Below are 57,671 nucleotides of genomic sequence, written 5' to 3'. Positions count from 1 at the left end.
GTGGCAATGGAATCACCACGTCTTCATTCACTTTAAACGCATTAGTATGGGCTGAAATGGCGGCGGTGCGTGAACGATCCGCCCAGAAACGTTTGCGTGCATCCGCACTGACTGCGACAAATCCTTCGGCGTTACGTTTATTCGCCAACTCAACAATTTCTTGGCAGGTTTTAGCGACTTCAAACCCATTGTCACCGGCAATATCACCAATCAAGATCATTTTAGGTAATTCACGACGCTTGGCTTTGGTATTGTATTTAACCGCTCTGACATAGCGCTCATCTAAATGCTCTAGACCTGCCAACAAAATGCCTTGGGCTTTTTTGCTTTCAATAAAGTCGGTGATTTCGACAATCGCGGGCACGGCTAAACTCAAATCAGTACCAAAAAACTCTAAACACACGGTACGAATATGTTCCGGCATACGGTGCAGAATGAAACGAGCCGAGGTAATCAGACCATCACAACCTTCTTTTTGCACACCTGGCAAGCCACTTAAGAACTTATCGGTTACATCCTTACCTAAACCGGCTTGGCGGAAAGCGGTTCCCGGTATATTTAAGGTTTCAACCTCACCCACTGGCGTAACACCATCGCTTTGGTAGCGGTGAATCTCAAACGTCACCATCGCCTGATCTTGAAGCTTGCCTAGGTTATGGTTAACTCGCACCACTTCCAACCAGGTCGCATCTGGCATCACCATTTTCCAGGAAGCCAAATTGTCTAAAGTCGTTCCCCACAAGACGGCTTTTTTGCCACCGGCATTCATCGAAATGTTGCCGCCGATCGTCGAGGCATCATGAGATGTCGGGTCAACCGCAAACACTAAATCATTGCGTTCAGCCAATTCTGTTACACGTTTGGTCACCACCCCTGCTCCAGTGCGAACGGTTGGCACTTTAACACCGACGCCCGGCAACTCAATCGGTTCAACCATACTGAGAAATTCAAGCTTCTCGGTATTAATCACCGCCGTATTGGCATGCAATGGAATCGCCCCACCTGTGTAGCCAGTACCACCGCCACGTGGAATAATCACCAAACCAAGTTCGATACAAGCTGCGACAATATCGGCGACTTCTTGTTCGGTATCTGGGCTAATCACCACCAACGGCAATTCAACACGCCAATCGGTTGCATCCGTTGCGTGTGATACTCGAGCCAAACCACCAAAATCGGCATTGTCGGCGCGTGTGATTTTCTTTAGGCGTTTGCTGACTTTTTGGCGCAATGCCACTTGCTGTGGGAACCAAGCTTCAAATTCTGCTACAGCCTTACGCACCGAGTCTAAAAGTGACTCCGCCAATGTATTGTCATTCAAACGTGCTTCTACTTGTGCGAGGCGATGATGCAAAGCATCAATTAATGCTTTACGACGCTTCGCATTTTCCAATAAATCGTCTTGAATATAAGGGTTGCGCGACACGACCCACATGTCACCCAGCACTTCAAACAACATTTGTGCAGATCGCCCTGTATTACGTGTTTCACGCAATTGTTCAATCGATTGCCAACCCGCTTCGCCTAAAAAACGTAAGACGATTTCTCGATCTGAAAAAGAGGTGTAATTGTAAGGAATCTCGCGAATGCGTTTTGTCGCTGTCATGTTTGCGCTGCCACCTTAGGATATAAGTTGATACAAGAATGTCACTTTTGACCGGATCACCAGGCCTGGTGATCCAACTAAGCAAAAAGCTTAATTGGATCGCTGCCTTGGCTTGTTTCGAGTTTTTTTCGACTCGGCGAAGGTTTTAATCCGGCGTTTTCGGTCTTTTTGTTTGGCTGTTAATTGATCTTTGTTCTCATCAAACGGGTTTTCGCCCACTCTGAATTCTACGATAACCGGTGTGCCTTCCCATTTAAAGGCTTTACGAAATACGTTTTCTAAATAGCGTTTATAAGGATTCGGCACCTTATCAAGTTTATTACCGTGAATAATCACGCGTGGTGGATTTAGGCCACCTAAATGAGCATAACGCATTTTTAAGCGACGTCCGCCAACTAATGGCGGCTGATGATCTAACACCGCCTGTTCAAGCACGCGGTTTAAATCCGAGGTCGGCACTTTATGCGTCGCCGCTCGATACACCTGTTTGATGGTTTTAAATAAATCGCCCACACCGGTTCCATGTAAAGCCGAAATTAAATGCGTTTTGGCATATTCAACAAACTGCAATCGATAGTCCAACTCGTGGCGGATTTTTTTGCGTTGATCCTGATCTAAGTTATCCCACTTATTCACCGCCAAAACCAAACCTCGGCCGGACTCAATCGCCAAGCCTAATAAGGTCAGGTCTTGATCGGTAATGCCTTCAGAGCCGTCCATCAGCATCACCACCACATGTGCGTCCTGCATGGCTTCGATCGCTTTTAAAATACTGAACTTTTCTATTTTTTCGGAGACATTTTTGCGCCGACGCACACCGGCGGTATCGATCAAGGTATAAGCTTGACCATCACGCTCAAACGGCACATAAATACTATCACGTGTGGTACCCGGCATATCAAACGCCACCACCCGGTCTTCCCCCAACATACGGTTGATAAGGGTCGATTTACCTACATTTGGACGTCCGATTACAGCAACTCGAATTCCAGGGTGTTCGTCTAAGCCGACATCATCTGTTTTAACTTCGATCGGTAAACGTTCAATTAAATCATCCACGGCTTGAGCAACGTTATCACCATGGGCAGATGAAATACCTATCGGCTCACCAAGCCCCATGCCATAAAACTCAGCGGTTAAGACATCTAGGTTACAACCCTCTGTCTTATTGACCAATAATTGAACCGGCTTTCCAAATCCGCGGATAAAATCCGCGATGGCTTCATCCGCAGGGGTTAAGCCAGCTCGGCCATCGGTAATAAAGAAAATCGCATGCGCTTCTTCTAGTGCCTGCTGAACTTGTGAAGCCATTAATGGGTCAACCCCGCCGCCTTCACCGCTCAAGCCCCCAGTATCAACCACAATATAATCATACTCACCCACTCGACCTGTACCGTATTGGCGGTCGCGGGTTAAACCCGGGTAATCAGCCACAATCGCGTCACGTGTTTTGGTTAGGCGATTAAACAAGGTCGACTTACCGACATTCGGACGACCTACCAGAGCCACAATCGGTTTACTCATTGTCTACACTCGAATTAACACCACCAGGCCTGGTGGTCGGTGCGTTTTGATTATGATAAGCAGTTACGCCCCCATCACTATCTAACACGTAATAATGTTGTTTATCTTGGTGAATCCGCAGAATTTTTTCACCATCTTTTAAATGATTCGCGTGTTTAAAACGCGCACTGATATGACCATCTTTCGGGTCAACCCAATGTAGATAACCTAGACCATCACTGAGCAATATTGATGTACCGGATGTCGCATCGGTTGAATCAATGATTACATCACCTAATAATCGATATTGTAAGGCTGTCTGATTCCAAAACTCGGTGCCTGTCACAGGGTCTAACGCGCGCAACACATCCTCATCATCGACAAGATAAATCACATTATCCAGCACTACAAAATCACGATAACCCGAAATATCTTTTGCCCAAGAAAGATTGCCATTTCTGGGATTGACCGCCGCCATACGTCCGTTATAGCTTAAAACAAACAAACGTTGATTGTCTAAAACCAGGCTCGATTGAATATCAACCATTCTTTCCAAGTCAGTCCGCCCCGACGGAGTAGCAATGCGTGCATCCCAAAGGGTCTCACCCGTGCTAAAAGACAGCGCTTCAACAAAACCCGATTCACGACCAACATAAACCTTGTCATCATTGACTAAAACGGGGGCGGCACCACGAATAAATAAATTGGGCATTTGATGATCCGCAACCCAGATGACCGCACCGGATTGAAGATTAAGCGCCACGACACGACCATCGTTCGTACGCACAAAAACTCGTCCACGCTCAACGACAGGCGTGCTAATCACTTCACTGTTAAGCTGGGTCTGCCAAATGACTTGACCAGTTTCAGGTGATAAAGCCAGCAAATCGCCTTTTGACGAACCAATCAACAACTTATCTTGAATAAAAACCGGCCCAGCCAATATTTCGGCTTCATATTTGGTTTGCCAAATAACTTGATCGGTATAACGTGATTGGCTTTGTTTCCAAAGTGCGCTGACAAGCCCTGAACTAGATGCAACGTATAAACGTTCGCTATCATCCGCAATAGTTAAACTGCGACCATCAGCTTGCGCCAACTTATCGACCGAGACTTGCCATTCAAAGCTTAAATCGCGCTCGACAACACCTGGAGCCAAAGGCGTTGGTGTTCGCACCGTTTTTGATGGCGTGCTACACGCTTGCAGCAAAATAGCGCTTAAACATAGTGTCGCGACTAAAAAAGAATTTTTCATTATTGCGCCAAATCATCCATTTGTAAGCGTGCAATATTTTTCAAATCCGCTTGAGCTTGTTGATTGTCAACCACACGTTTAAATGCAGATTGCGCCTTGCTAAAATCCTGCTGCGCTTGGGCTAACAAGGCGCTCACATAATCGACATTTGCCTGTTGCGCACCATTAAGTTTGTTAGCGCTTAAGTCATCAAGTCGTTTTTGAGCTTCATCTAATTGAGCTAACTCAATCTGAAGGCGCACGATTCTTAACTGAGCCGTCACTTGCATGTCGGCGGGTTGTTTTGCATCCACTACCCACTGCAAGGCCTCTAAGGCCGCTTCCGATTCAGCTTTTTCCCAATGAAACTGGGCCAACATCATAGCCGCCGCACCCGCATAAGGGCTATCGGGTTGCTCTTGCATTAAACGGCGCGCTTCTCGTGATACCTCACCAAATGTACCGCTTTGATGGCTGAGTTCTAATACTCCAAATGTGGCTGAGGCATTCGCTGATTGCGTGTAACTATAAGACTGCCAATAGCGCCAACCGGCAAAAGCAATCGCCACAATCAGTACGCCGCTTAAAATTAACGTGCCATATTTAGCCCACCAAGCCTTAATAGCTTCGATTTGTTCCTGCTCGGTATCATAACGACTCATAACTTACCTTTTCTGCATAGCTTGTGAAAAAAACGCCACCAACTCATTCCAAGCCAGTGATTGTTGTTCAGATTGTTCTCTTAGGGGTTTAATGGTGGCCACTTGTTGACTCACTTCATTATCACCCAAAATAACCGCATAGGTGGCGCCGGATTTATCGGCTTTTTTAAGCTGACTTTTGAAACTGCCGCCACCGCAATGCATTTGAATACTCATTGTTGGCAAGGCATCGCGTAACATTTCGGCCAATACCAGGCCTGGTCGTGCTGCTTGCTCGCCAGCTAATACCACATAAATATCCGCCGCAACCTCTGAAGCTGGATTTTGTTGGTCTATAATCAACGCCATTAAGCGCTCAATTCCTAATGCAAACCCCACCGCTGGTGTTGGCTTTCCACCAATTTGTTCAACTAAGCCATCATAACGTCCACCAGCACACACTGTGCCCTGCGCACCTAGATCCTTTGTCACCCATTCAAAAACACTGCGATTATAGTAGTCGAGGCCACGAACCAAATTTGGGTTAATGACATAGTCTAATCCTAGATCATCCAGTTGCGCACAAAGCTGTTCAAAATGTTGTTTTGACTCAACATCCAGCGCATCCATCAGCTTGGGAGCCTGTGCCACCACATCTCGCATTGCTGGGTTTTTACTATCCAACACACGCAATGGGTTCGTCTCCAAACGGCGTAAACTATCTTCATCTAGTTCCGTCTTACGACTTTGCAAATAAGCCACTAACTCATCACGATAAGCGGCGCGAGCTTGCTGGCTACCGAGCGAATTAATCTGCAACTCTAAACCATTTAAGCCCAATTGCTCCCACAAACGAGCGCTGAGAGCAATTAATTCAACATCAATATCCGGCCCTTCTAAGCCAAACACTTCCACACCCAATTGATGAAACTGGCGGTAACGACCTTTTTGCGGACGCTCATGTCTAAACATCGGACCTGAATAATAGAGCTTTTGAATCTGATTATGCGTTAAACCGTTTTCAATCATCGCTCTGACACAACCGGCCGTGCCTTCTGGGCGCAATGACAAACTGTCACCGTTTCGGTCCGCAAAGGTATACATTTCTTTTTCAACAATGTCAGTCACTTCGCCAATAGAGCGGGCAAATAACTCGGTTTTTTCAACCAAGGGCAAACGTATCGGTTGATATCCATATTGATGCAAGGTCTGCTCTGCGGCTTGCAAAACTTGCTGAAACGCCATGGCTTGCTGACCATAAATATCATTCATGCCGCGAATGGCCGCAATCTGTTTTGTCATAAAGTTTTATTCCTAAGGTTGGGACGATGTTGGCTCTGGGGATACAAGTCGATCGGTTTCCATGTTTTGGTTTTCGACTTCTTGATACTCAAGTAATAAAGGTTCCGAACTCATACTCGGCAAACCGACCGTATCCGCCATATCCGATTCCAGTAGACCAGTCACAATAAAATAGCCGACCACTAACACGATCACCCAGACGACGAACCAATAAACGCGCCGACTATTTTCTGGCGCCTGTACATTTAAACCCTTCTGCTCAACCGGCTTGAGTTTTGAACTCAGGTTTTGCGCATCATCTTGGCTCAACATAAACGGAGACAAATCCAAATCCAATAAGGCCGCATAATTTCTTAAATGACCACGCTCAAAAGGGTCTAAATCCTCTATAGAGGACTTCTGTTCCAGCTCCTCTAAACGATCCGTCGGCAACTTTAAACTGTCGGACACTTGTTTAAGACTGAGCTTCTTTTCCAAACGTTTATTGCGCAACACTTGCGCAAAAGATGATCCCGCTGGTGCTTCTTGATGCTGCATGGACTTACCCTCTTAAAAACAAACCACTCACACTTGATTTAACTGCGAACGCGTTGTCAAATCGGTTAGTTCTACACGATGAAGTGTGCGCTTAGTACGATCCTTTACCTTACCAGCCAACTGGCCACAAGCCGCATCAATATCATCACCGCGCGTTTTTCTGACAGTACAGTTTAACCCAGCTTGCTTTAAGCGATCCTGAAAACGGTGAACCGCATTGTTAGATGAACGTTTATAGTCCGTATTTGGAAACGGATTAAATGGAATCAGATTAATTTTAGAAGGCAGATCTCCTAACAAGTCAATCAACTCGTCTGCATGTTCGATTCGGTCATTTACGCCATCTAACATGACATATTCAATCGTAATATGTTTTTTAGAGTTGCCACCTTCCACATAACGAAACAGCGCCGGCATCAAAACTTCAAGCGGGTACTTTTTATTTACCGGAACCAGCTCATCACGCAACGCATTGTTAGGTGCATGTAATGAAATCGCCAAGCTTGCATCGACTTCTTCACGCAACTTGTCTATGGCCGGAACCACGCCTGCTGTACTGATCGTGACACGACGCTTGGATAAGCCGTAAGCATTATCATCCATCAAAATACGAGCCACCGGAAAAACATGCGTAACATTTAACAGCGGTTCGCCCATGCCCATAAAAACGACATTGCTGACTACGCGCTCTTCGCGTGGCGTCACGCCTAGTGCCTTATTGGCCACCCACATTTGCGCAATAATTTCCCAGTTTTCTAAATTACGATTAAAGCCTTGTTGCGCTGTTGAACAAAAAGAACACTCTAACGCGCAACCAACCTGCGAAGAAATACACAAAGTGCCGCGATCCGCTTCCGGGATAAACACGGTTTCTATACAGTTATGGTTGTCCATTTCTAGCAACCATTTAATGGTGCCATCACTCGAACGTTGCTCAGCCACAATTTTAGGCGTGCGGATCTGCGCAACCTGCTTTAACTTTTCTCGCAGGGCTTTACTGACATTGGTCATATCATCAAAGTCACTCACCCCAATTTGGTGGATCCATTTCATGACTTGAACCGCACGAAAAGGCTTTTCACCGAGCTGGGCAAAAAAAGCTTCAAGCGCAGCTCTATCCATACCCAACAAATCTGTTTTTTCTGTCGCCTGCGTCATGCTCATGTCCTAAAACTCACTCAAATAGGGGCCAATGTTATTGGCGTGAAAACACATCGTTTTCACTAAAAAAATAGGCGATCTCACGCGCTGCACTTTCTGGTGAATCGGAACCATGCACACAATTTACACGCATGGATTCAGCATAATCGGCTCGAATAGTCCCGGCTTCGGCTTTAGCCGGATCGGTCGCCCCCATAATTTTACGATTCAAGGCGATGGCATTTTCACCCTCAAGCACCTGAACAATACAAGGCCCAGATGTCATAAAAGTCACCAATGGCTCATAAAACTCACGCCCTTGGTGCTCAACATAAAAGCCCGCCGCTTGTTCCTGTGTCATATAAATCATTTTGGCGGCGACCACTCGTAAGCCTTGAGACTCAAACCGATGAATAATGTCACCAATCACGTTCTTTTGAACCGCATCAGGCTTAATAATCGACAGGGTTTGTTCAAGCATTTGTAATCCTTAGGCTTGCATAAAAGGAGGCTATTTTATCAAGTCTGCCTAAGCTTTGCACAATTGATCGAAGAATGATGCCCAAAAGCAAGAAACCCCAGCAAAGGGGTTTCTTGTATGTGCGCTGACCCTGTTCTTTTTAGACGGTAAAAGATTCCCCACAACCGCACTCGTCTTTAATATTAGGGTTTCTAAATTCAAAGCCTTCGTTCAATAAACTCTCTTTGACATAATCAATCTCTAGGCCTTCAATATTTTTTAAGCTCTTAGGATCAACATAAACATCAACACCAAAACTTTCAAACATAAGGTCGTCCTGCGCAGGCTCATCGACATAATCAACTACATAAGCAAACCCTGCACACCCACTCACTTTTGTTCCCACGCGCAAACCTATACCATGACCTCGTTTGTCAAGCATGGTTTTGACTCTTTGAGCTGCGGCTTGTGTAAGACTAACGCCCATTATTTTCTCCTAACATTCACCGGGTTTTTTATATTTACAATGACACTTCAATTTTACGAATCGAGGATGTCTTATTGAGCAAAGTATGCAGTGTTACGCCACTTAAAAACCCATCAATCATACAACTTAAATCATCCCATAACTCGTGAGATAAACACTTACTACCATTTTGGCAGTTAGCGCGCCCTTCGCATTTACGTGCATCCAATTTCTCATCAACTGCATGAATAATATCGCTGATACTGATTTCACTGGCTTCACGACTTAATCGATAACCGCCGCCGGGACCACGCGCACTTTTGACTAAACCGGATTTTTTTAACTTAGCAAACAATTGTTCAAGATACGACAGTGAAATTTCTTGTCGCTGTGAAATTAAGGCCAGTGTAATGGGTCCGGAATCTTGATTCAGGGCTATATCAATCATGGCCGTTACCGCATAGCGCCCTTTTGAAGTTAGTTTCATCTATACCAATCCGCGTTCTAAAATAATTTAACAACAATTGTATAATAACCGACTAGAACACTCAACTTTTAAGCTTCTGACTCATTTTTAGAAGCGCGATGTAAATGTGCCGCCTGTTCTGGGTCATCTGGATCGAGTACCGCATCATCCAAGTTTGGCAACGCCATATCAACACGCGCCCCACCTAGCCTCTCTACTTCATGACTAAGCTGAGCTAGGCGCTCATCCTGGGCTTGGACATGATCCAGTAAACTATAAATCGCTTTTTCAACTGGGTCATCCGCCCCCTGAGTTATACCATAAGCGTCGAAACCGATTTTTTGAGCCATTTGCTCTCGTTTTTTGCGTTGTTGATCATCGGTTTTATGCACAATTCGACCCGGAATTCCCACCACAGTCTTATCTTCGGGCACATCCTTAACCACTACGGCATTGGAGCCTATACGGGCATCATCACCCACATAAATTGGCCCTAAAATTTTAGCACCCGCTCCAACCACAACCCGCTCACCTAAAGTGGGATGGCGCTTACCTTCTTTCCAACTTGTTCCTCCCAAGGTTACACCATGGTAGAGCGTGCAATCATTACCTATTTCAGCCGTTTCGCCTATCACGACTCCCATGCCGTGATCGATAAAAACACGTTCACCAATTTTAGCGGCGGGATGAATTTCGATACCAGTAAACCAGCGTGCCGTCGTCGCCACAAAACGAGCCAACCACTTTAAGCCTTTGCCCCATAAAAAATGCGCCAAACGGTACCAAATAATAGCGTGCACACCAGGATAGGTTGTCAACACATCCCATAAGTTTCGTGCGGCGGGATCGCGCTCAAATACACACTTAATGTCTTGTTTCACACGGTTAAACATGTTTATCAGCCTCCTCACGCAATTGCGCTTGACGTTGTGCGGCGGTTAAAATTCCACGCAAGATATCCACTTCTTTTACATCCAACTGCGAACGGTTAAATAAACGGCGCATACGCCGCATGAAACGCGCATTTTTATCTGGATCCAAAAATTCAATATCTTGCAGAGCTTGGTGCAAGTGCCCATAAAACCCTTCCATTTGCTCACTCGATGCCAGATCATGTCGATAACCTTGCGACGTCTCCATTACAGGCTGACAAGCCATACGGCATTCATAAGCAAACACCTGCACGGCTGCCGCCAGGTTCAATGAAGTGTAATCTGGGTTAGAAGGGATATGTGCCAGATAATGACACCGGTCCATTTCTGCATTCGACAAACCCGAATCTTCACGACCAAAGACAATAGCCACTTGTTTAGCTGATCTTTCTAGTGACAATGACGCGGTTTGACGGACATCAAGCTGTGGCCACGCGACTTTTCGCAATCGAGCACTGGCCCCAATCACCAAAGCACAATCCGCTACCGCTTTATCCAAACTATCAAACACCTGCGCCTTGGCCAACAGATCGCCCGCACCAGACGCTCGAGACGAAGCAGTATGACTCGGAAAGTCGTTTGGGTTTACGAGAGCTAAGTTCGATAAACCCATATTTTTCATCGCCCGAGCTACCCCACCAATATTACCCGGATGCGAGGTTTCAACCAGAACGATCTTAATATTAGCTAAGGGCGCGTATTGATCAGGCATGTCGATTCCATCGTTTTAGTTTATAATAGCCAGTTAGTTTACACTAGGCCTGTTGCATTTTCATATCCGGGTCTTGTAAACACAGTTTTGCTCATTCTTTTACAATCTGGAACTCAACATGCACCCAATTTTGAACGTAGCCATGATCGCGGCACGCGAAGCTGGCGAAGTGATTCTTCGCAACCTGGACAATATCGACCGTCTAAATATTGAAGAAAAAACCAAAAACAACTTCGTCAGCGAGGTGGATAACTTGGCCGAACAAGCCATCATTAAAACCATTAAAAAATACTACCCAGAGCACGGAATTTTAGCCGAAGAAAGTGGTCGCCAAAACCCTAAATCGGATATGCAATGGATTATTGATCCATTAGACGGTACCACCAATTATTTACATCAGTTCCCACAATTTTCGGTATCGATTGCCGTCATGGAAAAAGGCAAACTGACTCACGGTGTCGTGTTCGATCCGGTACGAGATGAGATGTTCCACGCCACCCGTGGCAGCGGAGCGCGTTTAAACAACCGTCGTATTCGAGTTACCGAACAAAAGAACCTAAAACATGCCTTATTGGCGACAGGTTTTCCTTATTACGAATTTGATTATGTTGACAGCTATTTAGCCAGCTTTAAATCTTTCATGCTCAATACCGCAGGCATTCGTCGTGCAGGATCAGCGGCGTTAGATTTGGCGTATGTCGCGGCCGGACGCGTAGATGGTTATTGGGAGTTTAATTTAAAACCCTGGGATATCGCAGCAGGTATTTTGTTGGTCAAAGAAGCCGGTGGCATGTGTACTGACTTTGCTGGCCAAGACAATATGTTAGAGTCTGGCAACATTTTAGCTTGCACACCCAAGCTGATGAAAGACATGGCGAAAACCTTAACCGAAACCATTCCAGCCGAATTGCGTAAATAGCCAAATACCAGGCCTGGCATTAGATAAGCACCAGGCCTGGTACTAAGTCTCACTAAGCATCTAAACGCTTAGACATTAAAATGGCATCCTCTCGCTCGCCCGTAGAGCATTGATAGTAGTTTTTTCGCACACCGTCTTGTTCAAACCCCATCGTTTTATAGAGTTGACGCGCGGCCTTGTTTGAACGTCGGACCTCCAATAAAACCACCGAATATTCAGTGTTTTCAAACCGGTTAAAAATGGCTTGCAGTGCTTGCTTCGCCACCCCTTTATTTTGGTTGTTGACGGCCACACTTAAATTTAGCAAATGCAACTCATCCAAAACTGGCAGTAAGCAACAATAGCCCAGTGCCGAATTGTTTAGGTCCATTAATAAGTAATTTAAACCTTCATGTATAGCCCGTTCAAAACCTGCTCTTGTCCATGGGTGTGTGTAATTTTGACGCTCAATTTGCATCACCCAATCTAAGTCTGATTCATCCAAGAGTTTTAAATGGCTAAACATAAGCTAGATTAGACAAGATTTTTAGGCTGAATAATCGATCAAGCGTTCATAACACAAACGCTTCAAATGAGGTTGTTCAAGCATGGATTCAAAACTAGGCAAAGGCGTGACCAACAAACCTTCGGCTAAAATCTCATTCAATTCATGCTCAGGATCCATACTAAACACTTGTTCACAACCCAATTCAATCAACTGCTCAACCACCTCGAACATTGCCTGCTCGGTTTGCAAAGAATTCGTATCATAAAACAATACGGCCTGTTCGGAACCAAAATGAAACTTGAGAATAGCCTGCCACAAGCACCAGGCCTGGTGGTTATCTTGCTGCCAAATACTCGACAATCCCGAACCAATCAACACCCACTTAGGTTGGCTTGATTGGCGAGAGGTTTGCGTTTGCATGCTCGTGACTTTAGCCGGCTGATCTTTTTGTGCATCAAACTCTGAACGAACTTGCCAGTCTGTTACACCCAAGCCCATCCAAACATCCGCATGTATTTTGGATTCGGACACGACTTAAATCGTTTCTTCACGTTGAGGGTGAGCTTTGTTGTCATCAATCGAAAACTTATTCAATGCGTTGATATAAGCTTTTGCCGATGCCGTCACAATATCGGTATCCGAACCTTGACCGTTCAGAATACGCCCACCTTTCTCCAATCGCACGGTGGTTTCGCCGAGCGAATCGGTACCATTTGTAACGTTACTGACCGAATAAAGTTCAAGCGTCGTTCCAGAATGCACAATTTGCTCGATCGCTTTAAAAGTCGCGTCGACCACACCACCACCTTTTGCGTGCGCCGTATGTTCGACACCATTCACCCATAGGGTTAAAGTGGCTTGTGGTGCTTCACCCATTTCGGTCGAAACTTTTAATGCCATTAAACGGATGGATTCGTTTTCTAAACGTTCATTATTAGCATCGGTCACCAGCGCTTGCAAATCTTCATCATAGATTTCGTGTTTGCGATCTGCCAACTCCTTAAAACGCAAAAATGCATCATTTAATTGCGCCTCGGTTTCAAACTCGATACCGAGCTCAAGCAAACGAGTGCGGAAAGCATTACGTCCAGAATGTTTACCCAAGACCATTTTGTTGGTAACCCAACCCACATCTTCCGCGCGCATAATTTCGTAAGTTTCACGATGTTTTAATACACCATCTTGATGAATACCTGATTCATGAGCAAAAGCATTTGCCCCCACAATCGCTTTATTGGGTTGCACGGTAAAGCCCGTAATGTTCGATACCAAACGCGAAGCATTTAAAATTTCAGGTGTATGAATACGTGTATCCACCGAAAAGTGATCCTGGCGCGTTCGCACCGCCATTACCACCTCTTCCAGAGCCGTATTACCGGCACGCTCGCCCAAACCGTTGATCGTGCATTCTACTTGACGTGCGCCGTTTGATACCGCGGCCAAAGAGTTAGCAACGGCCAAACCCAAATCGTTATGACAATGCGCAGAGAAAACCGCTTTATCCGAGTTAGGCACTCGCTCAATTACATTTTTAAACAAGGCGCCAAATTGTTCCGGCACGTTATAACCCACCGTATCGGGCATATTAATCGTCGTCGCGCCAGCTTTAATAACCGCTTCAACCACCCGGCATAAAAAGTCTAAATCAGAACGCCCAGCATCCTCTGGTGAAAACTCAACATCATCCGTATAACGTCGGGCTTGTTTAACCGCCCAAACGGCGCGCTCAACGACTTCATCTGGACTCATGCGCAACTTCATTTGCATATGTATCGGGGAGGTGGCAATAAAGGTATGAATACGCCCTGAGTTGGCCGGCTTAATCGCTTCACCAGCACGTGCAATATCGTTTTCGACCGCACGTGCTAGACCACAAATCGTACTGTCTTTAATCGCACTCGCCACCGCTTTAACCGACTCAAAGTCTCCCTGGCTGGCGGCTGGAAACCCCGCCTCAATGACATCGACACGCAATTTTTCAAGCTGTTTCGCAATGCGTACTTTTTCTTCTTTGGTCATTGACGCACCGGGGCTTTGCTCACCGTCACGCAAGGTCGTATCAAAAATTATTAAATGATCTTTCATTACAATTCAGTCTCAATCTAAATTCATTAACAAAACGGATTATTCACTTTTAGCGCGATGGCGCTGAGCACGTGTCTTTTTCAGTCGTACCAGGGTCATCACCAGGCCTGATAGCGCATATAAAAAAGCCATACCAAATAAAATAACAGATGGTTTTAACGTAATAACAACAAAAACCAACACAATTAACAGCAGGGTGACAAACGGCACTTTATCTTTTAAGTTAAATTCCTTAAAGCTACTAAAACGCACATTACTTACCATCAATAGACCACCAACCAACGTTAAACCCAGCGCTACCCAAGCTTCCAAACCTGTTTGGATTTGGTTGCTTTCAACCATCCAAACAAACCCTGCCAATAAAGCGGCCGCGGCGGGACTGGGAAGCCCTTGAAAATACCGTCGATCCGCGACCCCTACTTGAGTATTAAAACGCGCTAATCGCAAGGCCGCACCGGCTGTAAAAATAAAGGCCACCAGCCAACCAAGCTTACCAAATTCATTCAACACCCAAACATACATTAACAAAGCGGGAGCTAAACCAAATGACACCATATCTGCCAAGCTATCGTACTCAGCACCAAATGCACTACTTGAATTGGTCATACGAGCAATGCGACCATCCAGACCATCAAAAACCATGGCAATAAATACCGCAATGGCGCCAGCCATAAAATCACCATTCATACCGGCAATAACGGCGTAAAAACCAGCGAACAAGGCCAAAGTGGTCATTAAATTTGGTAGCAAATAGATACCACGTTCAAATGGGGGTTTCATTTATATCCTTATAGCTCAATTAATTAATTTAATTCTACATGGGTTTAGGGCAACTGAAAATGGCTTTAGGCTAAATCTCTTCACCACGCCCCACACCAAAATAACGAAAGCCTTGCTGTTTCATTATTTCAGGTTCAAAAATATTACGACCGTCAAAAATAATCGGGCGGCGCATCTTCTGTTTCATTACCGCATAATCCGGATTCCAAAAAAGCTTCCATTCGGTCAATATAATGAGTGCATCCACCCCTTCAATCGCTTGATACATGCTATCAACCATTTCAACTGCCTGAGCACCTTGCCAACTGCTCGCAAAATCTTGCATGGCTTTTGGGTCAAAGGCTTTAATCTGCGCCCCTTGTGCCGCAAAGGCTTCTAAAGCTTTCAAGCTAGGCGCATTTTCAACAGTAGCGGTATTGGGTTTAAAGGATAAACCCCACACACCGATTTTAAGTCCTCGCAAATCCGTATCAAAAAAACGCCAGGCTTTACGGAACATGACCTCCTTTTGAATTTCGTTATTTGATAAAACGGTACGTAGTAAGTCGGCATCGTAACCCTTGGTTTGTAAATCGCTCACCAAGGCTCGGACGTCGGCCGCAAAACTTGGCCCACCAAAGCCGCAGCCCGGATATAAATAACTAAAACCGATACGGCTATCCGAGCCTAAGCCTTGACGCACTTCTTCGAAATCAATATCAAAGTGTTCGGCGTTATTGGCCAATTCATTCACCAAACTAATACGTGTCGCTAACAGCGCATTAACTGCATACTTGGTGTATTCAGCTGCGCGAGTTGACATGACTTTTATTTGGTCGGTCATACGATTAAAGGGACGCAATAAATCACGCATCACTTTAATACTGTCGGCTTGCCGACACCCCAATACAATCCGATCGGGCCGCATAAAGTTATCTAACGCCGAGCCCTCACTAATAAAATCAGGCATCGCCACCACCGCAACGTTTATATTTAACTGGCGCTTAGCAAAGGCTTCCAACAAAGATTGTTCAAACCGATCTGCCGTCCCGACCGGAAAGGTGCTTTGATTAACAACTAACAAACTTCGTTCAACCGTTTGACCCATTAATTCGATCAAGGCCTCAGCTCGATCCAAACGCCACGAAGGAGTTGAGAGAATCAATAGATCTGCATGCGCCAAACCAACCTGCCAATCGGCTTCAAATTGCAAACGTCCTTCTTTATACTGTTGCGCTAATAAAGCATCCAGGCCTGGTTCTTCACGCGGCAAACGCCCAGCCTTTAAGTCTTCCACTTTCACCTGACCCACAGGTAGTGCCATAACATCGTTTCCCGCATGAGCTAATGCACCTGCGGTGACTAAACCGGTTAGCTCACACCCGAATACTGAAATTTTCATGATCGCTTCACTCTGTTTAATAATTGCACGGTTGAGCCATCAAAATGTTTGGCTTGTTCAGAATCAAGCATGGCTTGATAGGTATCCTTTGCAATTAACTTACCTAACTCAACGCCCCACTGATCGAAAGGATTGATTTCCCATATCACCGATTCAACAAAGGTTTTGTGTTCATAAAGCGCAATCAGCATCCCCAAGGTTTTAGCTGAAATAGATTTTAATAACAGCGTATTAGACGGCTGGTTGCCAGCATAGTGTTTAAAGGCCGAATTAAAACTAGATTTTAAATTTTCAGGGATCGCTGCATCTCCCAACATTAACACCCGCGATTGCGCAAAACAGTTCGCTAAAGCTAAACGGTGCTGATGTCGTAAGGATTCATTTTTGTGTGACTCAGAGTTTCGGTCAAAATCATCGCGCTCAACAGGCGCAATAAAATCCGACATCACGGCTTGGGTTCCTTGGTGTAGTAGCTGATAAAATGCATGCTGTGCATTAGGACCCACTTCGCCCCATAGAATCGGACAGGTTTTATAGTTCACCGACTCACCTTGTCGATTAACAGACTTACCGTTACTTTCCATAACCAACTGCTCTAGGTAAGAAGGTAAGTATCTCAATCTGGCGTCATAGGGCAAAATAGCTTTGGCTTGAATCCCTAAAAAATTTATATGCCAGATATCAATCAACCCCATTACGATTGGTATATTTTTTGCCATAGGCGCTTGAGCAAAATGCTGGTCCATCAAGCTTGCGCCTTGCAACATCTCGTGAAAGCCATCCATGCCAACTTTTAACGCGATAGGAAACCCAATGCAGGACCACAGTGAATAACGCCCACCAACCCAATCCCAAAACAAAAGTTGATTCTCTGGCGGAATACCCCATGCCGTCATCATATCGGGTTTCGTCGAAACCCCAATAAAGTGTTGCGCCATAATGGTGTTAATACTTGGAATACGCTCTTCAAGCCAGTCTTTCGCGGTTTCGGCATTAGACAAGGTATCAATAGTAGTAAATGATTTTGACGCCAAAACAAACAGAGTGGTCTCTTGGTTTAAGCTTTTCAGCAAGTTTGAAGTCTGAGTTCCATCAATCGATGAAATAAAATGTAAATTAATCGGTGAGGCTTGAGTTTGCAGTGCTTGAGTAACCATCAAAGGACCCAAGTCAGAGCCCCCTACGCCAATATTTACGACATCTGTGATGGGTTTGCCGCTGTAACCTCGCCAATGGCCTGAACGAACTTTATTCACAATCGCCGCCATCTTTGAAAACTGGTTTTTGACATCCGCCTCTACACTTGATGCAAACCCATTTTGGCACCCAGAGCCCGCTCTAAGCGCGCTATGAAGCGCAGGGCGACCTTCTGTATCGTTCACCACCTCACCACTTAATAAGCGCTCAATCCAGCCAGTCAGGTTCTGTTGTTTTGCCAATTCAAAGAGGCCGGCAAGTATGTCGTCATCAACGCGATTTTTTGAAAAATCCAAAAATAACTCGTCCAACTCAATCGCATAACGTTCTGCTCGACTAGGATCTTGCTCAAACCAATCCTTTAAGTGTTTATCCGCCGCTCCACCTCTCGCCAACCTGTCTAGCTTTAGCCAAGCGTTAGATTGATTCACCGCCATAACTCGATCCCTTTCGTTAGCACTAATTTGACTTTTGCGGCTTTAGCCCGCTTAAATCTAACGACGATAAATAGGCATGGAACGAGGCTCCGAGCTGTGAATCACGCAAAGCATATTCGACATTGGCTTGCAAAAAGCCCTGCTTATCACCACAGTCATAACTTTTACCGCCTTTAAACTCAAAGCCAAACATCACTTCTTCTTTTAATAACTCGGCCATGGCATCGGTTAACTGTATTTCACCGGCCTTACCAGGCCTGGTGGTTTTTAACAATTGCATTAAACGCGGGGTAAAAATATAACGCCCAACCACTGATAAATTGGATGGGGCTTCTTCCGGCGCGGGCTTTTCCACAAGATCAACAATTCGCAAATCCGCATCCTTGACCCCTGCAATCCCATACTTATCAACTTGGTCGCTCGGCACTTGCTCCAGGGCGACCACACTGGTATGAACTTGTTTATAATATTCGGCCATTTGTGCCAAACAGCCTTGTTGCGGGTGATACATCAGCACATCTGGTAGCAAAACAGCAAAAGGCTCGTCCGGCCCCACAACATGTGATGCACACAAAATTGCATGCCCCAAACCCAGTGCTTCCGGCTGTCGAATACTGATTAAGTTAACCCCTGGTGGCGTAATGTCTGCAATGGCATCTAAACGGTCATGCTTGGCTGACTCCAAAAGTTTGCTTTCAAGTTCATAATGGGTGTCGAAATGGTTTTCGATCGCATTTTTACTTGAATGGGTAATCAAAATAATATCCGTAATCCCGGCTTGCGCGGCTTCATGGACTATATATTGAATTAATGGCTTATCAACCACCGTTAACATTTCTTTTGGAATGGCTTTGGTCGCGGGCAAAAAACGTGTACCCAATCCGGCCACAGGGATAATGGCCTTTGTTAATTTTCTATACATCACTTATGTTTTTTCCTATTCAATACTATGTTGATGTCTTTTGACCCATATTACCAAAGATTCCTCATCCTTGCCGACCTCAGCCTCCAGCCCGACTTGCTGGCAAAAAGCAGGAACATCTTTAATCGCGCCTCGGTCACTTAAAAGTAACTTAAAAAGCTTTTCATCTGGCTGCTCAGCCAGCACCTTTTTAAAACGAATCAGAGGCATCGGACACGCCAATCCTCGCAAATCCACTTCAAACATTTTTAACCCCTTGCGTTTTATGTTCTTATAATAACTCAAAATGCAAAAGACAGGACCGGCTTGAACATGTCAAAGCTTTATTTATACAGCGTTATCAGCTTGATTGGTTTCGCGCTCACCCCAATTACAATTCAAGCTCAAAACTTACCCGATCTAGGATCACCAGGCCTGGTGATTTACGATCGACAAACTGAAGTTTCATTGGGTCGCGCATTTACTAAGGCGTTACACACCCAATTTAACCTTGTTAATGATCCTGAAACCCTCAGCTATGTTAGACGCATAGGTCATCGTATTGCCAGCCATACACACGATGGCCGCAACTATCGTTTCTATGTGATAGACGACCCAGCCATTAACGCTTTTGCAGGGCCTGATGGCATTATTGGCATTCACAGTGGTTTAATCCTAGCCGCCGAATCAGAGGATGAGCTCGCCTCCGTCATCGCCCATGAAATTGCGCACGTAACCCAAGAACATCTTTCACGCCGGTTTGAGCAGCAAAATAGTCTCAACATTACCAGCTTTGCCTCCTTACTAGCCGCGATCTTAATAGGCTCTCAAAACCCCTCTGCAGGCATTGCCACTATAATGGGTACCACAGGTCTAAGCCTGCAAGAGCAGCTTAGACACTCAAGAATTCACGAACATGAAGCAGACCACCAAGGCATCAGCTTGCTTCATCGAAGCGGCTACAATCCATATGCCATGGCTGACTTTTTTGGCAAACTCGCTAAACAATATCAGCTCAGTGAGTTTCGCCCTCCAGAAATTCTCATGACACACCCGGTAACCGAAACTCGCCTAGCTCAAGCCAGCAATCGGGCTCACCAACTTGGCACCCCAAAAGATCTGCATGACCAAATTAACTTACTCCTAATCCAGCAACGCCTAAAAAAACTTGGGCAAACACCTACCAATTATGTGACCAAAGAAACCCCCTACACAAACACAATCAATTGCTACAAACAAGCCATTCAAGCACAAAGCCAGCAACCTAATTGCCTTACAGATGCTCTCTACCAGCATCCCAATAATCGACTATTAAAAACGGCCCAAATCCTTTACACCGAATCAAACACTCAAACACAACTGCAACAACTCGAAGCGCTTCACGCCATCTACCCACAAGATGAAGCCTTGTTGCTGATTTTAGCCCGCACCTATCAGCAAGCTAACCTTTCAAAAAAAGCGATTCGACTGTTAGAAATGAATCGGCAAAATCTACTTTATCAATTTGAAGTAAACCAAGAACTAAGTTTACTTTATGCCCAAGACGATCAGTTGGCAGAGGCCTATTTTTATGAAGCCAGCGCATTTTTCACCATAGGTGATATAGACCGCGCTCGTTACTTAGCACGACTTAGCACCAAACAAAACCCAACCATCACAAGTCGACTAAAAAAAGCCTCAAGCCAACTCATATCGGCCTTAGGACTAGATGAAAAAGCAGCCGAATAAGCGCGAGTCATAGAAAATACTTTATCGGGTGATTAAATAAAACTATGGCAATTCCCCCCAAAAAAACTTGCTTTTAAAAGCGAACTCCGTAAGCTTACACCTCAAGAGCCAAATTCGATAAAAGCTCAGTACTAGAATCCCAAACGTAAAAAAATGGGAACGACAAGAGACTCTTTAGGAGGAGATAATGGTAAATTTTAAAGTAAAGCAAGCTTTAGCTGCGTTAACTGTTACAGCTGCATTGTTTGCAGCCCCTGTTTACGCTTCTGACGATGCAGCAAAGGCTGCGGCCCTTGCAAAAAACATTGAAGAAGGCAAAAAACTTGCATTTTCACGCAGTGAAGGTAATTGTTTAGCTTGCCACATGATCCAAGGTGGAACCTCTCCTGGGAACATTGGGCCAGCTTTAGTTGCTATGAAAATGCGTTTCCCTGACAGACAGAAATTGTTTGATAAAATCTGGGGCGTAAAAGAAACACAAGTACCTTACAGCATGATGCCATTATTCGGACGTAATGCTATTCTTTCAGACGATGAAATCAACAAAATCGTTGATTACATGTATAGTCTGTAAATTTTATTCCAAAACTTAACTGGGAGTTTTAAATCTTATGAAACGTAGATCATTCCTAAAAGCTACTTTAGCAACTGGTGCAGCATCTGTTGCTGTAAGCGCGGGCTTATTAACCCCTTCAACTGTTTTAGCTAGCTGGAACAAAGAAGCTTTTGAAGCTAAAAAAATGGAAGATGGCCTAAAAGCTTTGTTAGGTACAACTGACGCCGCTGATTCTGCTGACGTTAAATTAACAGCTCCAGCAATCGCTGAGAACGGTGCGGTAACACCTGTTACTGTTGACGCTTCTGGCATGAAAGGTGTTGAGTCAATCGTTATTGTTGCTTCTGCTAACCCAACTCCATTGGTTTGTGAATACAAGTTCTCTGGTGCCGCTCAAGGTTTCGTTTCTACACGTATCCGTCTAGGTAGCACACAACAAGTTGTTGGTATCGTTAAAGCTGGTGGCAAACTATACAAAGCACAACAAGAAGTTCGTGTAACCATCGGTGGTTGTGGCGGTTAATTAACCCCCTTTCAACTAAAAAAACTATTAACTAGATAAAATTTGAGAAGGAATCACAAATGGCTATCAATTTAAGAACACGTGGATCAGTTAAAGGCGGCGTCGCTGAAATTAAATCACTAATCAGACACCCAATGGAGTCTGGTGCGCGCATGGACCAGTCAACTGGCAAGCCTTTCCCAATGAAGTTAATCACTAACGTTGAAGTAACTGTTGCTGGTAAAAAAGTTGTGGACGCACAGTGGTCTGCTAACGTTTCAGCTAACCCTTACATGCACGTTAACGTTGCTGCTAATTCTGGCGACGAAGTAACAATCAGCGTTGTAGACAACACTGGTGAGAAAGGTTCTGAAACTTTCAATCTAAGATAATTCTTAGACGAGTGTGTCTTCGGACACACTCAACCTATAATAAAAAAATCATAAGATTTACACAAAAGAGCTCTCCGACGGAGGATTGGAAATGAAGAAGACATTGTTATCAGCCCTAGCACTAGGGGTCGCGGTAGGTTTCAGCAGCCAAGTAGTGGCTGTCGATCCAGAACAAAGCCGTTTGGATTTAATCGAATACTTCAAAGCGAAAACACCTGATCGCCCATTTGAAGACTATATTAATGGCATTTATGGTTATGATGATGACCGTAAAGCTCAATGGGAAATGAACGAAGAATTCCCACCTTATCTAGACGCCGTAGATGAAGGTAAGAAACTTTATGAAAAAGACTTAGCGGTATACCAAAAATGTTTTGGTGATGACGTGACTAAGGTTCGTTCTAGTTTCCCACGTTTTAACGAAGAAACTAAAAAAGTAGAAGTTCTTGAGCAGATGATTAACAAATGCCGCGCAGATGCGGGTTTGAAAGAATACCATAAGACTAAAAAAGAAATGGCGAAGTTAAGTGGCTATTTAGCTTATGAAGCTCGTGGACAGAAAATTGACGTACAACTGAACTCAGAAGCAGCGAAACAAGCTTTTGCGGCGGGTGAGCGCTTCTTTGTTGAGCCACGCGGCCAATTAGGCTTAGCATGTGCAAGCTGTCACGTTTATAACGCATCGCGTAAAGCACGCTCTGACATCCTTTCACCATTATTGGGACACAATTCACACTTCCCAGCTTGGCGTTTGAAGTCAGCTAGCCTAGTGACTTTACAAGGTCGCTATACTGGTTGTCAGAAAAACATGCGTGCTACGCCATCACCTGCTCATGGTGAAGATTATAACAATCTAGAGTTGTTTACCGCTTACATGAGCAACGGCTTAGAAATTAACGGACCAAGCGTTCGTCAATAATCTCTAAACTAGCCAATAAAAAACCCGGTTTAAACCGGGTTTTTTATTTCTAAATCAAACTTAATTACTAGTTTATTACAATCTTAAACTCACAAGCTAATGTAATAATTGTTCGCCTTCATGTATCCAATCAAAACCTTGTCTAACCCAACGCTCAATACTCAAAATCAACTCAGGATTATTTAAGCCCATTTTTTGAGCGATCGAAAAGACCTTATCCTGCTCTTCTGGACCAAAGTGACCATCTTTGTATGAAATCTTAATAAGCTCTTGTAGAGTTATAACCTTCGCCAGTTTAGAATCCATTACGCCTAATAAATCAACGACAGCTAAACCTGACTTATCCAAATCGTATGGAACAGAGTAGGCTTCACTGTAATCTTTAAGATACTGCAGCTCCTCTTCAGAAATGTCATTATCTATGGCAGCAGTCATTACTGCCAAATCAAACAATGCCTGACGCTGTTCTTGTGTTAATCGATCAACAAACATGTAAAACCTCGCTTATTTATTTCGTTTCTCTATCTGTTCAACATCACGAACCGCACCAAATGCCGCGCTCGTTGTCATGGCCGCATAAGCTCTAAGTGCTGGAGTCACACGACGTGGACGTGCTTCTAGCGGTTTCCAAGCATCCACCCCCTTAGTTTCCATTGCCTGACGTCTTTGAGATAGTTCATAGTCGCTTAGTTTGACATTAATTGAGCGATTAGGAATGTCAATTTCAATAATGTCACCCGATTCCACTAAACCAATATTACCGCCTTCTGCAGCCTCAGGCGACACATGACCGATAGATAAACCGGATGTACCACCAGAGAAACGCCCATCCGTTAATAACGCGCACTGCTTACCTAAACCTTTCGATTTCAAATAGCTAGTCGGATAGAGCATTTCTTGCATTCCAGGTCCACCTTTTGGACCTTCATAGCGAATAATAACAACTTCACCAGCTTGAACTTCATTACCTAGAATGCCGGCCACCGCACTATCTTGGCTTTCATAAATACGTGCTGGCCCACTAAATTTAAATATTTCTTCATCAACACCCGCTGTTTTGACCACACAACCATGTTGCGCGATATTACCGAATAAAACAGCCAGACCACCATCTTTGGTATAGGCATGCTCAACAGAGCGAATACAGCCATTTTCATCGTCCGTATCGAGCGTTTTCCAGCGTTTTGACTGACTAAAGGCTTGAGTAGTTCGAACATTACCAGGTGCCGCTTTATAGAAAGTTTGAACTGACTCTGAGGGATTGCGGCTAATATCCCATAATTCAATCGCAGCTCCCAAAGTAGAGGCGTGAACCGTGTAAGTTGAGGTATCAATCAGACCACCACGATCTAGCTCACCTAATAAACGCATAATACCGCCAGCTCGATGCACATCTTCCATGTGATAGTTTTTAGAGTTTGGTGCGACTTTCGATAAGCAGGGCACTTTTCTTGAAACTTCATCCATATCAGACATCGTAAACTTTACATCGGCTTCATGCGCAATCGCCAACAGGTGCAATACCGTATTGGTTGAGCCACCCATTGCAACATCTAGTGCCATGGCATTTTGAAATGCTGAAAAAGTCGCAATTGATCTCGGTAACACACGATCATTGTCCTGCTCATAATATTCTTTGGCAATCTCAACAATGCGACGCCCTGCTTCTTCAAACAGATGTTTACGATCGGCATGAGTTGCCAGCATTGAACCATTACCAGGTAGCGCAACACCTAAAGCTTCGGCCAAACAGTTCATGGAATTGGCAGTAAACATGCCAGAGCAAGAACCACAGGTTGGACAAGCTGAAATTTCTACATCATGAATATCTTGATCTGAACAACTATCATCAGCCGCCATCACCATAGCGTCGACCAAGTCCAGTTTGATTTCCTGACCGCCTAAAACCGTTTTGCCGGATTCCATAGGTCCACCCGATACAAAAATAGTTGGGATATTTAATCGCATCGCGGCCATCAACATACCAGGGGTGATTTTGTCACAGTTAGAAATACACACTAACGCATCGGCACAATGTGCATTCACCATATACTCAACCGAGTCTGCAATCAAATCGCGCGAAGGCAAAGAATACAACATGCCATCATGCCCCATTGCAATCCCGTCATCGACCGCAATGGTATTAAACTCTTTGGCCACACCACCCGATTTTTCAATCACACCAGCAACTAATTGACCCATGTCTTTTAAATGCACATGGCCTGGTACAAATTGTGTAAATGAGTTAGCGATCGCGATAATAGGCTTACCAAAGTCTTCGGTTTGCATACCGGTTGCACGCCACAGGGCACGTGCGCCAGCCATATTTCGACCATGAGTACTGGTTTTGGAACGATAAACGGGCATAGTAACTCCTTTAAAATTCGACTTAGAAGACTAAATACTGAGAAACATAACTTTTCCCACCGACTTTAGCCTGTTTGCTATACTTCTTTAAATTAATTAACAATATTTTCTCATAACTGCCAAACCACGATGAAACAATCTGAAACCGATTTTTTAAACAGCCTACGCCAGTCTTCAGGCTATATCCAACTGCATCGCGGTAAGACCTGTGTTATTTATTTACCAGGTGAGCTGATTGTCCAGTCTGGCGACCTACAACAATTTTCAGAAGATATTGGTCACCTACATGCACTTGGTTTAAAAATTGTGCTGGTAATGGGCGCTTCGCCACAAATTAATCAGGCTTTAGCCAACGCCAATATCAACTGGCAGAATCATCAACAATTCCGCATTACGTCTGTCGAAATGCTCCCCACCTTACAACAAACTATCGGCCAGGTTCGCAGTCAACTAGAAGCCGCTTTCAGTCGTCAGCAAACCCTTGCCAACCAACCATTAAGTTTATGTTCTGGCAACTGGGTCATCGCCCAACCCAAAGGCGTGATTAATGGCGTAGATTTTCAACACACAGGCCAAACACGTAAAATTAATAAACAAGCTATTCGTGCAATCTTGGATTCTGAGCAAATTGCTCTGCTGACACCTTTAGCCTATTCACTAACTGGTGAAGTATTTAACTTAAACACTTTAGAACAAGCCTGCAGCGTTGCCAATAAGCTCGAGGCCGATAAACTGCTCATTTACACCAACCCTCAGCAAATGCAGTCACTACCTCGTCAATTGAGTTTAACCGAACTCCAAACCTGGTCTGCCGACAATGATGAGCAAGCTCAATTAATTGAGCAGCTCACTCAATATGCAACCAAAGTAAAACGTATCCACCTGATGAATGAGTCTGATCCAGGTAGCTTATTGATTGAACTATTTAGTCGTGATGGTATAGGTACTTTGGTCTTTACTGATCGTTACCACCAAATAAGACCTGCTAACATCGAAGACGTAAGTGGCATTATTGACCTCATTAGCCCCTTGGAGTCTCAAGGCAAGCTGGTCAAACGATCCCGTGAGTTACTAGAGCTCGAAATTCAAAACTTCAGCATTATTGAACGTGATGGTTTGGTAATAGGTTGTGGCGCGCTTTACCCTTTCGAAAACCAAACCGCCGAACTCGCTTGCTTAGCCATCGACCCCAGATATCAAGGTCAAGAGCTCGGTGAAGAGCTACTTAACTACCTAGAAAAAAGTGCTCATAACGCCGACATAAAACAACTCTTCCTACTTACCACTCACACCCAGCACTGGTTTATTGAACATGGCTTTAAACCCGGCTCGCTTGAAAACCTGCCTCAAAGTCGCCAATCGCTTTATAACTATCAAAGACAATCTAAAGTGCTAATTAAAGAACTCAAACATGCTTGAAAATCAACCTGAATACCCTGTTACTCAAATAAAAGATCGTTTTCGTGGCTTCTTGCCCATCGTCGTAGACGTTGAAACCGCAGGTTTTGAAGCCGCTCAGCACGCCCTGCTGGAAGTCGCGATTATGACACTCAAAATGGATAGTGAAGGTCAACTTATACCGGATGAACTACACCAGCAAAACATCTTACCTTTTGAAGGCTCAAAGCTTGATCAAAGTGCACTCAAGTTCATCGGAATTGATGATCCCTATCATCCATTTAGACAAGCAAAATCGGAGCGTGTCGCATTGGAACAATTGTTTGCGCCCATTAGAACTAAAATTAAACAGAGTGGATGCACCAGAGCGATTTTAGTGGGGCACAACGCCATGTTCGATTTAAACTTCATTAAACACGCATCCGATCGAGCAAAGGTTAAATCACCTTTCCATCAATTTAGCACCTTTGATACGGTATCTTTATCCGGTTTGGTTTATGGCGAAACCGTACTCAGTAAAGCCGTACAAGCGGCTGGGTTTGACTGGGACAATAAACTTGCTCATAGCGCGGCTTATGACACAGAAAAAACCGCTCAACTGTTTTGCAAAATAGTTAATCAATGGCCGCTTATGAAGCCGCCAGTTGATCAAAATTAGACACTTTTTTCAATTAGCCTAAAAAAACATGTTGGTTCACTTGGCTGTTAAAGTTCAACTTACCCCTGAACTTTCGCGTTCGCCTCGGCCATCATCTTTTTCAGTTCACCCGACTCAGCCAGTTCTAAAGTAATGTCACACCCGCCCTGCAGCTCACCATCGATGTAGAGCTGTGGAAAAGTTGGCCAATCTTGATATTTAGGCAAAAATTCATAAATGGCTTGATCGGCTAATACATTTACAAACGCGAATTTTTCACCTGTCTCAACTAATGCGGCCGCTGTTCGGCTTGAAAAGCCGCAAGAAGGCATTTGTGGTGTGCCCTTCATATATAAAACAACCGGATTGTTTTTAACTTGTTCATCAATCTTGGCTAAAACTTCTTGTTCGATGGCTTGTGTATCCATTAAAAACTCCTAATTCCTAGTAAATGGGTCGGTTATTATAACGCGTTTCAATTTTTTTTGGGAGCCGTATAAGGATCAACATTACGTTGCAACCAAAGTTCCAGCAATGCGCAATGCCATAATTTACTCCCCTTAATCGCAGTAAAACTTTCTGGCGCTTCGGGGTTATCTAATAACTTTTGAACATAGTTAGGATTAAACAACTGACGTGCCTGAGCCGCTTGACTGGTTAAAACACCTTTCATAAACTCATAAAACTCACCTCGGACATACTTAAGTGCCGGCATAGGAAAATAGCCTTTTGGGCGATCAATGACCTCATTCGGTACCAAGCCTCTTGAGATACGTTTTAACAGTGTCTTGCCACCATCCTCGAGTTTCAACTCTGGAGGAGCCTGCATGACTAACTCTACTAGTTGATGATCGAGAAAGGGGACGCGCGCTTCCAGACCCCAAGCCATCGTCATATTATCAACCCGTTTCACTGGATCATCGACAATTAACGTAGTCGAATCTAAACGTAAAACCTGATCCAAAAATGTATCGGCACCCGGCTCGGTTAAACGGTCTTGAATATAATGGGAAGTCACATCGGCAACATGAAAGCGTGGGTCTACCGTTTCTAGCCACTCTGAATGTGATCGGTCGAAATAAAGTGGGGCAAAACGCTCTAATTCATGCCCTTCTGCTTGCACCATAAGTGGATACCAAAAATATCCGCCAAAGACTTCATCCGCTCCTTGACCTGACATCACCACTTTCACGTCTTTTGAAACCTGCTCAGACAATAAATAAAACGCGACGGCATCTTGACCAACCATCGGCTCAGACATAGCATCAATTGCCTCTGGTAAGCGCGGCAAAACCTCTGTATTCGGCACCACATATTTATGGTGTTTTGTTTGATAACGCTCAACCACCAAATCCGAATATTCAAACTCCGAACCTTTCTCTTCAGGTGCATCTTCAAACCCGATTGAAAAAGTATGCAAATCTTTGGCACCCGCTTCGGCCAACAACGCAACAATTAAACTCGAATCTAAACCGCCAGACAATAACACACCAACCGGTACATCAGCCGCATCCAAACGCTTCATCACAGCCTGCTGTAATAACTCATGCGTTTGTGATAACCAGGCCTGGTGGTCGTTTGGTTTTTCTGCATCAGCTGGTCGCTGGGCATTCAAAGACCAATAACGTTTTTTGAACATTTGACCATCCGGGTTTACTACTAACCAATGACCCGGCTCCAATTTTTTTATGCCTTTCAGAATGGTATGAGGTGCTGGAATAACCGCGTGCAGTGTGAGTTGAAAATGCAATCCAATTGGATCGATATCGGTATCCACGTCGCCTGCAGCCAATAAAGCCTGTGTATTGGAAGCAAAACGGATCCCGCCTTCGATAACCGAATAGTACAAGGGTTTGATTCCAAAACGATCGCGTGCCATCAATAACTGTTCGTGATGGTCATCCCATATCGCAAAGGCAAACATGCCTTCAAACCGAGTTGTGCATTCCATACCCCATTGACGATAAGCCTTTAAAATCACTTCGGTATCAGAATGGGTTTGGAAGGTTTGCCCCAACGAAACCAACTCGTCACGTAGGGCTTTATAGTTATAAATACACCCATTAAATACCAAGCTCAATTCGTGATCTCGCATGGGCTGATGTCCAGCCGGGCTCAAATCAATAATCGATAATCGTCTATGGCCAAATCCCACTTGGTTTTGTGTCCAAAGCCCACCACTATCAGGTCCACGCTTTTCCAATTTAGCCATCATTGTCTGAAGGGTTTGCTCTTTAGCTGGCTCACCCTGCCACAAAAACTCTCCGCATATTCCGCACATGAACTTCTCTTAAAGATTTAAAATAAGGTTTTAATTGTACCGATTCATAAAAATAATGCCATTAATCCATGCTTCACATATTCTGGTTTCAAGCTTAAAGAAAGCCAAACGTTTAAAAGCACGCCTTGACGAACAGGACCTTAGTTTTGAACAAGCGGTTGAGCGTTATTCCGACTGCCCCTCTAAAGCTCATCACGGCGACTTAGGCTGGTTTGCACCAGGCGTATTGCCGATCAAGTTTGAACAAGCTGTCTGGCAAGCCCCCATCCAACAAGTAAGTGCCCCATGCGAAACAGAGTTTGGCTGGCATTTATTCTGGGTTCATGAAAAAAACCAGCCCTGAAATTGACCGGTTGTTTCGTATTTATGCTAACATCAGTTAACCCATTAAAAAGTTAATGACTATGCCTAAATATCTTGTGCTCACACTTTGTAATCTGTTACTTTTCGCGCTGCCTTTGCAAGCAAAACAGGTTATATTACAAGCCTCTACTTCGCATGTAGAGGGTCAGGCACGTTATTTAGACAACGGTCATAACCGGCCTGCTCTTTTAATTTTGCATGGTTTTTCGGCCACCCATAACTATCCAACCGTGCAAGCTTTACAAGATTATTTCAGCCTAAGTGGATTCACCACACTAGCTCCAACCCTATCTTTACAGATCCCCCTTCGCAGCCAGCCAGTTCAATGCAATAGCTTGCATACTCATACTTTGCAGCAAGATATCGCCGAAGTGAATGCTTGGATTGATTGGCTTGAACAACAGGGTCACCAAGATATCATCTTGATCGGCCACTCAAGCGGCAGCCAAACCCTATTAGAAGCCATGATCCCCCATACGCCAAAATCCATTAAGGCATTGATATTAACGAGCCTGTTTTATTTGAACGGTGAGGAGCTTGGTAATCTTGAGTCAGAAATCCAAATTGCCCAAGACTTATTATCTCAGGGCAACAATGCGCCTCGTAAGTTCAATTTTTTATTTTGTCAAAATGACTATCTTGCAACACCTGAAAGCTATTTGTCTTATTTAACCATTACCCGAGCTCGTGTACTGGAAACCATCAACCAATTAGACATTCCTAGCTACAGCGTCATGGGCTCAGCCGATTCTCGATATACTCAAGTAGGTGAAAAATGGTTGAGAGAGCTGAATGCTAGCCAAACAGAGCTGAGTGTTATTGAAGGCGCCAATCACTTTTTTACCGGTGAACATGAAGGTCTACTTCATGATCGAGTCGAAGTCATCATTAACAAGATAACATCCAAATGAATCCATCAATTTCTGCAAAACATGTGCTCATCGGCTTTATGACGCTTGCACTTACTTTGCTCCTCACTGCTAATTTTGGTTTGTATTTTCAAGGAAAAAACATTCAAAGCAGTGTGCATGAGACCGCACAAATAGAAGCTCAAAAGGAGCTGTTTTCAGCTATTGATCGTAATTTTCACATGATCGATCAACAACTCAAAAAACTCACTGAGTGGGACGAAGTTCACCAACAGTTAAATCAACCAAGTTACTATTATTATTGGCGTGATCAAAGGCTTGCGGAAAGCGAGTTTTTTCAACCTTATTATGTTGAGCTTGATCTTTACCAAGCTGATCAAATAAAACTTTCCCACCTCGTCAAAGACCACGCACAAGCTGCCGAAGTTTTACCCAAACAACTTAATACTCAAACACGTTATTTTCTAATTCAACCGCCTAATCGGGACTATTTAATTGTGTCGCGTGCAGTCCATTCTAGACAAGATCCCAGTCAAGTAATTGGTTATGTTGCCATAGCGATTGATTTCTTCAAACTCCTCCAACAAGACAATCAGTTTTATTATCTTGATTTTGCTTATCTCCATTTTAACCGCAGTGGTTTTATTGCCATGCATCAACTCAAAGATGCGTTGGAATATCGAGCCATCTCAAATCCGGTCAGTGACCACCTTTGGAGCCTGATTGAAGAGTTTGTTACTAAGTTTGCTTTAATCATACTGATCACAACCTTGTTAGTGTTTGGTTTTATCAAGCTGATATTTTTAGATCCCTTACAAAGGCTAACCAAATTTGTAAAAAACCTTCGGCATCAAGCTCAAACAGATCCCACTCAAGAGAAGTCAGCGTTTTTATTACAAGAATATCAAAACCTTCAAAATCAATTAACAGACTATCATCAGGCATTATTAGAAGCCCAAGCCCAGCTGAGCCAACAAAATCAACAGCTATGGCAAATTTCGCGCACCGATCCATTAACCGAGGTTTATAACCGGCGCGCTTTTGATGACGCTTGGCAAGCCTTGTTAAAACAATATGCATCCCAGTCAATCAGCATTGCTTATATGTTGTTTGATTGCGATCATTTTAAGGCGCTTAATGACACCTATGGCCACCAAGTTGGTGATCAACTTATTAAAATTTCCGCTCAAACCTTGCAACGCAGCTTTCCCGCCGGACAACATATTTATCGCATCGGTGGTGATGAATTTGCTTCGATTGTCATAGACAAAAACATCGACGAAATTGAGAAGATTGCACAAAAGGCTTTGTCGGATTTAATTTCCTACCCATTTGTTCAGCTTGATATTAAAGAGAAGGTGAGCTTCAGTGTCGGTGTTGGTTATGCCAATGCAAACCAACCCATTGAAAATATTGAGGTTCTACCTAGACAAGCAGATATTGCAATGTATAAGGCCAAACATTCACCCCATAATAAGGTTCACTTTTATCAACATGAACACGACACACTCAACCAATCGTTAGTCTCAAATAAACGTTTAAATCAAGTGCTCAACGCGGCCTACACTGGTCAAAATATTTGCTTACATTATCAACCGATTTTAAATATTGAAACCCAAGCGATATATTACGAAGCCTTAGTTCGTCTGCAATTTGATGATGAAACCGTGTTCCCGGCCGATATTTTTACAATCATTGCGCACCACCGTTTAGAAGTCGAACTGGATCAGCAGATTCTGAATTACCTGCTATCACAACTCCAAAACCAAAAACTGCCACCCAACATTGGGTTATCCGTTAATATTTCGGCAAAAACCTTATTACAACCTTTTATTATCGACTTATTCGAGCCTTTTTTAGCCTATTTAACCCAACACAAAATTGTGATCGAAATCACTGAGAGCGTATTAATTGAGCATATACAAGACGTCAGTTTTGTTTTGAATAAATTACGCCGTCAAGGTTTCTTGATTGCACTGGATGATTTTGGCAGTGGCTACTCTTCGATTCGCTATCTCGCCAATATGCCGGTTGATATTGTTAAGTTTGATATGACCTTAACGCATGCCCTAGACGCCGACTTGAAAACTCAGCGTTTGATCCAATCTACCGCACACATGATAAGAGAAGCTGGTTACGAACTGGTGATGGAAGGCGTCGAAACACAACAACAACTGGAGCAAGCCACACAAGCCGGCGCAACTAATATTCAGGGCTACTTTATTGGAAAGCCAAGTTTTAAACCTAACCCACCAGGCCTGGTCGCATGAAAACGCAAGTGATTGGTGTCATTGGAGGTATTGGTTCGGGCAAAACAGCATTATGTCATTACTTCAACGAACTTGGTTACCCGGTCATTGATACCGACCAAGTTGCAAAAGACATGGTTAAACCTGAACAACCAGGCCTGGTAGCTTTAATCAAACAACTAGGTTCTGGTTACTTGTTAGCCAATGGTGAACTCAATCGAGCTAAATTACGTGATACTTTCTTTCAAGATCCTGAAATTAAACAACAAGTGGAAGCAATTTTACACCCGTTAATTCGTCAAGAGGTTAGACGTCAAATCGATCAACTTAAAGGCAAACATGCCCTGATTTTTGTCGCGATTCCAGTCTTACACCAACTCAATCAACCGGAATACCAATTAAATCGTGTCTTATTAGTTGAGGCCGATCAAACCCAGCAATTGAAGCGCGTACAGCAACGAGATAAACGTTCGTTTGAGCAGATTAAAGCCATTATGCAACAACAAGCCAGTCCACTAGAGCGACGAGCATTGGCGGATGATGTCATCGAAAATAATGCCGGATTAGGCGATTTGCGCCAACAAGCTGATATTTGGTTAAAGCAAACCTTAGATAGGCTGGGGCCAATAAGCTGAAATAGCCGCCACGCCTTGCGCACCGTAACTGATCGCCGTCGCTCTATCTCGATCCGTCAAGCCACCTAATGCAAACACCGGTACCGGAATTGACTTAACCATCTCAGCAAAAGCTGGCCAGCCTAATGCGGCCTCACCCGGGTGTGACGCGGTTTCTTTAACAGGAGAAAGCAAAATAAAATCGGCGCGCAACTCCAACGCCTTGGCAATTTCGGCTGAGTTGTGCACCGACACACCCAGCCACTTACTATCGGCAATAGGTCGTTCGGTTAGGTCCATAATTGCGCTTGAAGACAACTGCAAACCATCCGCTTGCGGTATCTCATTCAACCAGTCAGGCTTGGCATTCAACAAGAGTTTTGCACCATGCCCATGACAAATTGGCAAAGCTTGTTTTGCCAATTGAATAAAAACCTCTTTCTCTAGTTTTTTAGCCCGTAACTGAACGAGTTTAATACCCTCTGCTAAAGCCGACTTTAATCGATTCAACGCATCATCTATGTCTGCAAAATTCCCCGTTATCATACAACGATCCGGCAACTGCAGCGCACGTACAATTCCCTTATTTGCAACCAGCATCGCGCGTTTTTGTAACTGATTAATTGGACACCACTCGAACTCATGACCTTCATGCGCTTGTAAATGCCCGCTAAAATCCTGTGTAACAAACACATGCAACTCAACTTGAACCTTACCATGATCCCAAGGATAGCGAATCAGCAGACGCCAGTTTTGAGTAGTCAATCCAGTTTCTTCGACAAACTCACGCTTTAATGCATCAACAGGCGTTTCGCCCAGTTCTATTTTGCCACCAGGAAACTCCCATTCACCCGCGTGAGATTGGCGAGCTAAACGTTGTCCAATCAAAACCTGGTCATCTTTTATCAAACAACCGACTGATACCTGAATCAGCTTAGACTGCATTAGGAACGATACTCCGCATTAATTTTCACATAATCGTAAGAAAAATCGCAGGTCCAGACCGTTTCGGATACCTCACCACGATTCAATTCAATCCGAACTGAAATATCCGCCTGTTTCATCACAGCCTGCCCCTGATCTTCAGTGTAGCTGGCAGCTCGTCCACCCTTATCCACAATACACACATCACCTAAATAGATTTGTAGTTGATTGATATCCAAATCCACCAGGCCTGCACGCCCTACTGCTGCAAGGATGCGACCCCAGTTAGGATCTGACGCAAACATTGCGGTTTTAACTAAGGGTGATAACGCCACAGCATGCGCCACTTTCAAACATTCTTCTTCAGATAGACCGCCGTTCACTTCGACCTCGATAAACTTGGTGGCACCCTCGCCATCTCTGACTATCATTTGAGCCAACTCGGTCATGATCTCGTTAACCGCCTGAGAAAACGCGTGATAAGCAGTCGAATTGATATCGCTAATGCTCGGCATATCAACCTGCTGTGTAGCACTCAAAGTACAAGCATCATTGGTCGAGGTATCGCCATCCACGGTAATGCGGTTAAACGATTTCTTAACGGCTTGCTGTAAACAGGTTTCTAATAAGGCTTGACTAATCTTTGCATCGGTGACGACGAAACCAAGCATAGTTGCCATATTTGGATGAATCATACCCGAGCCTTTTGCCATGCCGGTAAAGGTAATATCGTGACCATCAATATTGACCACTCGACTCACCATTTTCGGCACAATGTCGGTTGTCATAATTCCGGCCATGGCTTGTGGCCAACCATTAATACTGCGGTTTGCTAACGCATCCGGCAAACCCTGCTGAATTTTTTGAATGGGTAAGGGTTCACCAATTACACCGGTTGAAAACGGCAAGACCTCTTCTAGCGAACAACCCAGCTCGTCAGCTAACCATTGGCAAGTTTTACGCGCATTTTCTAGGCCTGCTTCGCCAGTCGCGGCGTTGGCGTTGCCACTATTAATCAACAAGGCACGCGGTTGTTTTGACTTTAAATGCGATTTGGCCAGTGTAACGGGGGCCGCACATGCTGCATTGGTTGTAAAGGTCGCCGCCGTTTTGGTGCCCTCCATTAACTCAATAATCACCAAGTCAGTTTTACCATTCTTTTTAATTTTTGCCGCCGTTGCGCCTAAATAAACGCCAGCAACTGGATGAATTTTGGGTAACGTGTTTGATAAACCAACTGGCATAGACACCTCGATCTTTGAAATAAAAAATAATGCTATTATAAAATCAAAAAGGCCAGCAAAATAAGCTGGCCAGATTTAAAACCTTAGTATTACAAGCCTGACCGATGTTAATCGAGCTTACCGCAACACTGTTTGTACTTTTTACCTGAACCACAAGGACAAGGATCGTTGCGACCAACCTTAGGTACATCACGACGGAAAGTATTGGGATCCTTTACTTCATTATCGGTAGTAGCTTGATCAGCATCTGGATGTGATGCCTGCAGTTTTTGACTCGCTTCTTCTTTTTGTTGTGCTTCAAATTTAGCCACATCTTCCGTACTTTGCAACTGCACCCAAGATAACATCTTAACGGTTTCTCGTTTCACTTCGCTCAGGAAAACTTGAAACAACAAAGCTGATTCGCGGCGGTATTCTTGAAATGGATCTTTTTGCGCAAAGCCGCGTAAATGAATGCCTCGACGCAAATAGTCCATTTCCGCTAGATGTTCACGCCATAGTTTATCAATATTACGCAATAACACTTCTTTTTCAAAATGACCGAGTGTTTTTTCATCCACGACCGCCATTTTTTGGTTATATGCCTCGGCAATCGCCTCGACAGTTTTGTCGCGTAATGGCTCTTCATATAACGACTTATCTGCATCAAGCCAGTTTTGAACCGGAACCGTTACTCCAAACTCTTCATGCAATGCCGTTTCCAGCTCAGGAACACGCCATTGCTCATCCAAACTGCCTGGCATGATGTATTGGTCAATGACATCATTCACTACATCTTCACGCATTAATTGAATGGTTTCGCGAACCTCTTCACTTTCCATTAATTCATTACGTTGCTGATAAACCACTTTACGTTGTTCGTTGGCAATATCATCAAACTTTAACAGATTGGCACGTTCATCCTGATGTAAACGTTCGACTTGCTTTTGCGCTCGCTCAATCGATTTACTCACCATTGGGTGCTCAATCGCTTCACCTTCTTGCATACCTAAACGGCGCATCATATTTTTAACACGTTCAGAAGCAAAACGACGCATCAAATCATCATCCAGTGACAAGTAAAAACGTGTCACACCTGGATCACCCTGACGCCCTGAACGACCGCGTAACTGGTTATCAATTCGACGTGACTCATGACGCTCAGAACCAATCACTTTTAAACCACCTAAATCTAACACCAATTGGTGTCGAGTTTGCCAGTCAGCTTTAACCTTGGCGATCTGTTCAGGCGTAGCATTTTCGCCTAGTTCTTCAATCTGAGCCTCCAGGTTACCGCCCAACACGATATCGGTACCACGCCCTGCCATATTAGTGGCAATGGTCACCGCATTTGGCATCCCTGCATTTGCAATGATATGCGCTTCACGTTCGTGTTGTTTTGCATTTAACACTTCATGCTTAATGCCCGCGCGTGTAAACAAGGACGATAACATTTCTGATGATTCAATTGAGGCCGTACCCACCAAAATCGGCTGACCCGTTGCGTGGGTTTGTTTGACATCATCAACTAATGCATTAAATTTCCCCACCATATCGAGGAAGACCAAATCGGTTAAATCCTGACGAGCGGGTACTTTATTAGGCGGAATTACAACCACTTCGAGCTTATAGGTTGACAAAAACTCGCCCGCTTCCGTATCGGCTGTACCGGTCATACCAGATAACTTAGTGTATTGGCGGAAATAGTTTTGGAAAGTGATCGAAGCAAATGTTTGGCTTTCGTGTTGGATATCTACTTTTTCTTTTGCTTCAACCGCCTGATGCAAGCCTTCACCCCAACGGCGACCAATCATTTTACGACCGGTATGTTCATCAATAATGATGACCTCACCATTTTCAACGATATAGTCACGATTGCGCTCAAATAAAACATTCGCTCTTAGTGCGGCATTAACATGGATCATTAAACCAATATTTGTGGAGTCGTATAAACTGTCACCTTCTTGTAAAAGGCCAGTTTCCACCAACATGTCTTCAATTTTTTCATGACCATCCTCAGTCAAAAACACCTGACGAGCTTTTTCATCAATCGTATAGTCACCCGTTGTGGTTTTTTCGACCGGGTCTTCTTCACCCAGCTCTAAATGCGCAATCAGTGGGTTGATTTTGTGATAAATTTCAGCCTTATTATCTGTGGGCCCAGAAATAATAAGTGGGGTACGTGCTTCATCAATTAAAATTGAATCGACCTCATCAATGATAGCGAACGATTGGCCGCGCATGACTTTTTCTTCTTTGTAGATCGCCATGTTATCGCGCAAATAATCAAAACCAAATTCGTTGTTGGTGCCGTAAGTAATATCCATCGAATAAGCTTGTTGCTTTTCTTGATGACTTTGACCGCTGACAATCACACCAGTACTTAAGCCTAGAAACTCAAATAACTGCCCCATCCATTCGGCATCACGTTTTGCTAAGTAATCGTTAACCGTGATGACATGCACACCCGAACCACTTAGTCCGTTCAAATAGGCGGCCAAGGTTGCGACTAAAGTTTTACCTTCACCCGTACGCATTTCAGCAATCCGACCGTCATGCAACGCCATGCCACCTATCATTTGAACATCATAATGACGCATACCAAAAACACGCTTACCCGCTTCTCTAACGACAGCAAAAGCTTCGGGCAAAATATCATCCAGTGTTTTTCCTTCAGCCAACGCTTGTTTAAAAGCGGACGTTTTTGCCTGCAATGCCTCATCTGACAAGGCTTCCAATTCTGCTTCATAAGCATTAATTTGAGCCACTCGTTTCTGGTATTGCTTTAACAAACGCTCATTGCGACTACCGAAAATCTTTTTGAAAATATCTACGAACATAATGGTTAATTACCTGAACTTTATTACCAGAGCTACACCAACATCAAATCAACTACATCTTAAATTTGTTAGCTGAAGTTTCGCCGTTAAGCACCATGATCATTTAAAATGGGATTTATTCTACCATAGCTCAAAACCATCGCAGGCTTATTAAACAGCATGAAACACCTACTTCAAGAATCCAGTTTAACTAAACTCTTTCAGCAAGCTGAGCTTTATCAAGCTTTGTTGGAATTAGGCCGGTCGGCCTTACCTGAAAACCTAGCCATACACTTGACAGGGGTCAGTATTGAACAGCAGACGTTAATTTGTTTAACGGACGGGGCAAATTGGGCGAGTAAATTGCGATTTTTTGAGCAAACCCTACTGCATCATTACGATCAGAATTTGCCTCACTTAAAACTCAATCAGGTTTACTTTAAAGTCATGGTTGATTTAGACACACCCGCCGGTATAAAAAGAAGCCCAAATAGACCGGATGAAAAAGCTGCAGAACAAATGAAAACGCTCAGTAAAACCCTCCCCCCTAAACTAGCTGACGCACTAACCAAGCTCAGTCAGCGCGCCCAATCAAACAAGGATAGGGATTAACCTCACAATTCCAAATAAGCTGCGTTTAAAGAAGAACTTTACTACTGCTAAAATCAATTGGAAGTGGATCAGAATCGCCCAGAGAGACAACCTCAAACGCATCTGACTGGCTAAATAGCTCGCGCAACAATTGATTGTTTAATGCATGCCCGGACTTGTGAGCCGTAAATTCACCAATAATGGCGTAACCGGCCATAAATAAGTCGCCTACCGCGTCTAAAATTTTATGTCGCACAAATTCATCTTTATTGCGCAGACCTTCCTTATTCATGACACCGGTATCATCTAGGCCAATCGCATTCTCTAGGCTCGCACCTAAAGCCAATTGGCGCGAACGTAACATTTCCATATCGCTCATGAAGCCGAAAGTTCGTGCACGGCTGACCTCTTTAAAATAAGAAGTCGAAGAAAAGTCTAAAGTCATGTTTTCGGCTGTTTGCTTAAAGGCTGGGTGATCAAAACGAATTGAGAAATTTAGACGATAGCCTTCATAAGGTTTAAACTCAGCCCAACCCCCTAGTTCGTTTTCTACACGAACTGGCTTTTTAATACGAATATAGCGTTTATCAGCATCTTGAAAATCAATCCCTGCCGACTGTAATAAAAAAATAAAATGCGAGGCACTGCCGTCCATAATTGGCACTTCATCCGCATTTAAATCGATATATAGATTATCCATCCCGACACCCGCCAAGGCCGACATCAGATGTTCAATCGTCGCAATTTTTGCACCTTGACTTAAAATCGTTGTGCACAACATCGTTTCACCCACAATATCAGGAGACACTTTAAATTCGACAACCGGGTCTAAATCTATACGGCGAAACACAATACCAGTATTAACAGGTGCGGGTCTTAGGGTCATAATGGCTTCATGACCGGTATGTAAACCCACGCCCTTGGCCTTAATTGGATTAGCAATCGTTCTTTGCTTCACGCTTTTTCTCTATCTTATTAAATTCTTTTTAGCCACAAACCACGTTTAGAAACTGTTTGAAAACCAGTTTTTCATACGCGTTAGCAAGGCTTTTTCATCGTTAAAATTGTATCCACTGGCATTCGAATCTGCATTCACCGGCAAATGATCTCGTGCATACATTAATAAGCCAACCGTCGTAGCATAACTTGGACTGTTAACTTCTTCTGTTAAGCCGCTAATACCATGTGGCAGGCCTAAACGCACCGGCATATTAAATACTTCTTCAGCGAGCTCAACGGCACCCTCAACCAAGGAACTTCCACCAGTTAAAACCACACCCGCTGCAATCATTTCTTCAAAACCAGAACGACGCAACTCAGCTTGAACCAACTGAAACAGCTCTTCATAACGCGGTTCAACCACCTCAACCAAGGTACGACGAGACAAACAACGAGCGGGTCTATCACCTACACTTGGCACTTCAATTTCTTCATCTTTGGCAATTAATTGTGGCAAGGCACAAGCATATTTACGCTTAATTTCTTCGGCTGCCGGCGTAGGTGTGCGTAAAGCGACGGCAATATCGTTGGTCACTTGGTCACCAGCCACCGCAATGACCGATGAATGTCGGATCGCTCCCTGATAGAATACGGCGATATCGGTTGTACCCCCACCGATATCGACCAAACATACACCCAGTTCTTTTTCATCTTCTGACAGAACCGCTTCGCTAGAAGCCAACTGTTCTAGAATAATATCTTCAACTTTTAAACCACAACGCTGTACACATTTTGTGATATTTTGCGCGGAACTGACCGAACCCGTTACCATGTGTACCTTTGCTTCTAAGCGCACACCTGACATACCAACCGGCTCACGAATACCGTCCTGGTTATCAATAATGTATTCTTGCGGCAAAATATGCAGCACTTTCTGGTCGCCAGGTATTGCCTGAGTGCGTGCCGCATCAATAACACGTTGAATATCTTCTTCCGTTACTTCTTGGTTACGAACCGCCACCATGCCGTTTGAGTTAAAACTTTTTATGTGACTGCCTGCAATCCCGACATAAACGGTTTGAGCTTGGTAACCAGACATACGTTCGGCTTCATCAATCGCGCGTTGAATAGACTCAACCGTTGAGTCAATATTAACGACGACCCCTTTCTTAAGTCCTTTAGAAGGGTGAGTTCCCATCCCCAAAATCTCAATACCACCATCGGCTTTTACTTTGCCAACAATCGCTGCGATTTTCGAGGTACCAATATCCAACCCAACAATAATATTTGAAGCCAGTTTTTTACGCGCCATAGTCTTCCAGTCTTCTCTACTTTAAAGCACTTGTGACGAAGATGAGGCTACCCTGATCGCCACGCCGTTGCTGTATCTCAAATCAAAGCTTTGTGCAGATTCTACCAGTTTTTTCGAAAGCATAGGGTAAGCCTTTACAAAACGCGGTAACTTGGTGGTCCAATTGGCCGCATCGACAATTAATTCCTGCCCGCTATCTAACCTAAGCCGAAACACGCCATCCACTTGTTGGGATAAGCTAACAATTTGCCAATTTAAAGCGCCCAAACTTTTCTGAAATGTCTCCAACACTTCCAACAAAGCTGGAGCTTGTAAACGATCGCCCCGCAGATGAATTAGGTGTTCAAACCCTTGCTGTGAAGTTGGCCTAAAAATTTCGCCACCTTGACTGATTAAATCTTGTTCGCCCCAACGTGCAATCGGATCATGCTCTTCAATACTAATCTCTAGATAACCAGGCCAACTTCGTTTTATGGTAGCACTTTCGATCCAGTTAACTTGTTCGAGCGAACGCTTGAGTTCACTTAAATCAACTTCCCAAAAAGATTGCGACAGGTAAGGAACAAGGGCTTCGTCCACATCATCGAAACTAACATGCTGTAGTGAATCGACAATGCTATAGGATAAATAATCTACCCCGCGGGACGAAGAGAACAGCGAAAACAGCAATGCGCTTAACGCTAGAAAAATCGATGCAACACCTAAACCCCACTTGAGTTTTCGCAACGCCTAACCCTCAGTTTAATGATGTTTTCAAAATCTCAACCACCAGCTCTTCAAAACTCAACCCCATCACTTTGGCCGCTTTAGGTACCAAACTATGATCGGTCATACCCGGCACAGTATTTAACTCAATTAACCAGGCCTGGTGGTTATCATCCACCAATAAATCCATGCGTCCCCAGCCTTTTGCACCAACCACATCAAAACCTCTTAGCACAAGCTGGTCAATTTGTTCTTGCAGTGACTGGCTCAATTCACAAGGGCAAAGATATTGTGTATCGTTTGACTGGTACTTCGCCGAATAATCATAAAAGTCGTGCGTGGTTTTGAGTTCGATGGTTGGCAAAACCCGGCCATTTAGAACACCCACCGTAAATTCCCGACCGGTGATCCATTGTTCGATTAATACTTCGTTATCATACTGCTGTGCAAATTCAACTGCTTGCTGCAATTCTTCAGGATTATAAACCTTGCGCATGCCAATGCTTGAACCTTCATGGCTCGGCTTCACGATTAAAGGAAAGGACAAATTAAAGTTTTCTAAATCCAATGGCTGGAACTGACTAACTTGCACAAAGTCAGGCGTAGACAAACCTGCTCCACGCCAAAGCCATTTTGTTCGCAACTTATCCATCGCCAAAGCCGAAGCCGCCATTTGACTTCCGGTGAATGGCATGGCTAAAGACTGTAAAATCGCTTGAACTTGACCGTCTTCTCCCCAACGACCATGCAAAGCAATAAAAGCGCGATCATAACTCTGACTTATTTCGACAAGCTGTTCAAGTCGTGTCACATCCAAGCCATGCGCATCGACCCCTGCACGCTGTAGTGCTTGAGTAATGGCTTGGCCACTCCGTAAAGAGACTTCTCGTTCAGCGGCCACGCCTCCCATTAATACCGCTACCCGGCCAAAAACGCTCATGACTCACCTACCTGTTCGTGCCATTGTTTCGCCCAGGCACCAATATCACCAGCACCCATCATTAAAACCACATCGTTTGGCTGTAATAGTTCTGGCGCGAGACTTTCTAATTCATCAAAGCCATCCACTAACACCAAGTTTTGGGCACCACGCAGACGCATCGCTTGAATTAAAGCCTTAGAATCAAAAGCCGTTAGAGGTGTTTCGCCGGCGGCGTATACCTGACTTAAAACAACCAGATCGGCCTGCATTAAAGCATGCACAAAATCTTCAAATAAATCACGTGTACGACTGTATCGATGTGGCTGAAATACTAAGACTAAGCGCTGTTCTGGAAACGCGGCACGCGCAGTTGTCAGTGTTGCATTTAATTCAGTGGGGTGATGACCATAATCATCGACCAAGGTGACACGATGCCCGCCAATTTGACGATTCGGATATACTTCAAATCGACGACCAACGCCAGCAAAGGCCATTAAGGCTTCATTGATGGCACATGGCTTGACGCCGAGCTCCAACGCAACAGCAATCGCCGCTAAAGCATTTTGAACATTGTGTCGACCAGGAATATTCAAGGTCACGTTAAATTCCGAACCATCTTTTAAACGCACACCAAACTGACTTTTCAGACCCTGTGCTTCTACATTAACAGCACGCACATCGGCTTCTTCATCAAACCCGTAAGTACGGGTTTTGCGCAGCACATCTGGCAACAATTTTTTAATATTCGCATCATCTAAGCACAACACAGCCAAGCCATAAAACGGCAAACGATTTATAAACTCATTATAGGTACTGATTAAACGAGAAAAGTCGCCCTGGTAGGTTTCCATATGATCCATGTCGATATTGGTGATGACCGACATCATAGGGGTAAGATGTAAAAACGAAGCATCCGATTCGTCGGCTTCGGCGACTAAATAACGCCCAGAACCTAAGCGAGCGTTGGTGCCAACTTGATTTAATTTGCCACCGATCACAAACGTTGGGTCTAAACCACCATGCGTTAAAATCGCTGCAGTTAAGCTGGTTGTGGTCGTTTTGCCGTGCGTACCAGCGATCGCAATACCAAAGCGCATACGCATCAACTCTGCCAACATTTCTGCACGAGGAATCACGGGGATACGCTGTGACTTTGCCCACAACACCTCTGGATTATCGGAGCGAATCGCGCTCGACACCACTAATACATCCGCGGTTTTCATTAAAACGGGGTCGTGGCCAATCTGCACATTTGCACCCAAAGCTTCTAAACGTGAAACCGTCTGATTGCGTTTAACATCGGAGCCTGATACTTGAAAATCGAGATTTAGACAAACTTCGGCAATCCCGGCCATACCGACACCACCAATGCCAACAAAATGGATTTGTTTTACTTGTTCTTTCATTAAAGCCCTACAAATTCAAAGAGTTCCAATCTAATTTGAGCCGAGTCATACTCAATTAACACCCAATTCTGGAACACCAAAACTTTGCGTATGATAGCAAAAATGGCCTCAACTAATCGAATAATTCTTTTTGAGAGTGCGTTTTTTTAAGATTTCTAAACAAAATTGTCAATTTAGTAACAATGACACCTGCTCTAACATCAATTAAGCAGACTTGGTGTACTCTCTGAATCGCCAAGTGCCTGATCACCCGGCGCGGCTACCGGTTGCGGTATAACCCAATAATACTGAGCCAAGACCGCAGCCAACTCGGAAGGTTGATGCAAAGGGTCGGTAATTTCAACTAAACCACCAGATCCAGTTTGCAAGCTCCCAGCTTGGGCAGCCGCCTCAGCCAAGGCTAACACCTCTTCACAACCTTCACCTTCAACAATCCGAGCCTGCGGATTCCACCAAAGCACTTTGGCCTCACGACCCGTGGCACCAGGTAACGGCATCAATTCTAATTTAATCCAATCCAGTGGTGCTTTTGACATGTTCCTCAACCCTTTAATTCGTTTGGGGCTAGCGTAACATATCCAAGGCTTCATGCACAGAATCGACCAAACGATCAATATCCTCATGCGTATTATAAACACCAAATGAAGCTCGCACGGTGGCCGGCACATCAAACTTTTGCATCACGGGCATGGCACAATGATGACTCGCCCGAACCGCGACCCCATCTTGATCTAATAAGGTAGCTAAATCATGCGGATGCGCTCCATCAATCACAAACGACACCACCGCACCTTTGTTTTTTGCGGTGCCGATAATGCGCAAACCTTCAATTTCAGTTAAGCGCTTAGTCGCATAGTGCAACAAGTCCTCTTCAATACGTGCGATCTGTTCAAACCCTAAAGACTGTATAAACTTAATCGCCGCACCCAACCCTATAACGCCAGCAATATTCGGGGTGCCAGCTTCAAATTTATAAGGCAGTTCGTTGTATTCGGTTTTGTCAAACGTGACCGAGTAAATCATGTCGCCACCCCCTTGGTAAGGCGGCATGGCTTCCAATAAATCTTGTTTTGCGACCAACCCACCAATACCGGTTGGGGCATACATTTTATGACCAGAAAACACAAAAAAATCGCAATCTAAAGCTTGCACATCTATCGCCATGTGCGAAATAGACTGCGCACCATCCACCAGTACTTTGGCGCCTGATTGATGAGCCAATTTCACGATTTCTTTAATTGGATTAATGCTGCCTAGCGCGTTTGACATATGTGTGACGGCAACCAACTTGGTGCGCGAATTGATTAAATCGGGCAAGGCTTCCAACGACAATTCACCTTGATCGTTAATCGGCCACTTCACAATCTTAATATTCAGTTGGTCACGCAACATTTGCCAAGGTACAAGGTTGGAGTGGTGTTCCAGTTCCGACACAATCACTTCATCCCCAGCACTTAAGTTTGCGCGCCCCCAACTTTGAGCGACTAAATTAATCGCCTCAGTCGCGCCTCTAACAAAAATGACTTCTTTATAGGAGCGCGCATTCACTAAAGCACGCACCTGCTCCCTGACAGCCTCAAATGCCTCTGTTCCACGTTCACTTAAACCATAAACTCCGCGATGCACATTCGCATTTTGCTCACGATAATAACGGTTAATCGCTTCGATGACACTGACCGGTTTTTGGCTGGTTGACGCATTGTCTAAATAAACCAAAGGGTGCCCATTTTCTGAGCGCGACAAGATTGGAAATTGCGCTTTGAGCGCGGCCTGATCAAACATACTCACCTTTGAAAGTTCTTAAAATCATTCATCATTCCCCTTGCAAGCTTTCCATTGAAAACCAAGGGGAATAAATGCGGATCGGAGGGATTACGCGTTGAGTTTATGCATCAATTTTTCTGCTAACCAATGGCGCATAGGCATCGAGCTAATCGATTCTAATGGTTCCAACAAGAAGGCTTGCGTAACCAAACGACGTGCATCATCTGCATTAATGCCACGGGCTCGCAGATAGAAAATCTGCTCATCGCTTATTTGACCGGATGCCGAACCATGAGAACACTTAACGTCGTCTGCATAAATTTCCAGTTGTGGCTTACTATCGACCTTAGCTTTATTTGATAACAGCAAGTTTTTGTTATCCATCTGGCCATCGGTTTTCTGCGCGGCGCGAGCCACTTTAATCATACCGTTAAATACGCCTACGGCCTCATCGTCCAACACAAGCTTGTGCAATTGTCGACTCGTACCCCACCAGGCCTGGTGCTCTGTATGAGTTCGCGTATCCATAATTTGCTGACCATTAGCAAAACAGGCACTGCTTTGTTCAGATTCAATGTGCTCATCCGCCATACGCAATACATTTTGATGACGCGAAATACTGGCGCCCAAGCCAATATAATGGGTGCGAAACACCGAGTTCTTAGCTTGATCGACAAATTGCAAACCAAAATACATCGCCAACGGATTAAGTGACTGTAATACCACTTGGTTTAACTGAGCGTTTTCGGCCACATTAATTTCGGTAACCACATTGTCAAACGCATTCAATTTTTCGTTCAAGCTGACATGTTGTTGCACTAGCGTCAATTGAGCACCATGCGCTAGCGTGACTCGGTTACGTACGGTATTCGCATGTTCATTTTGGGTTTGCACATAGGTGCAAAGAATCGGGCGCTCCACCACACAGTGCGGCTCAAGTTGAATCACCACACCATCATCAAACAACATCGAATTTAAGGTACCAAACGCTTCTTTCTCTATCCCCATTTCATGTGACAAAAATGCGGTATAACCTTGTTCGAAATCTAACGCATCCTTAACCGACTCAATACTCAGACCCGCTGGCAACACACTCAAATCGTCTGAAAAACGTTCACTAAAGTAACCGTCCACAAACACCAAATGCATTACCTCAAACGGCGGTAAAAACGATTTAATATCGGCTTCTGAAACCTGCGCTACACCGCTACGCTGATAATGAGTTTGTAAAAACGCATTCAGCGGCGTGTATTTCCAATCTTCGTCACGACGCGTTGGAAACCCCTGTTCAGCAAAGTGTTGGCTAGCTTGTTGACGAAAAGCAACCAACGCAGAATCCGACTCTGACGCCATCAGCGTCTCAGCCTGCTGCTGATAAAAATTCATAGCGCTTTGCGCGACTGGACTATGCTTCTTGATAGGCTTGGATAAGGTGGTCATACCCCTTCTCCTCTAATTCTTGTGCTAACTCAAACCCGCCCGATTTAATGATTTGGCCGTTATATAAAACGTGCACATGATCAGGCTTAATATAATCCAGCAATCGCTGGTAGTGGGTCACAATTAAAAAACTACGATCTGGCGCACGCAAAGCGTTTACACCCTCAGCCACGATGCGCAAAGCATCAATATCGAGCCCGGAATCGGTTTCGTCCATAATACAAAGCTTTGGTTCTAGCATCGCCATTTGAAAAATGTCGTTACGCTTTTTCTCGCCACCTGAAAAGCCAACGTTAACGGAGCGCTCAAGCATCACTGGTGACATTTCCAATTTTTTCATTTTTTCGGCGGCCAATTGCTCAAAGTCAAACATATCAAGCGCAGGCTGACCGCGAGCTTCACGCACCGCATTAACCGCGGTTTGCATAAATAACTTATTGGAAACCCCAGGAATTTCAACCGGGTATTGAAACGCTAAAAAGACCCCTTTACGTGCGCGCTCTTCCGCGTCCATCTCAAGCAGGTCTTCATTGTCGTACTCAACCTGACCTTCAGTCACTTCGTATTCTTCACGACCGGCCAAAACGCTCGACAAGGTGCTTTTTCCCGAGCCGTTCGGCCCCATAATAGCGTGCACTTCACCCGGGTTCACTTGCAAATTAATACCCTTTAAAATCGATTTCTCTTCGACCTGGGCTTTTAGATTATTAATGTTTAATAACATAGTCTTCGTCTTTGCTTTTGCGTTAAAAAGTGGATGTATTGGTTCAGCGAATGACTTTATATTTCAACAAAACCAATCGCTTGAACTGAATTAAATTAGCCGACCGAGCCTTCCAAACTAATCGCCAATAGCTCTTCAGCTTCTTGCGCGAACTCTAGAGGCAACTCTTTAAATACTTCTTTACAGAAGCCATTTACGATCATGGAAATGGCATCTTGCTCGCTAATACCACGCTGCTGACAATAAAACAGCTGATCTTCACCAATGCGAGAAGTGGTGGCTTCATGCTCAACTTGGGCGGTTGGGTTTTCTACCTCAATGTACGGGAAAGTATGCGCACCACATTGGTCGCCAATTAGCATCGAGTCACACTGGGTAAAGTTACGCGCCCCTTCGGCCGAAGGTAGAATCTTCACTAGGCCACGATAGGTATTATCACTGTGACCTGCAGATAAGCCTTTGGAAATAATGGTACTGCTGGTGTTTTTACCAATATGGATCATTTTTGTGCCGGTATCGGCCTGTTGACGGCGATTGGTTAAGGCCACCGAATAGAACTCACCAATTGAGTTATCACCTTTTAAGATACAGCTTGGGTATTTCCAAGTAATCGCCGAACCGGTTTCAGCTTGCGTCCAAGACAGTTTAGAGTTTTTGCCTTCACAAATTCCGCGCTTGGTTACAAAATTCAAAATCCCACCTTGGCAGTCGTCATCGCCCGGATACCAGTTTTGCACAGTGGAATATTTTACTTCGGCATCTTCATGCACAATCACTTCCACCACCGCCGCATGTAACTGATAGGTGTCACGAACTGGCGCCGAACAACCTTCCAGATAACTCACATAACTGCCTTTGTCGGCAATTAAAATTGTGCGTTCAAACTGGCCGGTTTTGGCTTCGTTGATACGGAAGTAAGTCGACAAATCAATCGGGCAACGCACCCCTGGCGGCACATATACAAACGTCCCGTCCGACGCGACCGCTGAATTTAAGGCGGCGAAGAAGTTATCGTGATGCGGCACTACCGTACCAATATACTGTTGAACTAATTCAGGATAATCATGCACGGCTTCTGAGAAGGAGCAAAAAATAATGCCTAATTTAGCCAAGTCATCGCGTTTGGTGGTTGAAATCGACACCGAATCGAAAATCGCATCCACCGCGATATTGGCTTCGCCATCATCATTAATCGGCACCCCAAGTGATGCAAACGCTTTCGCGACTTCTGGATCGATGCGATTAGCCTGACTATGATCTTTGCCATCCAACGCCTTATCACAAGACTCAGAACAACTGCCGCATTCGGGAGCAGAATAGTAGCTATAATCCTGATAATCGATTGGTTCATACTCAGCTTTTGCCCAATGCGGCTCTGGCATGGTTTGCCAATGCTTAAAGGCTTTTAAGCGGAAATCCAACATCCACTGAGGCTCATTTTTTTTAGCCGAAATCGCACGCACGACGGATTCATTTAAACCTTTCGCAAAGGTTTCCACGGCCGTTTTGGTAAAAAAACCTTCTTTATAGTGTTGGTTTTTTTGCAAAATATCATTGATTTCTTGGTATTGAGTGGTCTGCGTCATCGAAAATTCACTTGTTAAAACAATTCTTACTATTTTAGTTGGTTATTCATTAAAAGTCTAGCCTGCAGGCGCATGACAAGCTTGCAACCAGGCAGACAATTCGGTGGCGTTTAGACCTCGTCCTAAAATACGAATTTGGCCGATTTGCTCAGGTGACGGGTCGGCACCAAAGGTGTCCCAGCGCAATCTCGTGCCTTCTAATGCCACCGCATTTATATACTCTTGCGTATCTAACACCGCCTGAACTCGCCAAAGCTCGACCCCTAGGTTTTGTTTCGCGGTATCTAACACAAACATCACATGCTCTAACACGACTTTGGGCAAGCGAAACTCAAAACTGTCGAGTTCAGGCCAGCCAGATTGGACAGCAGTCTTTGGGGCCGCCAGCAAGGCTTGAATTCGAGCCTCGCTTAAGTTGTCATACTGACAGGTTGCGAAGGGTTTGTTTGGTGCAATTTGTTTCAACTGAGCCAACCACCAGGCCTGGTGATCAAGCCCGACTTCGTGCCAAAACATCAACACCAACGCATCACCCGCGAGCAACAATTGCGTTAGTTCGACTTGGTTGTCAATCGGACTGCGCGCATCAATAACCACCCAAGCCTGCTCATGATCGGATACATCAAACACCAGGCCTGGTGCCTCTCTCAAATTCAATGATTGATGATTATGCAAAGCCGCTAACAAGCGACTCTTACCCGATCCAGGCCAGCCGAGCAAACAAACCGATTTATTTACTGAAAGCATGCGCTAAAGTCGCTCACTAGCTGATCGTAAAAAGCTTCAAAAGGCTGAAGTTTTCCTTCAAAACCAAGCGGATCGAGGCTGCCGATCGACACACCTAAGCCTTGCAAAACCGGCCTTAAACGCGCTTCAGGAAACTGCGGTTCTTTAAAAATACAGGTCACCTTGCGGTCACGTATCAATTGACGTAAATCTTGCACCGCTCGCATGCTAGGTGGCACTTCCGGGTTCACATGAATTGTGCCTAAAGCTTGTAAGCCAAAACTCTGCTCAAAATATTGATAGGCATCGTGCATCACCACAAAATGTTGGCTTTGAAGAGGCTCAATTTTTAACTGCCAGGCCTGGTGGGCTTCTTCTAAACTGGCTAGTGTAGCCTGTTCTCGTGCCACAATTGCGCCTTGTTGTAAAGGCTGCAAGGCTTGGAATTGCTGGCTAAACTCTTGAATTAATAAACCTGCATTTTGATAACTTAACCAAATATGCCCATCGGTTCGAGTTTCCTCAAGCGGTTTCGCATCATTCTCAGCGTGAGCATGGTCGTGCTCATGTGCGTGGTCACCCTCTGATTCTTGCCAAACCCCACCATCGCGTTTGGGCAAAAGCACCAGGCCTGGTAGTTGACGCATCACCACTTGAGTGCCGTCATAATTGCGCAACGCACGCGCTAACCAAGCGTCAATTCCGGTGCCGACCGACACCACAATATCCGCCTCTTGAATTTGACGCATATGGCTAGGTTTGAGCTGAAAACCATGCGGCGAGGCGCCCGGACTGAGCAACACATGCAATTCGTCATCCTCATCCAATAAAGGCATCACCATCGCGCCCAAAGGCGGAATCGACACAACCACCTTCAAAGCCAAAGCTTGGCCACTTGCCAACCATGCCAAACTTAGTATAAAAATCCGCATCCCGTTTCGCATTTGTCTGCGTCTCCCTGTAAAATAGTCGCTATGAACCCAAACCAAACTAGTGCTTCGGCCAATTTAACAACCGATTTATTAATCAGTGCCCATCAAATTCAGCATCGTTTTGGTGAGAATCAGGTATTGCAAGATATTGACTTTCAAATTCACCGAAATCAAATCATTACCCTAATTGGCCCCAATGGCGCAGGTAAATCCACGCTGGTTAAGATTCTGTTGAAGATTCTTAAACCCACCCAAGGCCAGGTGACACACCATCAAAATCTGGTGATTGGCTTTATGCCGCAAAAAATTCAAATCGATCCGACCCTGCCCTTAACCGTCAAACGCTTTTTACAACTGGGCTTAAAAAAGGCAGAACATAATACCACACAGATCGAAACCATCGCACAAGAACTCCAGATTGCCAGCCACCTAAACCAAGCGGTGCAATCCTTATCTGGTGGCGAAATGCAACGCGTTTTATTGGCGCGTGCGCTGATTCGTAATCCCGATTTATTGGTGCTGGATGAGCCGGTGCAAGGCATCGATTTGCAAAGTCAAAGTCAGATTTATCAACTGATTCACGAACAACAACAAAAACGTCAATGCGGCGTATTAATGATCAGCCACGACCTGCACTTGGTGATGAAACACACCGACGAAGTGATTTGCCTAAACCAGCACGTATGCTGTTCTGGCACCGTGCAAAGCCTGCGCGATCACCCCAGCTTTATCGCCCAGTTTGGTACAGATTTGCCTGAGCACGCACTTTATCAACATCACCACGACCACTGTAAACACGGATAATTTTTTATGACGCTAGACCCTTTTATGCTTTATGCGCTTTCCGCCGGTTTGTTAGCGGCTTGGTTAGCCGCGCCGCTGGGCGTATTTGTGGTCTGGCAACGTCAAGCTTACTTTGGTGAAACGCTCGCGCATTCGGCTTTATTAGGGATTGGCTTGGGGCTGATTTTACAAATCCACCTAACCCTCGCGATCTTACTCATCTCATTTTTGATCGTAATTAGTTTGCATCAATTGCGTCAAAGTGCCTTGCTGGCTACCGACACCCTACTCGGTATACTCGCACACGGCAGCTTAGCGCTCGGCTTGGTGGTAATCAGCCTACAAGACAATATCCAACTCGATATTATGGGTTATTTATTTGGCGATATTCTGAGCGTCCACCGCGAAGATCTTTATTGGATGCTCGGATTAGGTCTGTTGCTATTAATGTTTTTTTACCGCAACTGGCACGACCTGCTCAACCTGACTCTCAACACCGAACTGGCGCAAGTTGAAGGTATAAAAGTTAAAGCCCTACAATTGCAAATGACCCTATTGCTCGCGCTAGTGATTGCCGTCGCGATGAAAATCGTCGGCATTCTACTCATTACCTCACTGCTGATTCTGCCCGCTGCCACCGCGCGCCGTTTAGCCAACACACCCGAACAAATGTTGGGTTATACCTTTTTTACCGCCAGCTTCAGTGTTGCCACCGGCTTAATCTTATCCTACTATCTAGATTTACCATCCGGCCCCGCCATAGTGGTCAGTGCCATGGCTTTATTTCTCGTGCTGCTACTGAAACCCAAAAAAGCCTAACCAGGCCTGGTGCTTGATGCCAGCTGATCTATTTCGCGTTTCTGAGCCAATAGAGCACAAGCAGTTTTAAGCCAATTGGCACACCGGCATAGAGCCAGACCAGCGTGGTAAAACTGGCTGTGGTTTTTTGATCCCAGCCCATCCAGTCCAGCAATGGAAAGGCCAAGCCGACCGCTAAGGCCAGTGCCAACTTGGTTAACATGCCCCAAATCCCAAACAACAACCCGCTGATCGAGCCATTAGTTTGACTTAGATTTTGCGCGATATCGGCTTGAATCGAAGATGGCAAGGCTACATCTGCCCCAAGACTTAAGCCTGACAAAAAACTAATAATCAAAAAGGCGCTAAAATCACCCGACTCAAGCGTAAATACCCAGGCAAAACTCAGGCAAGCTAATATGATCGAGCCACGCCAAGCGGTGTATTTGCCCAAACGTTTCGATAAAGCCACCCAAAAAGGCAACGCCAATACGCCAGCTAAAAAGAAACTCATTAATAAAATGCCCGTTTGGGGGGTGAGATCAAGATAATATTGCACAAATAAAAGAAACAGGGTCGCTGGCAAAGCATTCGCTAGACTGTTAATGAAATAAGCTGGAAGTAATTGCCGGCTGTGCCGGTCGCGCCAAATCAACCACCAGGCCTGGTGGTCTTGTTTAGCTGGGCGCTTTGAATAGTTGGGCGCTTGGACGGCCAATTTTAATCGCCACATCATCAACCCCAAGCCCAGTGTTAGGCTCAGTGCAACCAGCGGATAAAGTATTTGAAACAGGCGTTGAGTATCTTGCGCATCACTCAAAAAAAACGGTAACAATAACACCGTCACCACGCCCAAAATAGCAAAGGCTTCACGACTGGCAGTAAACTGGGTTTTATAATGGTGATCGGGGGTTACTTCGGCACTTAACGCTTGATATGGAATCATAATTAAAGTCCAGGCCAAATAAACCAATAACGCCCAAACAAACAAATGCAAAGCTCCGGGCTGATTGGGCAAGAGCAATTGCCACAAACTCAATAACAATAACGCCCAACCTGACGCCATCAGACCATAACGCCCAGCTGAAGTCAGCCGATCACGCCACCAGCCAATTAGGAGATCGGTCAGTACATCTGTTACGCGCGCCAACAACAACATCAAACCCACCAACGCCATTTCAACACCTAGCTGGTAATAATAGGTCGGCAGATAAATATAAAGCGGAATGCCCAGCATCGCTAAGGGCCAGGATGGCAAACCATAAAGCAGAGGTTGCGCTATGGAGGACGCTGGTTGGGTGGTTTTCATGCGAGTCAGCGAGCCTTTAAGCGCTTAGCAACGAGTTTAACTAGCGCGCCCAAAACTGGCACTTTTTGATAAACGTATTCACCTGAATCCCAATAATCCATGTGCACGATGACTTTATCTTGCTCGTTAATCAGAATTTTGCTCATGCCGTTAATTTGCTGCGTTTCACCTTTGGGTTTCAGCTTGAAATAAAAGCGCCATTCTAAATAGCCGGTTTTATCCGCCCCCGCCAACTGGTGAATTCGAAACTCAGGTTCATGCAAGCTTCGAAACATATGAGCAAAAATTTGTTGCAAATCCGCCAGACCACGCACTTCGTTAAACGGGTCTTTAAAGTAAACCTGCGGATCAAACACCGCTGCAAACTCTTGTTTCACGCTATCTGGCGTGAGATTTTCAAATAAGGCTTGGTAACGTTTTAATACGGTTTGAATCGACATAATTAGGTTTCCTTGTTGAGCATTTTTTTAGTCAAGCCCAAAGACCAACGATAAGGCAGAACCTTGAGCAAGCTGAGCATAGCACGCAAACCGAACGGAAAGCGGATTTCAAAGCCACTTGATTTTTGTAACCCTTTATTAATAAGGTAAGCGGCTTGTTTTGGCTCGACCAGGCCTGGCATCTCAAAGGTATTTTTTGCGGTCAGACGTGTCTTAACAAATCCGTGATTAATAATTTGTAATTGAATATCCGCTTCGGCCAACTCAGGCTGCAAGGACTCAGCCAAATTCACCAGCGCCGCTTTGGGTGCAGAATAACCACCACCATAAGGTAAGCCAAAATAAGACGCCAAGCTGGCATTCCAAACCCAACGCCCGGCGCCCTGTTTGGAGAACAAAGGTTGTAACGCCAGCATCAAAGAGACCGCGCCCAAATAGTTTGCTTGGTTCATAAACTTAAAACTTTCCCAATCCCACTCTTTGATTCGCATAGGTTGGTAAGCCCCGACATTATAAAACCACATATCCAAACCATTATGTAACGACCAGGCCTGGTGGCTCTTAGCTTGACAATCAGCCGCATCGGTTACATCCAGATTTAAACAGCTCAACTTTGTGAAGCGCTGTTTTAAGTCGGCTAAATCGGCTGAATCTTCCGCATTACGTGCGGAGGCAATCACACTATGACCTTGTGCCAACCAAATTTTTACTAATTCTAGACCGATGCCTTGTGATCCGCCTACTATCCAGATTCTTAGATTTTGTGTGGTTTTTTTCATCTCGCCCCCTTGTACAAGTGTACAATTTATGTATAAATATAATATAACAAACTAACCACGGATAAAGCAAATGTTTGAACACAGTAAAAAATATAAGGTGGCGGTGATTGGCAGTGGCATCAGTGGCATCAGTGCGGCTTGGTTTTTAAGCCAGCACCACGAGGTAACCTTGTTTGAAAAAAACACCAAGCTCGGCGGCCATACTAATTCGATCGAAACCATCGTTAATGGTGAAAGCACCACGATCGACACTGGATTTATTGTTTACAACGAGCCCAACTACCCGCTTCTTAAAGCCATGTTCAAACATTTGAAGGTGGACACCTACCCCACCGACATGAGTTTTGCGGTCTCGATTGATCAAGGTCGATTGGAATATGCCGGTAATAATCTCAACACCTTATTTGCCCAACGTAAAAACCTACTTTCACTTCGTCATTGGCGCATGATTAAAGACATTCTGCGTTTTAACAAATTAGCGAAAATCGATTTAAGTCGTGGCCTCAACCCGGATTTAAGTTTGGGTGAGTATTTAACCCAAAATAATTTTAATCAAACCATGCAGCGCGATTATTTGCTGCCCATGGCGGCGGCCATTTGGTCTTGCCCAACCGACACTATGTTGCAGTTTCCGGCGCAAAGCTTTTTACAGTTCTTCGCCAATCACGGTTTGTTGAACGTAAATGATCGCCCGCAGTGGCGCACAGTAAAAAATGGCGCACACCAATATTTAAATAAAATTTTGGCGCTGAAGCCATTTGAGGTTATTCAACAAGGCATCACAAACGTCTTTACTTCATCCAGCAAACCAGGCGTGCGGATCGTAAGTGCAGATGGCGAATCTCATCAGTTCGATCAAGTTGTATTTGCTTGCCATGCTGATCAGTCTTACGCCTTATTAAAAGACCAGGGATTTGATCTATTAAAAAACTTTAAATACCAGCCCAACCAGGCCTGGTTGCATACCGATGTTGAGCAAATGCCGCGTATTCGTTCGGCTTGGGCTTCGTGGAACTATTTAAGTGGGCAAGACCGCCAAGCTAAACAAGCGGTCGCAGTGAGTTATTGGATGAACAAATTGCAACCGCTGGGCATTCAAACCGATGTGTTTGTCACCCTCAATCCAATTGTTGAGCCAAAAGCCGAATGCGTGATTCAAAAAATTGACTATGAACACCCCGTATTTGATCGCGCCGCCATGCAGGCTCAAACTGAATTGGGCGCGCTTCAAGGCCACAAAAACTGTTGGTTTGTGGGCGCTTATTGTGGTTATGGATTTCATGAGGACGGCTTAGCTAGTTCGGTCGCTTTAGCTAAACGTTGGCAAATTGCTTTACCCTGGGAGTATTAAGATGGCGTCAAATCTGTATGTTGGTCAAGTCATGCATAAACGCATGCAGCCGGTGGCGTATTACTTTCAATACACCACTACCAGCATCAAAGTCGACATTGATCAAATCCAACAAGAGTCGTCTAAATTGCGTTGGC

59 protein-coding genes (1 of these 59 running past the window's edge) are annotated in these 57,671 nt (G+C 44.6%); 17 read left to right on the top strand and 42 right to left on the bottom strand.

Features of this window, described 5'->3' with window-relative positions:
- The 12 genes from VIM91_RS01990 to VIM91_RS01935 form a co-directional block, all read right to left on the bottom strand.
- Positions 1 to 1,606, bottom strand: part of the annotated coding region (locus VIM91_RS01990) for a DUF3683 domain-containing protein (RefSeq protein ID WP_331863144.1) (this coding region is incomplete at its 3' end). The annotated region extends 1,718 nt beyond the left edge of the window; 1,606 of its 3,324 annotated nt are in view.
- 90 nt (positions 1,607 to 1,696) lie between these two features.
- Complete coding sequence (gene der, locus VIM91_RS01985; RefSeq protein ID WP_331863143.1) at positions 1,697 to 3,130, bottom strand: ribosome biogenesis GTPase Der; 1,434 nt, start codon at positions 3,128 to 3,130, stop codon at positions 1,697 to 1,699.
- Positions 3,123 to 4,364 carry an outer membrane protein assembly factor BamB gene (gene bamB / locus VIM91_RS01980; protein WP_331863142.1) on the bottom strand — a complete coding sequence of 414 codons (1,242 nt, stop codon included), beginning with the start codon at positions 4,362 to 4,364 and terminating at the stop codon, positions 3,123 to 3,125. The genes der and bamB overlap by 8 nt, the downstream gene beginning before the upstream one ends.
- A complete protein-coding gene (locus VIM91_RS01975) occupies positions 4,364 to 5,005 on the bottom strand; it encodes a YfgM family protein (RefSeq protein ID WP_331863141.1) in 642 nt (213 codons plus the stop codon). Before VIM91_RS01975 ends, bamB begins: the two co-directional genes overlap by 1 nt.
- A 3-nt stretch (positions 5,006 to 5,008) precedes the next feature.
- Positions 5,009 to 6,286: a histidine--tRNA ligase gene (hisS, locus tag VIM91_RS01970; RefSeq protein ID WP_331863140.1), complete on the bottom strand. Its 1,278-nt coding sequence runs from the start codon at positions 6,284 to 6,286 to the stop codon at positions 5,009 to 5,011.
- Positions 6,287 to 6,298: 12 nt separating this feature from the next.
- A complete protein-coding gene (locus tag VIM91_RS01965) occupies positions 6,299 to 6,823 on the bottom strand; it encodes a helix-turn-helix transcriptional regulator (protein ID WP_331863139.1) in 525 nt (174 codons plus the stop codon).
- A gap of 27 nt (positions 6,824 to 6,850) precedes the next feature.
- Complete coding sequence (rlmN, locus tag VIM91_RS01960) at positions 6,851 to 7,981, bottom strand: 23S rRNA (adenine(2503)-C(2))-methyltransferase RlmN (protein WP_331863138.1); 1,131 nt, start codon at positions 7,979 to 7,981, stop codon at positions 6,851 to 6,853.
- Between the two features lie 37 nt (positions 7,982 to 8,018).
- Positions 8,019 to 8,444, bottom strand: a complete 426-nt coding sequence (gene ndk, locus VIM91_RS01955; RefSeq protein ID WP_331863137.1) for a nucleoside-diphosphate kinase — start codon at positions 8,442 to 8,444, stop codon at positions 8,019 to 8,021.
- Positions 8,445 to 8,583: 139 nt separating this feature from the next.
- Positions 8,584 to 8,910 carry an iron-sulfur cluster assembly accessory protein gene (locus tag VIM91_RS01950; protein WP_331863136.1) on the bottom strand — a complete coding sequence of 109 codons (327 nt, stop codon included), beginning with the start codon at positions 8,908 to 8,910 and terminating at the stop codon, positions 8,584 to 8,586.
- Between the two features lie 34 nt (positions 8,911 to 8,944).
- Complete coding sequence (locus VIM91_RS01945) at positions 8,945 to 9,376, bottom strand: Rrf2 family transcriptional regulator (RefSeq protein ID WP_331863135.1); 432 nt, start codon at positions 9,374 to 9,376, stop codon at positions 8,945 to 8,947.
- Between the two features lie 68 nt (positions 9,377 to 9,444).
- Positions 9,445 to 10,248 (bottom strand): serine O-acetyltransferase, encoded by an 804-nt coding sequence (gene cysE, locus VIM91_RS01940; protein ID WP_331863134.1) that lies wholly within the window; start codon positions 10,246 to 10,248, stop codon positions 9,445 to 9,447.
- Positions 10,241 to 10,999, bottom strand: coding sequence for an RNA methyltransferase (locus tag VIM91_RS01935; RefSeq protein WP_331863133.1), 759 nt, complete (start codon positions 10,997 to 10,999; stop codon positions 10,241 to 10,243). The genes cysE and VIM91_RS01935 overlap by 8 nt, the downstream gene beginning before the upstream one ends.
- Positions 11,000 to 11,117: 118 nt before the next feature.
- Between VIM91_RS01935 and VIM91_RS01930 the strand changes: the two genes are divergently transcribed.
- Positions 11,118 to 11,918, top strand: a complete 801-nt coding sequence (locus tag VIM91_RS01930) for an inositol monophosphatase family protein (RefSeq protein WP_331863132.1) — start codon at positions 11,118 to 11,120, stop codon at positions 11,916 to 11,918.
- Positions 11,919 to 11,970: 52 nt separating this feature from the next.
- Here the strand turns inward: VIM91_RS01930 and rimI are convergent, their stop codons facing one another.
- The 8 genes from rimI to VIM91_RS01890 form a co-directional block, all read right to left on the bottom strand.
- Positions 11,971 to 12,423 carry a ribosomal protein S18-alanine N-acetyltransferase gene (gene rimI, locus VIM91_RS01925; protein ID WP_331863131.1) on the bottom strand — a complete coding sequence of 151 codons (453 nt, stop codon included), beginning with the start codon at positions 12,421 to 12,423 and terminating at the stop codon, positions 11,971 to 11,973.
- A 21-nt stretch (positions 12,424 to 12,444) separates the two neighbouring features.
- Complete coding sequence (locus tag VIM91_RS01920; RefSeq protein WP_331863130.1) at positions 12,445 to 12,936, bottom strand: hypothetical protein; 492 nt, start codon at positions 12,934 to 12,936, stop codon at positions 12,445 to 12,447.
- Positions 12,937 to 12,939: 3 nt separating this feature from the next.
- Complete coding sequence (locus tag VIM91_RS01915) at positions 12,940 to 14,490, bottom strand: 2-isopropylmalate synthase (protein ID WP_331863129.1); 1,551 nt, start codon at positions 14,488 to 14,490, stop codon at positions 12,940 to 12,942.
- A gap of 39 nt (positions 14,491 to 14,529) precedes the next feature.
- Entirely contained in the window at positions 14,530 to 15,270 is a 741-nt protein-coding gene (gene pssA, locus VIM91_RS01910) for a CDP-diacylglycerol--serine O-phosphatidyltransferase (protein ID WP_331863128.1), read from the bottom strand.
- 70 nt (positions 15,271 to 15,340) lie between these two features.
- Entirely contained in the window at positions 15,341 to 16,651 is a 1,311-nt protein-coding gene (locus VIM91_RS01905) for a UDP-glucose/GDP-mannose dehydrogenase family protein (RefSeq protein WP_331863127.1), read from the bottom strand.
- A complete protein-coding gene (gene pgi / locus VIM91_RS01900; protein WP_331863126.1) occupies positions 16,648 to 18,285 on the bottom strand; it encodes a glucose-6-phosphate isomerase in 1,638 nt (545 codons plus the stop codon). Before pgi ends, VIM91_RS01905 begins: the two co-directional genes overlap by 4 nt.
- 22 nt (positions 18,286 to 18,307) lie before the next feature.
- Complete coding sequence (galU, locus tag VIM91_RS01895; protein ID WP_331863147.1) at positions 18,308 to 19,207, bottom strand: UTP--glucose-1-phosphate uridylyltransferase GalU; 900 nt, start codon at positions 19,205 to 19,207, stop codon at positions 18,308 to 18,310.
- 15 nt (positions 19,208 to 19,222) lie between these two features.
- Positions 19,223 to 19,453: a sulfurtransferase TusA family protein gene (locus VIM91_RS01890; RefSeq protein WP_331863125.1), complete on the bottom strand. Its 231-nt coding sequence runs from the start codon at positions 19,451 to 19,453 to the stop codon at positions 19,223 to 19,225.
- A 66-nt stretch (positions 19,454 to 19,519) separates the two neighbouring features.
- Between VIM91_RS01890 and VIM91_RS01885 the strand changes: the two genes are divergently transcribed.
- The 5 genes from VIM91_RS01885 to soxA all read left to right on the top strand — a co-directional run bounded on the left by VIM91_RS01885 (position 19,520) and on the right by soxA (position 23,283).
- Positions 19,520 to 20,914 (top strand): M48 family metalloprotease, encoded by a 1,395-nt coding sequence (locus VIM91_RS01885; RefSeq protein WP_331863124.1) that lies wholly within the window; start codon positions 19,520 to 19,522, stop codon positions 20,912 to 20,914.
- 187 nt (positions 20,915 to 21,101) lie between these two features.
- Positions 21,102 to 21,488, top strand: coding sequence for a sulfur oxidation c-type cytochrome SoxX (soxX, locus tag VIM91_RS01880; protein WP_331863123.1), 387 nt, complete (start codon positions 21,102 to 21,104; stop codon positions 21,486 to 21,488).
- A gap of 37 nt (positions 21,489 to 21,525) precedes the next feature.
- Entirely contained in the window at positions 21,526 to 21,993 is a 468-nt protein-coding gene (soxY, locus tag VIM91_RS01875) for a thiosulfate oxidation carrier protein SoxY (protein WP_331863122.1), read from the top strand.
- 59 nt (positions 21,994 to 22,052) lie between these two features.
- The gene (gene soxZ / locus VIM91_RS01870; protein ID WP_331863121.1) at positions 22,053 to 22,364 is read left to right on the top strand and encodes a thiosulfate oxidation carrier complex protein SoxZ; all 312 of its coding nucleotides are present in this window, start codon (positions 22,053 to 22,055) and stop codon (positions 22,362 to 22,364) included.
- 91 nt (positions 22,365 to 22,455) lie between these two features.
- On the top strand, positions 22,456 to 23,283 hold the full coding sequence (gene soxA / locus VIM91_RS01865) for a sulfur oxidation c-type cytochrome SoxA (protein ID WP_331863120.1): 828 nt from the start codon (positions 22,456 to 22,458) through the stop codon (positions 23,281 to 23,283).
- Between the two features lie 96 nt (positions 23,284 to 23,379).
- Here the strand turns inward: soxA and VIM91_RS01860 are convergent, their stop codons facing one another.
- On the bottom strand, positions 23,380 to 23,775 hold the full coding sequence (locus VIM91_RS01860; RefSeq protein ID WP_331863119.1) for a TerB family tellurite resistance protein: 396 nt from the start codon (positions 23,773 to 23,775) through the stop codon (positions 23,380 to 23,382).
- 12 nt (positions 23,776 to 23,787) lie between these two features.
- Positions 23,788 to 25,650: a dihydroxy-acid dehydratase gene (gene ilvD / locus VIM91_RS01855; protein ID WP_331863118.1), complete on the bottom strand. Its 1,863-nt coding sequence runs from the start codon at positions 25,648 to 25,650 to the stop codon at positions 23,788 to 23,790.
- 129 nt (positions 25,651 to 25,779) lie between these two features.
- Between ilvD and argA the strand changes: the two genes are divergently transcribed.
- Both argA and rnt read left to right on the top strand, forming a co-directional pair.
- Positions 25,780 to 27,069, top strand: a complete 1,290-nt coding sequence (argA, locus tag VIM91_RS01850; RefSeq protein ID WP_331863117.1) for an amino-acid N-acetyltransferase — start codon at positions 25,780 to 25,782, stop codon at positions 27,067 to 27,069.
- On the top strand, positions 27,062 to 27,706 hold the full coding sequence (rnt, locus tag VIM91_RS01845; RefSeq protein WP_331863116.1) for a ribonuclease T: 645 nt from the start codon (positions 27,062 to 27,064) through the stop codon (positions 27,704 to 27,706). Before argA ends, rnt begins: the two co-directional genes overlap by 8 nt.
- 59 nt (positions 27,707 to 27,765) lie before the next feature.
- On the opposite strand, the gene grxD is transcribed toward rnt, so the two are convergent.
- Together grxD and VIM91_RS01835 are read right to left on the bottom strand one after the other, a co-directional pair.
- Positions 27,766 to 28,113 (bottom strand): Grx4 family monothiol glutaredoxin, encoded by a 348-nt coding sequence (grxD, locus tag VIM91_RS01840; RefSeq protein WP_331863115.1) that lies wholly within the window; start codon positions 28,111 to 28,113, stop codon positions 27,766 to 27,768.
- 47 nt (positions 28,114 to 28,160) lie between these two features.
- Positions 28,161 to 29,966 carry an N-acetylglutaminylglutamine amidotransferase gene (locus VIM91_RS01835; protein ID WP_331863114.1) on the bottom strand — a complete coding sequence of 602 codons (1,806 nt, stop codon included), beginning with the start codon at positions 29,964 to 29,966 and terminating at the stop codon, positions 28,161 to 28,163.
- A gap of 55 nt (positions 29,967 to 30,021) precedes the next feature.
- On the opposite strand from VIM91_RS01835, the gene VIM91_RS01830 reads away from it, so the two are divergent.
- From VIM91_RS01830 to coaE, 4 genes are all read left to right on the top strand, one after another.
- Positions 30,022 to 30,309: a peptidylprolyl isomerase gene (locus tag VIM91_RS01830; RefSeq protein ID WP_331863113.1), complete on the top strand. Its 288-nt coding sequence runs from the start codon at positions 30,022 to 30,024 to the stop codon at positions 30,307 to 30,309.
- Between the two features lie 61 nt (positions 30,310 to 30,370).
- Complete coding sequence (locus tag VIM91_RS01825) at positions 30,371 to 31,240, top strand: alpha/beta hydrolase (RefSeq protein WP_331863112.1); 870 nt, start codon at positions 30,371 to 30,373, stop codon at positions 31,238 to 31,240.
- Positions 31,237 to 33,468, top strand: coding sequence for a bifunctional diguanylate cyclase/phosphodiesterase (locus tag VIM91_RS01820; protein WP_331863111.1), 2,232 nt, complete (start codon positions 31,237 to 31,239; stop codon positions 33,466 to 33,468). Before VIM91_RS01825 ends, VIM91_RS01820 begins: the two co-directional genes overlap by 4 nt.
- A complete protein-coding gene (gene coaE, locus VIM91_RS01815) occupies positions 33,465 to 34,082 on the top strand; it encodes a dephospho-CoA kinase (RefSeq protein WP_331863110.1) in 618 nt (205 codons plus the stop codon). Before VIM91_RS01820 ends, coaE begins: the two co-directional genes overlap by 4 nt.
- On the opposite strand, the gene VIM91_RS01810 is transcribed toward coaE, so the two are convergent.
- The 3 genes from VIM91_RS01810 to secA form a co-directional block, all read right to left on the bottom strand.
- Positions 34,056 to 35,006 carry a Nudix family hydrolase gene (locus tag VIM91_RS01810; RefSeq protein WP_331863109.1) on the bottom strand — a complete coding sequence of 317 codons (951 nt, stop codon included), beginning with the start codon at positions 35,004 to 35,006 and terminating at the stop codon, positions 34,056 to 34,058. The two genes, coaE and VIM91_RS01810, sit on opposite strands and share 27 nt — an antisense overlap.
- A complete protein-coding gene (gene argJ, locus VIM91_RS01805; RefSeq protein WP_331863146.1) occupies positions 35,006 to 36,229 on the bottom strand; it encodes a bifunctional glutamate N-acetyltransferase/amino-acid acetyltransferase ArgJ in 1,224 nt (407 codons plus the stop codon). The genes VIM91_RS01810 and argJ overlap by 1 nt, the downstream gene beginning before the upstream one ends.
- Before the next feature lie 107 nt (positions 36,230 to 36,336).
- Positions 36,337 to 39,048 (bottom strand): preprotein translocase subunit SecA, encoded by a 2,712-nt coding sequence (secA, locus tag VIM91_RS01800; protein WP_331863108.1) that lies wholly within the window; start codon positions 39,046 to 39,048, stop codon positions 36,337 to 36,339.
- Positions 39,049 to 39,207: 159 nt separating this feature from the next.
- Here secA and VIM91_RS01795 point away from each other — a divergent pair, with 159 nt between their 5' ends.
- A complete protein-coding gene (locus VIM91_RS01795; protein ID WP_331863107.1) occupies positions 39,208 to 39,639 on the top strand; it encodes a DciA family protein in 432 nt (143 codons plus the stop codon).
- A 25-nt stretch (positions 39,640 to 39,664) separates the two neighbouring features.
- Here the strand turns inward: VIM91_RS01795 and lpxC are convergent, their stop codons facing one another.
- The 12 genes from lpxC to VIM91_RS01735 form a co-directional block, all read right to left on the bottom strand.
- The gene (gene lpxC, locus VIM91_RS01790; protein ID WP_331863106.1) at positions 39,665 to 40,576 is read right to left on the bottom strand and encodes a UDP-3-O-acyl-N-acetylglucosamine deacetylase; all 912 of its coding nucleotides are present in this window, start codon (positions 40,574 to 40,576) and stop codon (positions 39,665 to 39,667) included.
- A 45-nt stretch (positions 40,577 to 40,621) separates the two neighbouring features.
- The gene (ftsA, locus tag VIM91_RS01785; RefSeq protein WP_331863105.1) at positions 40,622 to 41,869 is read right to left on the bottom strand and encodes a cell division protein FtsA; all 1,248 of its coding nucleotides are present in this window, start codon (positions 41,867 to 41,869) and stop codon (positions 40,622 to 40,624) included.
- Positions 41,870 to 41,890: 21 nt separating this feature from the next.
- On the bottom strand, positions 41,891 to 42,595 hold the full coding sequence (locus tag VIM91_RS01780) for a cell division protein FtsQ/DivIB (RefSeq protein WP_331863104.1): 705 nt from the start codon (positions 42,593 to 42,595) through the stop codon (positions 41,891 to 41,893).
- 10 nt (positions 42,596 to 42,605) lie between these two features.
- The gene (locus VIM91_RS01775; protein ID WP_331863103.1) at positions 42,606 to 43,514 is read right to left on the bottom strand and encodes a D-alanine--D-alanine ligase; all 909 of its coding nucleotides are present in this window, start codon (positions 43,512 to 43,514) and stop codon (positions 42,606 to 42,608) included.
- Complete coding sequence (gene murC, locus VIM91_RS01770; RefSeq protein WP_331863102.1) at positions 43,511 to 44,902, bottom strand: UDP-N-acetylmuramate--L-alanine ligase; 1,392 nt, start codon at positions 44,900 to 44,902, stop codon at positions 43,511 to 43,513. The genes VIM91_RS01775 and murC overlap by 4 nt, the downstream gene beginning before the upstream one ends.
- A gap of 200 nt (positions 44,903 to 45,102) precedes the next feature.
- Positions 45,103 to 45,438, bottom strand: a complete 336-nt coding sequence (locus VIM91_RS01765) for a hypothetical protein (protein ID WP_331863101.1) — start codon at positions 45,436 to 45,438, stop codon at positions 45,103 to 45,105.
- Between the two features lie 28 nt (positions 45,439 to 45,466).
- Positions 45,467 to 46,684 (bottom strand): cysteine desulfurase, encoded by a 1,218-nt coding sequence (locus VIM91_RS01760; RefSeq protein ID WP_331863100.1) that lies wholly within the window; start codon positions 46,682 to 46,684, stop codon positions 45,467 to 45,469.
- Between the two features lie 90 nt (positions 46,685 to 46,774).
- The gene (sufD, locus tag VIM91_RS01755; protein ID WP_331863099.1) at positions 46,775 to 48,106 is read right to left on the bottom strand and encodes a Fe-S cluster assembly protein SufD; all 1,332 of its coding nucleotides are present in this window, start codon (positions 48,104 to 48,106) and stop codon (positions 46,775 to 46,777) included.
- Positions 48,072 to 48,830: a Fe-S cluster assembly ATPase SufC gene (sufC, locus tag VIM91_RS01750; RefSeq protein WP_331863098.1), complete on the bottom strand. Its 759-nt coding sequence runs from the start codon at positions 48,828 to 48,830 to the stop codon at positions 48,072 to 48,074. The genes sufD and sufC overlap by 35 nt, the downstream gene beginning before the upstream one ends.
- A gap of 95 nt (positions 48,831 to 48,925) precedes the next feature.
- The gene (gene sufB / locus VIM91_RS01745; protein ID WP_331863097.1) at positions 48,926 to 50,416 is read right to left on the bottom strand and encodes a Fe-S cluster assembly protein SufB; all 1,491 of its coding nucleotides are present in this window, start codon (positions 50,414 to 50,416) and stop codon (positions 48,926 to 48,928) included.
- Positions 50,417 to 50,473: 57 nt separating this feature from the next.
- Positions 50,474 to 51,163, bottom strand: a complete 690-nt coding sequence (locus VIM91_RS01740) for a hypothetical protein (protein WP_331863096.1) — start codon at positions 51,161 to 51,163, stop codon at positions 50,474 to 50,476.
- Positions 51,151 to 52,086: a zinc ABC transporter substrate-binding protein gene (locus VIM91_RS01735; RefSeq protein WP_331863095.1), complete on the bottom strand. Its 936-nt coding sequence runs from the start codon at positions 52,084 to 52,086 to the stop codon at positions 51,151 to 51,153. Before VIM91_RS01735 ends, VIM91_RS01740 begins: the two co-directional genes overlap by 13 nt.
- A 30-nt stretch (positions 52,087 to 52,116) precedes the next feature.
- On the opposite strand from VIM91_RS01735, the gene VIM91_RS01730 reads away from it, so the two are divergent.
- Together VIM91_RS01730 and VIM91_RS01725 are read left to right on the top strand one after the other, a co-directional pair.
- Positions 52,117 to 52,878, top strand: a complete 762-nt coding sequence (locus VIM91_RS01730; protein ID WP_331863094.1) for a metal ABC transporter ATP-binding protein — start codon at positions 52,117 to 52,119, stop codon at positions 52,876 to 52,878.
- A gap of 6 nt (positions 52,879 to 52,884) precedes the next feature.
- Positions 52,885 to 53,676, top strand: coding sequence for an iron chelate uptake ABC transporter family permease subunit (locus VIM91_RS01725; RefSeq protein ID WP_331863093.1), 792 nt, complete (start codon positions 52,885 to 52,887; stop codon positions 53,674 to 53,676).
- Between the two features lie 28 nt (positions 53,677 to 53,704).
- Here the strand turns inward: VIM91_RS01725 and VIM91_RS01720 are convergent, their stop codons facing one another.
- Genes VIM91_RS01720 through VIM91_RS01710 form a run of 3 tightly spaced genes read right to left on the bottom strand, consistent with a single transcriptional unit; the run spans position 53,705 to position 56,183 of the window.
- On the bottom strand, positions 53,705 to 54,964 hold the full coding sequence (locus VIM91_RS01720; protein WP_331863092.1) for an MFS transporter: 1,260 nt from the start codon (positions 54,962 to 54,964) through the stop codon (positions 53,705 to 53,707).
- 5 nt (positions 54,965 to 54,969) lie between these two features.
- Positions 54,970 to 55,404 carry a nuclear transport factor 2 family protein gene (locus tag VIM91_RS01715; protein ID WP_331863091.1) on the bottom strand — a complete coding sequence of 145 codons (435 nt, stop codon included), beginning with the start codon at positions 55,402 to 55,404 and terminating at the stop codon, positions 54,970 to 54,972.
- Between the two features lie 2 nt (positions 55,405 to 55,406).
- Positions 55,407 to 56,183 (bottom strand): SDR family NAD(P)-dependent oxidoreductase, encoded by a 777-nt coding sequence (locus VIM91_RS01710; RefSeq protein WP_331863090.1) that lies wholly within the window; start codon positions 56,181 to 56,183, stop codon positions 55,407 to 55,409.
- A 70-nt stretch (positions 56,184 to 56,253) separates the two neighbouring features.
- Here VIM91_RS01710 and VIM91_RS01705 point away from each other — a divergent pair, with 70 nt between their 5' ends.
- Together VIM91_RS01705 and VIM91_RS01700 are read left to right on the top strand one after the other, a co-directional pair.
- Positions 56,254 to 57,534 carry an NAD(P)/FAD-dependent oxidoreductase gene (locus tag VIM91_RS01705; protein WP_331863089.1) on the top strand — a complete coding sequence of 427 codons (1,281 nt, stop codon included), beginning with the start codon at positions 56,254 to 56,256 and terminating at the stop codon, positions 57,532 to 57,534.
- A gap of 1 nt (position 57,535) precedes the next feature.
- Positions 57,536 to 57,671, top strand: a 136-nt coding sequence (locus VIM91_RS01700) for a DUF1365 family protein (RefSeq protein WP_331863145.1), incomplete at its 3' end; no start/stop codon positions are given.

Origin of the sequence: Thiomicrospira sp. (genome assembly GCF_036568485.1) — a bacterium.
GTDB lineage: Bacteria > Pseudomonadota > Gammaproteobacteria > Thiomicrospirales > Thiomicrospiraceae > Thiomicrospira.
Note: the sequence above shows the minus strand (reverse complement) of the source record. Positions and strands in the feature narration are given on the sequence as shown.

Bases quoted from the DNA above. Each gene is read 5' to 3' on its own strand.
- der (WP_331863143.1), bottom strand. From the start codon at position 3,130: ATGAGTAAACCGATTGTGGCTCTGGTAGGTCGTCCGAATGTCGGTAAG.
- bamB (WP_331863142.1), bottom strand. From the start codon at position 4,364: ATGAAAAATTCTTTTTTAGTCGCGACACTATGTTTAAGCGCTATTTTG.
- VIM91_RS01975 (WP_331863141.1), bottom strand. From the start codon at position 5,005: ATGAGTCGTTATGATACCGAGCAGGAACAAATCGAAGCTATTAAGGCT.
- hisS (WP_331863140.1), bottom strand. From the start codon at position 6,286: ATGACAAAACAGATTGCGGCCATTCGCGGCATGAATGATATTTATGGT.
- VIM91_RS01965 (WP_331863139.1), bottom strand. From the start codon at position 6,823: ATGCAGCATCAAGAAGCACCAGCGGGATCATCTTTTGCGCAAGTGTTG.
- rlmN (WP_331863138.1), bottom strand. From the start codon at position 7,981: ATGACGCAGGCGACAGAAAAAACAGATTTGTTGGGTATGGATAGAGCT.
- ndk (WP_331863137.1), bottom strand. From the start codon at position 8,444: ATGCTTGAACAAACCCTGTCGATTATTAAGCCTGATGCGGTTCAAAAG.
- VIM91_RS01950 (WP_331863136.1), bottom strand. From the start codon at position 8,910: ATGGGCGTTAGTCTTACACAAGCCGCAGCTCAAAGAGTCAAAACCATG.
- VIM91_RS01945 (WP_331863135.1), bottom strand. From the start codon at position 9,376: ATGAAACTAACTTCAAAAGGGCGCTATGCGGTAACGGCCATGATTGAT.
- cysE (WP_331863134.1), bottom strand. From the start codon at position 10,248: ATGTTTAACCGTGTGAAACAAGACATTAAGTGTGTATTTGAGCGCGAT.
- VIM91_RS01935 (WP_331863133.1), bottom strand. From the start codon at position 10,999: ATGCCTGATCAATACGCGCCCTTAGCTAATATTAAGATCGTTCTGGTT.
- VIM91_RS01930 (WP_331863132.1), top strand. From the start codon at position 11,118: ATGCACCCAATTTTGAACGTAGCCATGATCGCGGCACGCGAAGCTGGC.
- rimI (WP_331863131.1), bottom strand. From the start codon at position 12,423: ATGTTTAGCCATTTAAAACTCTTGGATGAATCAGACTTAGATTGGGTG.
- VIM91_RS01915 (WP_331863129.1), bottom strand. From the start codon at position 14,490: ATGAAAGATCATTTAATAATTTTTGATACGACCTTGCGTGACGGTGAG.
- pssA (WP_331863128.1), bottom strand. From the start codon at position 15,270: ATGAAACCCCCATTTGAACGTGGTATCTATTTGCTACCAAATTTAATG.
- VIM91_RS01905 (WP_331863127.1), bottom strand. From the start codon at position 16,651: ATGAAAATTTCAGTATTCGGGTGTGAGCTAACCGGTTTAGTCACCGCA.
- pgi (WP_331863126.1), bottom strand. From the start codon at position 18,285: ATGGCGGTGAATCAATCTAACGCTTGGCTAAAGCTAGACAGGTTGGCG.
- galU (WP_331863147.1), bottom strand. From the start codon at position 19,207: ATGTATAGAAAATTAACAAAGGCCATTATCCCTGTGGCCGGATTGGGT.
- VIM91_RS01890 (WP_331863125.1), bottom strand. From the start codon at position 19,453: ATGTTTGAAGTGGATTTGCGAGGATTGGCGTGTCCGATGCCTCTGATT.
- VIM91_RS01885 (WP_331863124.1), top strand. From the start codon at position 19,520: ATGTCAAAGCTTTATTTATACAGCGTTATCAGCTTGATTGGTTTCGCG.
- soxX (WP_331863123.1), top strand. From the start codon at position 21,102: ATGGTAAATTTTAAAGTAAAGCAAGCTTTAGCTGCGTTAACTGTTACA.
- soxY (WP_331863122.1), top strand. From the start codon at position 21,526: ATGAAACGTAGATCATTCCTAAAAGCTACTTTAGCAACTGGTGCAGCA.
- soxZ (WP_331863121.1), top strand. From the start codon at position 22,053: ATGGCTATCAATTTAAGAACACGTGGATCAGTTAAAGGCGGCGTCGCT.
- soxA (WP_331863120.1), top strand. From the start codon at position 22,456: ATGAAGAAGACATTGTTATCAGCCCTAGCACTAGGGGTCGCGGTAGGT.
- VIM91_RS01860 (WP_331863119.1), bottom strand. From the start codon at position 23,775: ATGTTTGTTGATCGATTAACACAAGAACAGCGTCAGGCATTGTTTGAT.
- ilvD (WP_331863118.1), bottom strand. From the start codon at position 25,650: ATGCCCGTTTATCGTTCCAAAACCAGTACTCATGGTCGAAATATGGCT.
- argA (WP_331863117.1), top strand. From the start codon at position 25,780: ATGAAACAATCTGAAACCGATTTTTTAAACAGCCTACGCCAGTCTTCA.
- rnt (WP_331863116.1), top strand. From the start codon at position 27,062: ATGCTTGAAAATCAACCTGAATACCCTGTTACTCAAATAAAAGATCGT.
- grxD (WP_331863115.1), bottom strand. From the start codon at position 28,113: ATGGATACACAAGCCATCGAACAAGAAGTTTTAGCCAAGATTGATGAA.
- VIM91_RS01835 (WP_331863114.1), bottom strand. From the start codon at position 29,966: ATGTGCGGAATATGCGGAGAGTTTTTGTGGCAGGGTGAGCCAGCTAAA.
- VIM91_RS01830 (WP_331863113.1), top strand. From the start codon at position 30,022: ATGCCATTAATCCATGCTTCACATATTCTGGTTTCAAGCTTAAAGAAA.
- VIM91_RS01825 (WP_331863112.1), top strand. From the start codon at position 30,371: ATGCCTAAATATCTTGTGCTCACACTTTGTAATCTGTTACTTTTCGCG.
- VIM91_RS01820 (WP_331863111.1), top strand. From the start codon at position 31,237: ATGAATCCATCAATTTCTGCAAAACATGTGCTCATCGGCTTTATGACG.
- coaE (WP_331863110.1), top strand. From the start codon at position 33,465: ATGAAAACGCAAGTGATTGGTGTCATTGGAGGTATTGGTTCGGGCAAA.
- VIM91_RS01810 (WP_331863109.1), bottom strand. From the start codon at position 35,006: ATGCAGTCTAAGCTGATTCAGGTATCAGTCGGTTGTTTGATAAAAGAT.
- argJ (WP_331863146.1), bottom strand. From the start codon at position 36,229: ATGCCAGTTGGTTTATCAAACACGTTACCCAAAATTCATCCAGTTGCT.
- secA (WP_331863108.1), bottom strand. From the start codon at position 39,048: ATGTTCGTAGATATTTTCAAAAAGATTTTCGGTAGTCGCAATGAGCGT.
- VIM91_RS01795 (WP_331863107.1), top strand. From the start codon at position 39,208: ATGAAACACCTACTTCAAGAATCCAGTTTAACTAAACTCTTTCAGCAA.
- ftsA (WP_331863105.1), bottom strand. From the start codon at position 41,869: ATGGCGCGTAAAAAACTGGCTTCAAATATTATTGTTGGGTTGGATATT.
- VIM91_RS01775 (WP_331863103.1), bottom strand. From the start codon at position 43,514: ATGAGCGTTTTTGGCCGGGTAGCGGTATTAATGGGAGGCGTGGCCGCT.
- murC (WP_331863102.1), bottom strand. From the start codon at position 44,902: ATGAAAGAACAAGTAAAACAAATCCATTTTGTTGGCATTGGTGGTGTC.
- VIM91_RS01765 (WP_331863101.1), bottom strand. From the start codon at position 45,438: ATGTCAAAAGCACCACTGGATTGGATTAAATTAGAATTGATGCCGTTA.
- VIM91_RS01760 (WP_331863100.1), bottom strand. From the start codon at position 46,684: ATGTTTGATCAGGCCGCGCTCAAAGCGCAATTTCCAATCTTGTCGCGC.
- sufD (WP_331863099.1), bottom strand. From the start codon at position 48,106: ATGACCACCTTATCCAAGCCTATCAAGAAGCATAGTCCAGTCGCGCAA.
- sufC (WP_331863098.1), bottom strand. From the start codon at position 48,830: ATGTTATTAAACATTAATAATCTAAAAGCCCAGGTCGAAGAGAAATCG.
- sufB (WP_331863097.1), bottom strand. From the start codon at position 50,416: ATGACGCAGACCACTCAATACCAAGAAATCAATGATATTTTGCAAAAA.
- VIM91_RS01740 (WP_331863096.1), bottom strand. From the start codon at position 51,163: ATGCTTTCAGTAAATAAATCGGTTTGTTTGCTCGGCTGGCCTGGATCG.
- VIM91_RS01735 (WP_331863095.1), bottom strand. From the start codon at position 52,086: ATGCGAAACGGGATGCGGATTTTTATACTAAGTTTGGCATGGTTGGCA.
- VIM91_RS01730 (WP_331863094.1), top strand. From the start codon at position 52,117: ATGAACCCAAACCAAACTAGTGCTTCGGCCAATTTAACAACCGATTTA.
- VIM91_RS01725 (WP_331863093.1), top strand. From the start codon at position 52,885: ATGACGCTAGACCCTTTTATGCTTTATGCGCTTTCCGCCGGTTTGTTA.
- VIM91_RS01720 (WP_331863092.1), bottom strand. From the start codon at position 54,964: ATGAAAACCACCCAACCAGCGTCCTCCATAGCGCAACCTCTGCTTTAT.
- VIM91_RS01715 (WP_331863091.1), bottom strand. From the start codon at position 55,404: ATGTCGATTCAAACCGTATTAAAACGTTACCAAGCCTTATTTGAAAAT.
- VIM91_RS01710 (WP_331863090.1), bottom strand. From the start codon at position 56,183: ATGAAAAAAACCACACAAAATCTAAGAATCTGGATAGTAGGCGGATCA.
- VIM91_RS01705 (WP_331863089.1), top strand. From the start codon at position 56,254: ATGTTTGAACACAGTAAAAAATATAAGGTGGCGGTGATTGGCAGTGGC.